The 57007-nt window shown below is 65.9% G+C and carries 52 protein-coding genes and 1 other annotated feature (2 of these 53 running past the window's edge); of the genes, 25 read left to right on the top strand and 27 right to left on the bottom strand.

Features of this window, described 5'->3' with window-relative positions; all coding sequences use genetic code 11:
- A protein-coding gene (locus tag C8J47_RS07585) for a choline dehydrogenase (protein ID WP_121885126.1) crosses the window boundary here: on the top strand, positions 1-740 show its 3' end. The gene continues 880 nt to the left of window position 1, outside the view; 740 of the gene's 1620 nt are visible here — the last part of the coding sequence; its start codon lies beyond the left edge, outside the window; its stop codon occupies positions 738-740.
- A gap of 127 nt (positions 741-867) precedes the next feature.
- Here the strand turns inward: C8J47_RS07585 and C8J47_RS07580 are convergent, their stop codons facing one another.
- Complete coding sequence (locus tag C8J47_RS07580; protein ID WP_121885125.1) at positions 868-1647, bottom strand: SDR family NAD(P)-dependent oxidoreductase; 780 nt, start codon at positions 1645-1647, stop codon at positions 868-870.
- Between the two features lie 104 nt (positions 1648-1751).
- Here C8J47_RS07580 and C8J47_RS07575 point away from each other — a divergent pair, with 104 nt between their 5' ends.
- Genes C8J47_RS07575 through C8J47_RS07565 form a run of 3 tightly spaced genes read left to right on the top strand, consistent with a single transcriptional unit; the run spans position 1752 to position 7345 of the window.
- Positions 1752-3122, top strand: coding sequence for a cytochrome P450 (locus C8J47_RS07575; protein WP_121885124.1), 1371 nt, complete (start codon positions 1752-1754; stop codon positions 3120-3122).
- A 42-nt stretch (positions 3123-3164) separates the two neighbouring features.
- Positions 3165-5240, top strand: a complete 2076-nt coding sequence (locus C8J47_RS07570) for a S9 family peptidase (RefSeq protein WP_121885123.1) — start codon at positions 3165-3167, stop codon at positions 5238-5240.
- A complete protein-coding gene (locus tag C8J47_RS07565; RefSeq protein ID WP_220683362.1) occupies positions 5240-7345 on the top strand; it encodes a S9 family peptidase in 2106 nt (701 codons plus the stop codon). The genes C8J47_RS07570 and C8J47_RS07565 overlap by 1 nt, the downstream gene beginning before the upstream one ends.
- Positions 7346-7422: 77 nt before the next feature.
- On the opposite strand, the gene C8J47_RS07560 is transcribed toward C8J47_RS07565, so the two are convergent.
- The 3 genes from C8J47_RS07560 to C8J47_RS07550 are packed head-to-tail and all read right to left on the bottom strand — an operon-like array spanning position 7423 to position 11041.
- Positions 7423-8775, bottom strand: a complete 1353-nt coding sequence (locus C8J47_RS07560; RefSeq protein ID WP_259467427.1) for a cell wall hydrolase — start codon at positions 8773-8775, stop codon at positions 7423-7425.
- On the bottom strand, positions 8772-9692 hold the full coding sequence (cysK, locus tag C8J47_RS07555; protein ID WP_121885122.1) for a cysteine synthase A: 921 nt from the start codon (positions 9690-9692) through the stop codon (positions 8772-8774). Before cysK ends, C8J47_RS07560 begins: the two co-directional genes overlap by 4 nt.
- Positions 9689-11041 (bottom strand): MFS transporter, encoded by a 1353-nt coding sequence (locus C8J47_RS07550; RefSeq protein ID WP_121885121.1) that lies wholly within the window; start codon positions 11039-11041, stop codon positions 9689-9691. The genes cysK and C8J47_RS07550 overlap by 4 nt, the downstream gene beginning before the upstream one ends.
- Positions 11042-11513: 472 nt before the next feature.
- On the opposite strand from C8J47_RS07550, the gene pdhA reads away from it, so the two are divergent.
- The gene (pdhA, locus tag C8J47_RS07545) at positions 11514-12566 is read left to right on the top strand and encodes a pyruvate dehydrogenase (acetyl-transferring) E1 component subunit alpha (RefSeq protein ID WP_183129047.1); all 1053 of its coding nucleotides are present in this window, start codon (positions 11514-11516) and stop codon (positions 12564-12566) included.
- Positions 12566-13993 (top strand): pyruvate dehydrogenase complex E1 component subunit beta, encoded by a 1428-nt coding sequence (locus C8J47_RS07540; protein WP_121885120.1) that lies wholly within the window; start codon positions 12566-12568, stop codon positions 13991-13993. The genes pdhA and C8J47_RS07540 overlap by 1 nt, the downstream gene beginning before the upstream one ends.
- A gap of 22 nt (positions 13994-14015) precedes the next feature.
- Here C8J47_RS07540 and C8J47_RS07535 read toward each other — a convergent pair whose 3' ends face one another.
- From C8J47_RS07535 to C8J47_RS07525, 3 genes are read right to left on the bottom strand one after another with little or no spacing between them, the layout of a single operon-like run.
- On the bottom strand, positions 14016-15389 hold the full coding sequence (locus tag C8J47_RS07535) for a TadE/TadG family type IV pilus assembly protein (RefSeq protein ID WP_082470718.1): 1374 nt from the start codon (positions 15387-15389) through the stop codon (positions 14016-14018).
- A 25-nt stretch (positions 15390-15414) separates the two neighbouring features.
- Positions 15415-15957 carry a TadE/TadG family type IV pilus assembly protein gene (locus tag C8J47_RS07530; RefSeq protein WP_056048777.1) on the bottom strand — a complete coding sequence of 181 codons (543 nt, stop codon included), beginning with the start codon at positions 15955-15957 and terminating at the stop codon, positions 15415-15417.
- The gene (locus C8J47_RS07525; protein WP_259467426.1) at positions 15954-16517 is read right to left on the bottom strand and encodes a TadE/TadG family type IV pilus assembly protein; all 564 of its coding nucleotides are present in this window, start codon (positions 16515-16517) and stop codon (positions 15954-15956) included. Before C8J47_RS07525 ends, C8J47_RS07530 begins: the two co-directional genes overlap by 4 nt.
- Before the next feature lie 109 nt (positions 16518-16626).
- On the opposite strand from C8J47_RS07525, the gene C8J47_RS07520 reads away from it, so the two are divergent.
- Both C8J47_RS07520 and C8J47_RS07515 read left to right on the top strand, forming a co-directional pair.
- Complete coding sequence (locus tag C8J47_RS07520; protein WP_121885118.1) at positions 16627-17274, top strand: squalene/phytoene synthase family protein; 648 nt, start codon at positions 16627-16629, stop codon at positions 17272-17274.
- A gap of 65 nt (positions 17275-17339) precedes the next feature.
- The gene (locus C8J47_RS07515) at positions 17340-17810 is read left to right on the top strand and encodes an EF-hand domain-containing protein (protein WP_121885396.1); all 471 of its coding nucleotides are present in this window, start codon (positions 17340-17342) and stop codon (positions 17808-17810) included.
- Here C8J47_RS07515 and trmFO read toward each other — a convergent pair.
- Entirely contained in the window at positions 17746-19113 is a 1368-nt protein-coding gene (trmFO, locus tag C8J47_RS07510) for a methylenetetrahydrofolate--tRNA-(uracil(54)-C(5))-methyltransferase (FADH(2)-oxidizing) TrmFO (protein WP_121885117.1), read from the bottom strand. The genes C8J47_RS07515 and trmFO overlap by 65 nt on opposite strands.
- 73 nt (positions 19114-19186) lie before the next feature.
- Between trmFO and C8J47_RS07505 the strand changes: the two genes are divergently transcribed.
- The 5 genes from C8J47_RS07505 to C8J47_RS07485 all read left to right on the top strand — a co-directional run bounded on the left by C8J47_RS07505 (position 19187) and on the right by C8J47_RS07485 (position 25056).
- Positions 19187-19630, top strand: a complete 444-nt coding sequence (locus tag C8J47_RS07505) for a DUF488 family protein (protein ID WP_121885116.1) — start codon at positions 19187-19189, stop codon at positions 19628-19630.
- 173 nt (positions 19631-19803) lie between these two features.
- Positions 19804-19859, top strand: a sequence feature (sul1 is cis-regulatory element that is thought to sense ions involved in sulfur or methionine metabolism; They are found in Alphaproteobacteria).
- Positions 19860-19930: 71 nt separating this feature from the next.
- Positions 19931-21415, top strand: coding sequence for a SulP family inorganic anion transporter (locus tag C8J47_RS07500; RefSeq protein ID WP_121885115.1), 1485 nt, complete (start codon positions 19931-19933; stop codon positions 21413-21415).
- Positions 21416-21485: 70 nt separating this feature from the next.
- The gene (gene cysD, locus C8J47_RS07495; protein ID WP_121885395.1) at positions 21486-22412 is read left to right on the top strand and encodes a sulfate adenylyltransferase subunit CysD; all 927 of its coding nucleotides are present in this window, start codon (positions 21486-21488) and stop codon (positions 22410-22412) included.
- A complete protein-coding gene (gene cysN, locus C8J47_RS07490; RefSeq protein WP_121885114.1) occupies positions 22412-24325 on the top strand; it encodes a sulfate adenylyltransferase subunit CysN in 1914 nt (637 codons plus the stop codon). The genes cysD and cysN overlap by 1 nt, the downstream gene beginning before the upstream one ends.
- A 5-nt stretch (positions 24326-24330) precedes the next feature.
- Positions 24331-25056 carry a 3'(2'),5'-bisphosphate nucleotidase CysQ gene (locus C8J47_RS07485; RefSeq protein ID WP_121885394.1) on the top strand — a complete coding sequence of 242 codons (726 nt, stop codon included), beginning with the start codon at positions 24331-24333 and terminating at the stop codon, positions 25054-25056.
- Between the two features lie 80 nt (positions 25057-25136).
- Here the strand turns inward: C8J47_RS07485 and C8J47_RS07480 are convergent, their stop codons facing one another.
- The 9 genes from C8J47_RS07480 to C8J47_RS07440 form a co-directional block, all read right to left on the bottom strand.
- On the bottom strand, positions 25137-25469 hold the full coding sequence (locus C8J47_RS07480; protein ID WP_121885113.1) for a hypothetical protein: 333 nt from the start codon (positions 25467-25469) through the stop codon (positions 25137-25139).
- A gap of 10 nt (positions 25470-25479) precedes the next feature.
- Complete coding sequence (locus tag C8J47_RS07475; RefSeq protein ID WP_121885112.1) at positions 25480-26925, bottom strand: L,D-transpeptidase family protein; 1446 nt, start codon at positions 26923-26925, stop codon at positions 25480-25482.
- Between the two features lie 144 nt (positions 26926-27069).
- On the bottom strand, positions 27070-27885 hold the full coding sequence (locus tag C8J47_RS07470) for an RNA methyltransferase (protein ID WP_121885111.1): 816 nt from the start codon (positions 27883-27885) through the stop codon (positions 27070-27072).
- A 106-nt stretch (positions 27886-27991) separates the two neighbouring features.
- Positions 27992-28267 (bottom strand): HPr family phosphocarrier protein, encoded by a 276-nt coding sequence (locus C8J47_RS07465; protein WP_121885110.1) that lies wholly within the window; start codon positions 28265-28267, stop codon positions 27992-27994.
- Positions 28264-28671 (bottom strand): PTS sugar transporter subunit IIA, encoded by a 408-nt coding sequence (locus C8J47_RS07460; RefSeq protein WP_056048813.1) that lies wholly within the window; start codon positions 28669-28671, stop codon positions 28264-28266. The genes C8J47_RS07465 and C8J47_RS07460 overlap by 4 nt, the downstream gene beginning before the upstream one ends.
- 16 nt (positions 28672-28687) lie before the next feature.
- Entirely contained in the window at positions 28688-29605 is a 918-nt protein-coding gene (gene rapZ / locus C8J47_RS07455; RefSeq protein ID WP_121885109.1) for an RNase adapter RapZ, read from the bottom strand.
- A gap of 10 nt (positions 29606-29615) precedes the next feature.
- Positions 29616-30047: an HPr kinase/phosphorylase gene (locus C8J47_RS07450; RefSeq protein WP_060525506.1), complete on the bottom strand. Its 432-nt coding sequence runs from the start codon at positions 30045-30047 to the stop codon at positions 29616-29618.
- Between the two features lie 9 nt (positions 30048-30056).
- The gene (locus C8J47_RS07445) at positions 30057-31640 is read right to left on the bottom strand and encodes a stimulus-sensing domain-containing protein (RefSeq protein WP_060525505.1); all 1584 of its coding nucleotides are present in this window, start codon (positions 31638-31640) and stop codon (positions 30057-30059) included.
- Entirely contained in the window at positions 31609-32316 is a 708-nt protein-coding gene (locus C8J47_RS07440; protein WP_060525504.1) for a response regulator transcription factor, read from the bottom strand. Before C8J47_RS07440 ends, C8J47_RS07445 begins: the two co-directional genes overlap by 32 nt.
- Positions 32317-32491: 175 nt before the next feature.
- Between C8J47_RS07440 and C8J47_RS07435 the strand changes: the two genes are divergently transcribed.
- Positions 32492-34102 (top strand): phosphoenolpyruvate carboxykinase, encoded by a 1611-nt coding sequence (locus C8J47_RS07435; RefSeq protein ID WP_404969254.1) that lies wholly within the window; start codon positions 32492-32494, stop codon positions 34100-34102.
- A 164-nt stretch (positions 34103-34266) separates the two neighbouring features.
- On the opposite strand, the gene C8J47_RS07430 is transcribed toward C8J47_RS07435, so the two are convergent.
- Positions 34267-34716 (bottom strand): NfeD family protein, encoded by a 450-nt coding sequence (locus C8J47_RS07430; protein ID WP_056048831.1) that lies wholly within the window; start codon positions 34714-34716, stop codon positions 34267-34269.
- A complete protein-coding gene (locus C8J47_RS07425) occupies positions 34716-35687 on the bottom strand; it encodes an SPFH domain-containing protein (protein WP_121885108.1) in 972 nt (323 codons plus the stop codon). Before C8J47_RS07425 ends, C8J47_RS07430 begins: the two co-directional genes overlap by 1 nt.
- 120 nt (positions 35688-35807) lie before the next feature.
- Between C8J47_RS07425 and guaB the strand changes: the two genes are divergently transcribed.
- The 3 genes from guaB to C8J47_RS07410 all read left to right on the top strand — a co-directional run bounded on the left by guaB (position 35808) and on the right by C8J47_RS07410 (position 39618).
- The gene (gene guaB / locus C8J47_RS07420; protein WP_121885107.1) at positions 35808-37265 is read left to right on the top strand and encodes an IMP dehydrogenase; all 1458 of its coding nucleotides are present in this window, start codon (positions 35808-35810) and stop codon (positions 37263-37265) included.
- Positions 37266-37873: 608 nt separating this feature from the next.
- Positions 37874-39061 carry an RsmB/NOP family class I SAM-dependent RNA methyltransferase gene (locus C8J47_RS07415; protein ID WP_121885106.1) on the top strand — a complete coding sequence of 396 codons (1188 nt, stop codon included), beginning with the start codon at positions 37874-37876 and terminating at the stop codon, positions 39059-39061.
- A 56-nt stretch (positions 39062-39117) separates the two neighbouring features.
- Complete coding sequence (locus C8J47_RS07410; RefSeq protein ID WP_183129058.1) at positions 39118-39618, top strand: M48 family metallopeptidase; 501 nt, start codon at positions 39118-39120, stop codon at positions 39616-39618.
- 115 nt (positions 39619-39733) lie between these two features.
- Here C8J47_RS07410 and rsmA read toward each other — a convergent pair whose 3' ends face one another.
- The 4 genes from rsmA to C8J47_RS07390 form a co-directional block, all read right to left on the bottom strand.
- Positions 39734-40564 (bottom strand): 16S rRNA (adenine(1518)-N(6)/adenine(1519)-N(6))-dimethyltransferase RsmA, encoded by an 831-nt coding sequence (gene rsmA, locus C8J47_RS07405; RefSeq protein WP_121885104.1) that lies wholly within the window; start codon positions 40562-40564, stop codon positions 39734-39736.
- Positions 40561-41568 carry a 4-hydroxythreonine-4-phosphate dehydrogenase PdxA gene (pdxA, locus tag C8J47_RS07400; protein ID WP_259467424.1) on the bottom strand — a complete coding sequence of 336 codons (1008 nt, stop codon included), beginning with the start codon at positions 41566-41568 and terminating at the stop codon, positions 40561-40563. Before pdxA ends, rsmA begins: the two co-directional genes overlap by 4 nt.
- A gap of 7 nt (positions 41569-41575) precedes the next feature.
- The gene (locus C8J47_RS07395; protein WP_259467423.1) at positions 41576-43069 is read right to left on the bottom strand and encodes a peptidylprolyl isomerase; all 1494 of its coding nucleotides are present in this window, start codon (positions 43067-43069) and stop codon (positions 41576-41578) included.
- 93 nt (positions 43070-43162) lie between these two features.
- Complete coding sequence (locus C8J47_RS07390; RefSeq protein WP_183129044.1) at positions 43163-45430, bottom strand: LPS-assembly protein LptD; 2268 nt, start codon at positions 45428-45430, stop codon at positions 43163-43165.
- Positions 45431-45613: 183 nt separating this feature from the next.
- On the opposite strand from C8J47_RS07390, the gene C8J47_RS07385 reads away from it, so the two are divergent.
- The 4 genes from C8J47_RS07385 to C8J47_RS07370 all read left to right on the top strand — a co-directional run bounded on the left by C8J47_RS07385 (position 45614) and on the right by C8J47_RS07370 (position 48689).
- On the top strand, positions 45614-47089 hold the full coding sequence (locus C8J47_RS07385; RefSeq protein WP_121885101.1) for a leucyl aminopeptidase: 1476 nt from the start codon (positions 45614-45616) through the stop codon (positions 47087-47089).
- A gap of 140 nt (positions 47090-47229) precedes the next feature.
- On the top strand, positions 47230-47676 hold the full coding sequence (locus C8J47_RS07380) for a DNA polymerase III subunit chi (RefSeq protein WP_121885391.1): 447 nt from the start codon (positions 47230-47232) through the stop codon (positions 47674-47676).
- A gap of 72 nt (positions 47677-47748) precedes the next feature.
- Positions 47749-48171 (top strand): nucleoside-diphosphate kinase, encoded by a 423-nt coding sequence (ndk, locus tag C8J47_RS07375; protein ID WP_121885100.1) that lies wholly within the window; start codon positions 47749-47751, stop codon positions 48169-48171.
- Entirely contained in the window at positions 48171-48689 is a 519-nt protein-coding gene (locus C8J47_RS07370) for a GNAT family N-acetyltransferase (RefSeq protein WP_121885099.1), read from the top strand. The genes ndk and C8J47_RS07370 overlap by 1 nt, the downstream gene beginning before the upstream one ends.
- Before the next feature lie 154 nt (positions 48690-48843).
- Here the strand turns inward: C8J47_RS07370 and C8J47_RS07365 are convergent, their stop codons facing one another.
- From C8J47_RS07365 to purM, 4 genes are read right to left on the bottom strand one after another with little or no spacing between them, the layout of a single operon-like run.
- On the bottom strand, positions 48844-49452 hold the full coding sequence (locus tag C8J47_RS07365; protein ID WP_121885098.1) for a hypothetical protein: 609 nt from the start codon (positions 49450-49452) through the stop codon (positions 48844-48846).
- Positions 49449-49814: an MmcQ/YjbR family DNA-binding protein gene (locus C8J47_RS07360; protein WP_121885097.1), complete on the bottom strand. Its 366-nt coding sequence runs from the start codon at positions 49812-49814 to the stop codon at positions 49449-49451. The genes C8J47_RS07365 and C8J47_RS07360 overlap by 4 nt, the downstream gene beginning before the upstream one ends.
- The gene (gene purN / locus C8J47_RS07355) at positions 49811-50383 is read right to left on the bottom strand and encodes a phosphoribosylglycinamide formyltransferase (protein ID WP_121885096.1); all 573 of its coding nucleotides are present in this window, start codon (positions 50381-50383) and stop codon (positions 49811-49813) included. The genes C8J47_RS07360 and purN overlap by 4 nt, the downstream gene beginning before the upstream one ends.
- The gene (purM, locus tag C8J47_RS07350; RefSeq protein ID WP_121885390.1) at positions 50376-51491 is read right to left on the bottom strand and encodes a phosphoribosylformylglycinamidine cyclo-ligase; all 1116 of its coding nucleotides are present in this window, start codon (positions 51489-51491) and stop codon (positions 50376-50378) included. The genes purN and purM overlap by 8 nt, the downstream gene beginning before the upstream one ends.
- Between purM and C8J47_RS07345 the strand changes: the two genes are divergently transcribed.
- The 4 genes in view from C8J47_RS07345 to C8J47_RS07330 are tightly spaced (at most 16 nt apart) and all read left to right on the top strand, a layout consistent with a single transcriptional unit that may run on beyond the window.
- Positions 51490-52800 (top strand): heavy-metal-associated domain-containing protein, encoded by a 1311-nt coding sequence (locus C8J47_RS07345; protein WP_404969253.1) that lies wholly within the window; start codon positions 51490-51492, stop codon positions 52798-52800. The two genes, purM and C8J47_RS07345, sit on opposite strands and share 2 nt — an antisense overlap.
- A gap of 11 nt (positions 52801-52811) precedes the next feature.
- Positions 52812-53456, top strand: a complete 645-nt coding sequence (locus C8J47_RS07340) for an HdaA/DnaA family protein (RefSeq protein ID WP_056050416.1) — start codon at positions 52812-52814, stop codon at positions 53454-53456.
- A 16-nt stretch (positions 53457-53472) separates the two neighbouring features.
- Entirely contained in the window at positions 53473-55638 is a 2166-nt protein-coding gene (locus C8J47_RS07335; RefSeq protein WP_056481892.1) for an RNA degradosome polyphosphate kinase, read from the top strand.
- Positions 55635-57007, top strand: the 5' portion of a protein-coding gene (locus tag C8J47_RS07330) for a Ppx/GppA family phosphatase (protein WP_121885094.1). The gene runs 139 nt beyond the window's last position; only the first 1373 of its 1512 coding nucleotides appear in the window; its start codon is at positions 55635-55637; its stop codon lies off the right edge, out of view. Before C8J47_RS07335 ends, C8J47_RS07330 begins: the two co-directional genes overlap by 4 nt.

Raw genomic sequence — 57007 nt, 5'->3', positions numbered from 1 at the left:
AGGACCATCTCGACGTCGTGATGAACTGGAAATCGCGTGGGCTGCGAACCGGGTACGCTATGACAAAGGGCGTGGGGATGATCGGCGTCGGGCTCAATTACCTGTTGCGCGGCAAGGGAGCGGGGCGGCAGCAGTTCCTCGAGGCAGGCGCGTTCGTGTCGTCGCGCGAGGGGCTGTCGCGGCCCGACGTGCAGATTCACGCGGTGCTCGCGATCATGCAGGACCACGGGAAGGTGAAGGCAACCGAGGACGGCTTCACGCTGCATCTTTGCCAGTTGCGGCCGCAAAGTCGCGGACGGATCGGGCTGCGCTCCGCCGATCCGTTTGCCGATCCAACGATCGTCGCGAACTATCTCGCGACTGCCGAGGATCGCCGCGTGATGCGCGCCTGCGTCGGGATCGGTCGCGATGTGGCGCGGCAGGCGGCGCTCGATCCATATCGGGCGGGGGAATTGTCGCCGGGCGAAGACGTGCGGACCGACGACGAGATCGACGCCTGGGTAAGGCGGACCGCCGAGACGATCTACCACCCTGTGGGGACGTGCAAGATGGGCGCCGCAGACGACGCGCTGGCGGTGGTCGATGCGACCTTGGCCGTGCGCGGGCTTCAGGGGTTGCGGGTGGTGGACGCCTCGGTGATGCCGACGCTGATCGGGTCCAACACCAACGCGCCGACGATCATGATCGCGGAGAAGGCGGCGGACATGATCAAGGGGCGGCAACTGGCGCGGGCTGCTTAAGGGGATTCCGTCACCTTCCGTCATCCTGACGAAAGTCAGGACCCAGAGCCACGAACGATATTGCTTGTGATCCTGGGTGCTGACTTTGGTCAGGATGGCGGGGAGGGGGGCGCGCTTCGGTTCAATCTTACCGAGGCGCCATCCGGATCGCGCCGTCCAGCCGCACATCCTCCCCATTGAAATACCCGCATTCGATCATCGTCAGCGCCAGCGCCGCAAACTCCTCCGGCCGCCCGAGCCGTTTCGGAAACGGTACCGAAGCCGCCAGCGCATCGCGGACCTGCTGCGGGGCCGCCGCCAACAGCGGCGTGTCGAAAATCCCCGGCAGGATCGTGTTCACGCGGATCCCCTCGCTCATCAGGTCGCGCGCGATCGGCAAGGTCATCCCGACCACCCCTGCCTTCGACGCGGAATACGCAGCTTGGCCCATCTGGCCATCCTCCGCCGCCGCGCTCGCCGTGTTGACGATTGCCCCCCGCTCGCCGTCCTCACCCGGCTCCAACGTCAGCATCCCAGCTGCCGATTTGGCGAGACAACGGAACGTGCCGACGAGGTTGATCTGGATGATCCGGTCGAACGCATCGAGCGGGAAATGCTTGATCGAGCCGTCCTGCTTCGATCGCCCCGCCGTCTTCGCCGCATTCCCCGTGCCCGCGCAATTGACCAGGATCCGCTCCTGACCATGCGCCGCACGCGCCGCCGCGAACCCCGCATCGACGCTGTCGTCGGACGTGACATCGACCTTGCAGAACACCCCGCCGATCTCGTCCGCCAACGCCTTGCCCTTGTCCGCCTGGAGGTCGAAGATCGCCACTTTCACGCCCTTGGCGGCCAGCGCGCGCGCCGTGGCGGCGCCCAGGCCAGACGCGCCGCCGGTCACGACTGCTGCACTGTTTGCGAGGTCCATGCATCTCTCCTGTCAAAGCGCCGGGATCCGCGCCCCGGTTGCAGAACATTAGTTATGCCGGTATCCGGGACTTGCCAAGCCGGCATGTCGCTGAGGATCCGACGATGAGCCACGCCATGTTGCAGAACGCCAGTCCGCACTGGCTCCCGCGTCAGCAAAAAGGCGCGCTCGATCACATCCCCGGCAGCTATGGCCTGCCGTTCGTCGGCAACACCTTCAAATTGCTGGCGGATCCGATCGCGTTTTCGGAAGGTATGGCGGCGCGCTACGGTCCGATCTATCGCAATCGCGCACTCGGCGGCACCGGCGTGAACCTGCTCGGCCCCGACGCGAACGAGCTGGTGCTGTTCGATCGCGACAAGATCTTCTCGTCGGAACAGGGTTGGGGGCCGCTCCTCAACATGCTGTTCCCGCGCGGCTTGATGCTGATGGATTTCGACAAGCATCGCGCCGACCGGAAGGCGCTGTCGGTCGCGTTCAAACCCGAGCCGATGCGGCATTACGCGACCGAACTAGATGCGGGGATCGAGGCCGCGATCGGTGGCTGGGCCGGGCAGACCTTGCGCTTCTACGACGTGGTGAAAAAGCTCACCCTCGATCTCGCCGCGACCAGCTTCCTCGGCGTGCCGCTCGGCGCCGAAGCGGATCGAATCAACCAGGCGTTCGTCGACGAGGTGCAGGCCAGCGTCTCGCCGATCCGCAAACCCTGGCCTGGCACGCAGATGCGCAAAGGCGTAAAGGCCCGCGCCTATCTGGTCGACTTCTTCGAGCGCGAGATTCCCGCACGACGCACCGGAAACGGCCAGGATTTCTTCTCGCAATTCTGCCGCGCGACCGATGACGACGGCGCGCCGCTGTCCGCGCTGGCGATCGCCGACCACATGAACTTTCTGATGATGGCCGCGCACGACACGATCACCTCGTCCGCGACCAGCCTGGTGATGCTCCTCGCGCGCAACCCGGAGTGGCAGGAGCGGCTGCGCGAAGAGGTCGCGTCACTTGATCCGGCCGTGCCGCTGACCGAGCAACTCGATCGGCTCGTCCTCACCGAATACGCGTTCAAGGAATCGCTGCGGATGATGCCGCCCGTCCCGTCGATCCCGCGGCGCGCGCTCAAGGATTTCAGCTTCGGCGGCTATGACATTCCCGCCGGGACGAGCGTCGGCACGGGCATCACCTATACGCACCGCATGGCCGAGCATTGGCCCGATCCCGACAAGTTCGACCCGCTCCGCTTCACGCCCGAGGCATCGAAGGGCCGCCACCGGTTCGCCTGGGTGCCGTTCGGCGGCGGCGCGCATATGTGCATCGGCTTGCATTTCGCGACGATGCAGATGCGCCTGCTGATCGCGCATCTGCTCCTGCGCTACCGGATCGAGGCGGCGGCGGGCAGCGGCGACGCATGGCAGGTGTTCCCGATCCCGCGGCCGAAGGATGGTTTGCCGGTCACGTTCGTACCGCTTGCCTCCACGTGATAATGTGTCATCGTACCGCGGTTCGTACGAAGGAGCCGTTCGTTGCGCTTGACCCTTGCCCTCCTCCTGCTCGCGGCGACGCCGGCCTTTGCCCAGCAACAGCCGGCCGCTCCGGTGCCGGACGCACCGACGCGCAGCTTCACCGCTAGCGACCTATTCGGCCTGACGATCGCCGCCGATCCGCAAATCAGCCCAGACGGCAAGACGATCGTCTACGTCCGCCGCACCGGCGACGTGATGACCGACACGATGCAGTCCTCGCTCTGGCTGATCGACGTCGCGAGCGGGCGCCAGACGCCATTCGCCACCGACGGCAGCAGCCCGCGATGGTCGCCCGACGGGGCAAGGATCGCCTATGCCGCGCGCGACGGCGAGGGATCGCAGCTCTTCGTCCGATGGACCGGCGGCGCCCAGAGCGCGCGCGTAACGAGTTTCCCCGGTGATCCGCAGGCGCTCGCGTGGTCGCCCGACGGGACCAAACTCGCCTACATCGCGACGGTGGCGGGCGAGGGCACCAAGCTTGGCACGCAGCCGCCCAAGCCCGAGGGCGCGAAATGGGCCGAGCCGCTGACGATCATCGACCGGGTGAACTACCGCAACGACGGGCCGGGCTATGTGAAGCCGGGCTACGACCACCTCTTCGTGGTCGGCGCCGACGGGGGCGCGGCTCGGCAGCTCACATACGGAAAGTTCGACGATGGCGGCCCGCTGTCATGGACGCCCGACGGCCGCAGCATCGTCTTCGCAGCGATTCGCGGGCCTGCCGCCGACCGCCAGGTGATGAATTCCGACGTGATAGCGGTCGATGCGACGAGCGGCACGATGCGGACGTTGACCACGCGCGACGGCCCCGACGCGCAGCCACGCGTTTCGCCAGACGGCAGCAAGATCGCCTGGCTCGGCTTCGACGACAAGCGCCGCAGCTACGAGAACACGCAGCTTTATGTCGGCGACCGCGACGCCGCCTCGCCCCGCTCGCTCACCGCGACGCTCGACCGCGCGATCGAGGACGCGGTGTGGTCCGCCGACGGTCGCAGCCTCTATGCAAGCTACGACGATCACGGCCAGCGCCGCGTCGCACGCGTCGGTGTCGATGGCCGCGTCACGCCGCTGATCGACAATGTCGCGGGTGGCGGGCTCGACCGCCCCTATACCGGCGGCGAGTTCTCCGTCTCGAAGGGCGGGACGATCGCCTATACCGGCGGCGACGCGAGCGCCCCCGCCGACGTCTGGGTGCTGGCGGGCGGTAAACCCCGACGCCTGACGACGCTCAACGCGGTGCTGACCGGATCGAAGGCGCTCGCGCCGGTGCGCAAGATCGCGGTGACGGCACCCGATGGTCGCCCTATCGACGCATGGCTCGCCACGCCGCCGGGCCGCGTCGCAGGTCAGCGCGTGCCGCTGATACTCGAGATCCACGGTGGTCCGAACGCTGCCTATGGCCCCGGTTTCGCGACCGACATGCAGCTCTACGCCGCGGCGGGCTATGCAGTGCTTTGGACCAACCCGCGCGGTTCGACCTCCTATGGCGCCGAGTTCGCCAACCTGATCGACAAGACCTATCCCGCTGCGGACTATGACGACCTGATCGCGTCGGTCGATGCGGCGATCGCGGACGGCACCGCCGATCCGGACAATCTGTTCGTGACCGGCGGTTCTGGCGGCGGGCTGCTGACCGCGTGGATCGTCGGCAAGACCGACCGGTTCAAGGCCGCCGCGACGCAGAAGCCGGTGATCAACTGGATCAGCGAGGCGCTGACGATGGACAACACGCTGTTCACTTCGCGCTACTGGTTTACCAAGCTGCCGTGGGAGGATCCGATGAGCTATTGGAACCGCTCGCCGCTGAGCATCGTCGGCAACGTCAAGACGCCGACGCTGGTCGTGGTCGGTGGCGACGATTACCGGACGCCGGTGAGCGAATCCGAGCAATATTACGCCGCGCTCCAGATCCGTGGCGTGCCGACCGCGCTCGTAAAGGTGCCAGGCGCGAGTCACGGCGGCCTCGCCGCACGCCCGTCGCAATCCGCGGCGAAGGCGTCGGCGATCATCGCCTGGTTCGATCGATACCGGAAACCGGCAGGCGCAACGACGCCGTTACAGGGAGCTGCACAGTGATGATACGATACATGATGCTCGCTGGCGTGGCGCTGGTCTCGACGGCGGCGGTCGCGCAGGTCCAACCGCCGCGCGTCGCGAAGAAGCCGTTCCAGGTGATGTCGCCCAACGGCGCGCGTGAGGACGATTATTACTGGCTGCGCGACGACACGCGGGAGAACCCGGAGATGCTCGCCTATCTCGCCGCGGAGAATGCGTATGCGGATGCGCAACTCGCGTCGCTGAAGCCGCTCCAGGCCAAGCTTTACGAAGAGACCGTCTCGCATATCAAGCAGGACGACGGTTCGGTTCCGTACGCGAAGAACGGCTATTACTACGGCTCGCGGTTCCAGACCGGGGCGGATTATCCGATCCTCGAACGCCGCAAGGGCAGTCCTGCCGCACCCGCCGAAACGCTGTTCGACGAACCGGCGATGGCGAAGGGCCACAGTTTCTTCGCGCTGAGCGACTGGGCAGTGAGCCCCGACAACGCCCGCGTCGCCTGGGCCGAAGACACCGTCGGCCGTCGCCAATACGTGCTCAAGGTCAAGGACCTCGCGACCGGCGCGACGATCGCCGACACCGTCTCGAACATAGAGCCGAACGTCGTCTGGGCAGACGACAACAAGACGTTGCTGTACGTCGAGAAAGACCCGGTCACGCTCCGCGGCTACCGCGTGAAGGCACATGTCCTAGGCACACCTGTCGCCAGCGATCGGCTGCTATACGAGGAGAAGGACGACACCTATTCGATGGAGGTCTCGCGCACCTCAGATGACAAGTTCGTCTGCATCGGCGTCGGCAGCACGGTCAGCGACGAACAACGCTGCGCCCCCGCCGCCGCACCGTTCGCGTTTACCGTGATCGCACCCCGCGCGCGCGAGTTCCGCTACAGCGCGGATCACATCGGCAATCGCTGGATCATCCGCACCAACAAGGCCGCGAAGAACTACAAGCTCGTGACCGTCGCCGACGCCGATCTGGCCAAGGGCACAGCCGCATGGCGCGATCTGACGCCGGCCAGCGACACCGTGTTCATCGAGGGGTTCAAGCCGTTCGACGGGTTCGTCGCGATCGACCAGCGCAAGGGCGGCAACCGGATGATCCGCGTGCTGAACGATGCAGGCAAGTCGACGCCGGTGACGGCGGACGAGCCCGCCTACCGGATGTCGCTCGACGTCAACGAGGAGACCGCGACGCCGTGGGTGCGCTACACCTATGGCTCGCTCGTGACGCCGACCACGACCTACGAGGTCAACGCGAAGACCGGCGAGCGCCGCGTGCTGAAGGTCGCGCCAGTGCCCGGATATGATCCCGCGAAATACGTCACCGAACGCGTCTGGGCGCCCGCGCGTGACGGCACGCGCATCCCCGTGTCGCTCGTCTACGCCAAGGGCACCAAGCGCGACGGCACCGCGCCGCTCTTCCAATACGCCTATGGCAGCTACGGGATATCCAGTGATCCGGCGGTCGATCCGGGCCGCATCGGCCTACTCGATCGCGGCGTGATCTACGCGATCGCGCATATCCGCGGCGGGCAGGAGATGGGCCGCGGCTGGTATGACGACGGGCATCTGCTCAACAAGAAGAACAGCTTCACCGACTTCATCGACGTCACCCGCTATCTCGTCGCGCAGAAATATGCCGCCAAGGACCGCGTCGCGGCTATGGGCGGCAGTGCTGGCGGGCTACTGATGGGCGGCGTCGCGAACATGGCGCCGGCCGACTACAAGCTGATCATCGCGCAGGTGCCGTTCGTCGACGTGGTGACGACGATGCTCGACGCATCGATTCCGCTGACGACCTTCGAGTATGACGAATGGGGCAACCCCGCGCAGAAGGCATCGTACGATTACATGCTGAGCTATTCGCCGTACGACAACGTCAAGGCGAAGGCCTATCCGGCACTCTATGTAGGCACCGGGCTGTGGGACAGCCAGGTGCAATATTACGAGCCGACCAAGTGGGTGGCGAAGCTGCGCGAACTCAAGACCGACAAGAACCCACTGCTGTTCCGCGTCAACATGGAGGCAGGGCATGGCGGCAAGTCCGGCCGGTTCGAGCGCTACCGTCAGAACTCCGAGTGGCAGGCGTTCATGCTGCAACAGCTTGGTGTCGCAAAGTAGAGGGTCTGCCGCAAAGCGAGGGATGCGACGATGTGCCGCATCCCTCGACCTGCTGACTGCCTTCAGGCTTTTTTGACTTACTGACCGGCGCCGGCTTTGTTCGGTGCCGGTGCGACTGGATCGGACGGAGCCGCGGGCTTCCGCCTCACGCCGTTGAGATCCGTCGCTACGGCTGGCTTGGCAGCGGCATCTGGTGTCGCAGGCGGTGGGGCCGCGATCTTCGTTCCCGGCGGCTGGAGGCACTGCGACGGATCCGGGCGCTTATACTCACGGCAGTTCCACAACGCGCGTTCATAGCCGTTCGACCGATCGCGCAGATAACTGAACGTCAGCGAGGTCATCTGCGCAGTGTCGAGCGGCAGCGACGTGGGCACCTTCGTGCCGTCGAGCCATGCCATGTACCGACAGAAGGACCGGTTGCCGCACGACTGCGTCGCAGCCGTCACGAGCGTGTCCGGCGATTGCCCGCGCGGGAACACGACCACGACGGTATCCGCGTCGATGCGCCGCGCGGAGGCGTCATCGGCGCCAGCGTCATCCGAATCCGCGGCCGTGACGAACCCCATCGCCGCGGAGGCTTCGGCCAACGCCGCCTGGGCCTCGTCGAAGGCCGCGCCGGTCTTGTGCGCGTCGGACAGGCTGGCAAGCTGGGTGATGACCGGTTCGACGGTTTCGGGATGGCGGCCGAACGCCGCCGGTGTGCCCCACCAGCCGGACCAGCGGAAGAACAGATGCGTGTGCACCGCGGTGATCTTGTCGAGGCTCGACTGCCAATAGGGCACGACCCAGTCGGTATGGTAATGCGTGGCATAGCCGACCTGGCTGAACACCGCGCCGCCGAGCGCCGCGGTGGCGACTTCGCGCGCACGACGCCAGGCGTCCTCGGTCGGGTGCCAACGCGTGATCGCGCCGTCGCAGCTGAAGCTGAACTGACAGCCGGTGCTACGGTCCTGTCCTTCGAACACGACGCCGCACACGGTCTTGGGGAAGGCCGGATGGCGTAAGCGATTGAGCACGACCTGCGCCACCGCGCGTTCGCCGAGCGTGTCGTCGCCGGCTTCGTAGAGGATCCCTGCCGCCATACAGTCGGTCGCCCGCGCGAGGTCGTCCGGCGCACCGGCAAAGCGGAACGGCTTGGCCGCCGGATTGGGCTCGGTCGAGAACGGGACGGTCGCGTTGAAGGCGCGGGCGTCGGTTGGCGTCAGGTCGACGAATTTCAACGGTTCGACCTGGGGTATCTCGGCCTTCGGCACGACGCGTTGCCGCGGCAGCGCCATGCGCTTGGCCGGGACGATAACCGGCGCATTAGCGACGACCAACGCCGGACCGACGATCGCCAGCCCGGCGATGCCGGTCAGAATGCCATGCAACGCGGTAAACCCGCGCGCGGAAGAGGATGATGCGCCGCGCGCGGACTCAGGCTGTGTCACTGTTCGGGCAGGAAGTCCGGGACCGACAGATAGCGCTCGCCGGTGTCGTAGTTGAACCCGAGAACCCGAACGTTGTCAGGCAGATCGGGAAGCTTCTGAAGGATCGCTGCGAGCGTGGCGCCCGAGCTGATGCCGACCAGCATGCCCTCTTCGGTCGCCGAGCGGCGCGCCATGTCCTTCGCCACCGCGGCGTCGACCTCGATCACGCCGTCGAGTGCCTGCGTGTGGAGGTTGACCGGGATGAAGCCCGCGCCGATCCCCTGGATCGGGTGCGGCCCCGGCTGACCACCAGCGATCACCGGCGACGCGGCGGGCTCGACCGCGTAGACCTTGAGCGACGGCCATTCCTTCTTCAACGCCTCGGCGACGCCCGTGATGTGACCGCCGGTGCCGACGCCGGTGATGATCACGTCGATCGGCGTGTCACGGAAGTCGGCGAGGATTTCCTGTGCAGTCGTAGAGACATGCACAGCGATGTTCGCAGGGTTTTCGAACTGCTGCGGCATCCACGAGCCGGGCGTCTGCTCGACGAGTTCCTTCGCGCGCTCGATCGCGCCCTTCATGCCCTTCTCGCGGGGAGTCAGGTCGAAGGTCGCACCGTATGCGAGCATCAGGCGACGGCGTTCGATCGACATGCTCTCGGGCATGACGAGGACGATCTTGTATCCCTTCACCGCCGCGACGAGCGCCAGGCCGATGCCGGTGTTGCCGCTGGTCGGCTCGATGATCGTGCCGCCGGGCTGGAGGTGGCCGTCCTTTTCGGCTGCCTCGATCATCGCGAGCGCGATGCGGTCCTTGATCGAGCCACCGGGGTTCGAACGCTCGGACTTCACCCAGACTTCGGATTCGGGGAACAGCTTCGACAGGCGGACGTGCGGCGTGTTGCCGATCGTATCGAGGATCGAGTTGGCCTTCATGGCTTGGCTTCTCCGTGCTGAGGTTCGGTCTCTAACATCTCAGGCGGGTCAAAGGTTTTGGCCGCCTTGAGTTCCGGGAACAGTCGCGCCCAGCCGATCGTGATCGCAATAGCACCGACGCCGCCGAACACCACCGCGCCAACCGGACCGAGCAGCGACGCCATCACGCCGCTCTCGAATTCGCCGAGTTCGTTCGAGGCGGAGATGGTGAGCTGCGACACCGCGCTGACGCGGCCGCGCATCGCGTCGGGGGTGTGGAGCTGGATCAACGACTGGCGGACATAGACCGAGATCATGTCCGCGCCGCCCGCGACGATCAGCGCGACGAGGCTGAGGACGAAGGCAGGCTGGACGGGGATGCCGGCGATCATGCCCGGGGCGATGCCGAGCAGGGTTACGATCGGCGTGGCGACGCCGAAGGTCAGGATCGCGAGGCCGAACACGACGACGGCGATTAGCATCTTCACGCCGACATTGGTGCTCATCGGGCGGACCGAGAACCAGATTGCCGTCACCGCCGCGCCGATCCCCATGCCCGCCGCGAGAACGCCTAGCCCTTGCGAGCCGACGTGGAGGATGTCGCGCGAATAGACCGGGAGCAGCGACGTTGCGCCGGCGAGGAGCACCGCGAACAGATCGAGCGTGATCGTCGCGAGCACGAGGCGGTTGCGGCGGACATAGGTGAAGCCCTCGATTATGCGGGCGAGGGGCCGGTGATCGGTCTGCGCGGCGGGCTGAGGCACCGGGCCGATCAGGAACATGAAGAGGAGCGCGACGACGAACAGGATCGTCGCGACGCCGTAGGCGACCTCCGGGTGGATCGCGTAGAGGAGGCCACCGACGCTGGGGCCCGCGATGGTGCCGACTTGCCACGCGATCGAACTGATCGCGATCGCGGTCGGAAGGACGGCGCGGGGGACGAGGTTGGGGGCGAGCGCGGAATAGGCTGGACCGGAGAAGGCTCGGGCGACGCCGAACGCGACCGCAGCCACGAACAGAACGCCGAGCGTGAGGTGGCCGGTCCAGGTCAGCAACCACAATGTCGCGGCAGTGAGCACGAGCAGCGCGGTCGTGCCGCGGACGATCCAGCGGCGGTCGAAACTGTCTGCGACTAGGCCGGTGATCGGGGTGAGCAGGAACAACGGCACGAACTGCGCGAACCCGATCATGCCGAGCATGAAGGCCGCCTGGCGGATGTCCATCGTCTCGCGGGCGATGTTGTAGACCTGCCACCCGATCACGATAGACATCGCGCTGACCGCGATGGTGCCGGTGAAGCGGGACAGCCAATAGGCGCGGAAATTGGCGATCCGTAAGGGATGCTGGCGGGGGTCTGCGGTGGAGTCCATTGCGGTTGGCTTTAGGCGGTGGTGCGAGGGGAGGGCAACCGGAGCTTTGCTTGGGCTGGGGATAGTGGCCCGAGCCAGGACCGCTCGTGCCCCTTGTTCTCCCGCGAAGGCGGGAGCCCAGTCTGGGCTCCCGCCTTCGCGGGAGAACAAGGAGGAGGGAGACACCGTCCGTTGGCAGACATGCCCCTGCCACCATTTCTCCGCCGGTATCACCACCCCGGCGAAGGCCGGGGTCCAATTGGGGGACGTCGCCAACTGAGTGATGCGCATCGTTACTGCAACCTCACTAATTGGGCCCCGGCCTCCGCCGGGGAGGTGGCCTGCTGGGAAAGGGCGGCCGCGAAAAATGCAGGCAGAAAGCCCCATCCCACACCTCCCAAACCGACATACCCCAGACGGGAATTGATGTTCCGCCCCGTCCGCGCCTATAGGCTCCCTCAACTCCCCTACGGAAAACGAGGTTTCCCACATCGTGGCCAAGACCCCCCCACCAGCACGCGCAATCGCCGAACCGCCGATTACGAATCGCGAACGACCGGCAGAACCAAAGCCGTACGAAGCCACCAAGGACGAACTGCTCGAAATGTATCGGCAGATGCTGCTGATCCGCCGTTTCGAGGAAAAAGCGGGTCAGCTCTATGGCTTGGGCCTAATCGGTGGCTTCTGCCATCTGTATATCGGCCAGGAAGCCGTCGCTGTCGGCTTGCAGTCCGCGCTCAACGGCGAGACCGATTCGGTGATCACCGGCTACCGCGATCACGGCCACATGCTCGCCTACGGGATCGACCCGAAGGTGATCATGGCCGAGCTGACCGGGCGCAATTCGGGGATCTCGAAGGGCAAGGGCGGGTCGATGCACATGTTCTCGACCGAGCATAAATTCTACGGCGGCCACGGCATCGTGGGTGCGCAGGTATCGCTCGGCACCGGCCTCGCGTTCAAGCACAAATACTCGAACGACGGCGGCATCTGCATGGCCTATTTCGGCGATGGCGCCGCGAACCAAGGCCAGGTGTACGAGAGCTTCAACATGGCCGAGCTGTGGAAGCTCCCGATCATCTTCGTGATCGAGAACAACCAGTATGCGATGGGCACGAGCGTCAATCGCGCCTCGGCCGAGGACCAGCTGTATCGCCGCGGCGAGAGCTTCCGCATTCCCGGCATCCAGGTCGACGGCATGGACGTGCTGGCCTGCCGCGGTGCCGCTGAGGAAGCGCTGGCGTGGGTCCGCGCGGGCAAGGGCCCCGTCATCCTCGAGATGAAGACGTACCGTTACCGTGGCCATTCGATGTCCGATCCGGCGAAGTACCGCACGCGTGACGAGGTCCAGGCGGTCCGCGACAAGTCGGATCCAATCGATCACATGAAGAAGCTGCTCGACGCGCAGGGCGTGACCGAGGCGGACCTCAAGTCCCTTGAACAGGAAATCAGGAAAATCGTGAACGAAGCCGCCGATTTCGCCGAGCAGACCCCGGAGCCGGATGCTGCCGAGCTCTACACCGACGTTCTGGTGGAGAAGTACTGATGGCGATCGAGATCAAGATGCCCGCGCTCTCCCCGACGATGGAAGAGGGCACGCTGGCCAAGTGGCTCGTCAAGGAAGGCGACAGCGTCAAGTCGGGCGACATCCTCGCCGAGATCGAGACCGACAAGGCGACGATGGAGTTCGAGGCGATCGACGAAGGTACGATCGGTTCGATCGCCGTCGCCGAGGGCACCGACAACGTGAAGGTCGGCACCGTCATCGCGACGATCCTCGAAGAGGGTGAGAGCGCGAGCGACCAGAAGCCCGCGGAAGCACGCTCCGGCGAGGCGGCCAACGCCGCGCCGAAGGAAACGCCGTCGGACGACAAGGCGCCACCGGTTCCCGAAGGTGCTTCTCCCGCCAAGGCCGAGAGCGGCACGCAGCAGCTCGTCGCGTCGGCCGAGAAGGTCGGCATCTCCGACCCAGCGATCCCCGAGGGCACCGAGATGATCAAGACGACCGTCCGCGAAGCGCTGCGCGATGCGATGGCCGAGGAAATGCGCGAGGACGACCGCGTCTTCGTGATGGGCGAGGAAGTCGCGCAGTATCAGGGCGCTTACAAGGTAACCCAGGGGCTGCTCGACGAGTTCGGCGACCGTCGCGTGATCGACACGCCGATCACCGAATACGGCTTTGCCGGCATCGGTGCGGGCGCGGCGATGGGTGGCCTCCGCCCGATCGTCGAGTTCATGACCTTCAACTTCGCGTTGCAGGCGATCGACCACATCATCAACTCGGCCGCCAAGACCAACTACATGTCGGGTGGCCAGATGCGCTGCCCGATCGTGTTCCGTGGTCCCAACGGCGCGGCGTCGCGAGTGGGTGCCCAGCATTCGCACAATTTCGCGGCGTGGTATGCGAGCGTTCCCGGCCTGATCGTGATCGCGCCGTATGACGCGGCAGACGCGAAGGGCCTCCTGAAAGCGGCGATCCGCACCGAGGATCCGGTCGTGTTCCTCGAGAACGAGCTGATGTACGGCCGCAGCTTCGACGTCCCCAAGCTCGACAACCACGTCCTGCCGATCGGCAAGGCGCGGATCGTCCGCGAGGGCAAGGACGTGACGATCGTCAGCTACTCGATCGGCGTCGGCATTTCCTTGGAAGCCGCCGAGAAGCTGGCCGAAGAGGGCATCGACGCGGAGGTCATCGACCTGCGCACGCTGCGCCCGCTCGACACCGAGACGGTGCTGAAGAGCCTCGCCAAGACCAACCGCATGATCATCGTCGAAGAGAATTGGGCAACCTGTTCGATCGCCTCGGAGATCGTGTCGGTGGTGATGGAGCACGGCTTCGACGACCTCGACGCGCCGGTGCTGCGCGTGACGAACGAAGACGTACCGATGCCCTATGCGGCAAATCTTGAGAAGCTGATGCTGGTCGATGTCGCGAAGGTCGTGAAGGCGGTGAAGAAGGTTACGTACAAGTAATAACGCTTCTCGTGTCCACCGCCTACTGCGTGATGCGGGCGGTGGACACGGCTTGCGAGAAGAGGCGATTGAGAGCAGTCGAAATATCGTCGTCGGTCGTGACCTTGTAGTAAAGCCCGTCGGACGAACAATTCTGTAGCGCGGGTTCGACTTGGCTCAGATAGGGCACGACATTGGCTTGGGACCACGCGTCGCCATCCATCGACATTTTTAGATACTCGGTATAGAGGATCGCAACGCGAATACCTTTGGCTTTGACGGCAGCACACCATGAGGTGTCGAATGCGATCTCGGGAACACCCGATGCCCGTTGCTCGTCACGCATACCGTCCGTGATGACGAACATGATCCCTTGAGGCCTGTCGCCTAGGACATTGGTTCCGTTTCCGGGAAGGCGCATGAGGGCATTCATCTTCACAAAGGCATCGCTCGATCCAGTATCGGCATCGTTATTGCAAAAACCTTTGGTCGGGCAGCCGTTGTTATAATATAATGATGTCTGGGCCTGCGCCGCTCTATCCGAAACATACTGAAGATTATCAGTTAGGCTTGCCAGCATTTTGAAGCTGTTGGGGGCTCGAGGATCGGCCGCCGCGAACGTGTACATCGCGGCTTGATAATCGGCGTTGTTGTTAGCCGATGTCTGGGTCGCCTGCGCCATCATAGACTGCACAGCTTTGCGAGCCTCATCGACGCGCAGCGGGATACCGTAGGAAAGCGCGACGCCGTAATAATCGGTGTATGATCCATTCTTGGACCGCGCAGTCGCGTCATTGGTCGAATGGCACGCGAATGCGCAGCCGCCGGTCAGCGATCGCAACTGGGTGATCCCGCTGGACGTCGCTGGAAATGCCATCGATCCCGACGTGTCGAGCAGCACGTAGAAGTCGATGTTCGGTGCGACCTTCGCGTTCGTCGTCGAGGATCCGCTGATCGGCAGCGTCGCCATGCCCAGCACACCGGCGAAGCTGTTCTGCGAACGCGCCTTGTAGCTAACGACCGCGGTGCGATTGATTCCGGTGGAATTGGTCTGCGTGATGACGATCTTGAACGCGCCATAGTCGTACGACGCTACGGTTGCGGTCGACGTGATCACCGGAGAGGTTACGGTGTATTCCAATCCCTTGATGTTAGACGCCTGCGACGTGAACATGGTGTAGGCGGCAAGCGCGCCTGCTTCCCTCGTCTGGCTCATCATCGGCGTGGTGACCGCAGCGAGAGCGGCCGCGTCGGCGACGGCGTTCAACTTGGTACGAAGCCGCGCGGCACCCGAGTAATCGATCGCCATGCCCGTTGCGAACACCATCGGGATTGTCGCAAATCCCATGATCATCAGCACGTTACCGCGCCGATCTCCCATCAACCGCCGCATTGAGGATTTGAAGGATATCTTCATGATGTTACACCGGTTTTCGGGAGCATTAGCATGACGGGCCCGAGTATGTGATCGTGGTGGATCCACGCGGACTCATGATGATCGTTTCGGTCAGCGGTATCATGCCGATATAGGTCGCGCCGAACGTCGGCTTATACTTATAGACTACCTGCGCAACGATCATCGATGTGCCGGCCTGCTTGATCGCAAGCGGCAGGTTGAAGGCGGAACACGGCCTGAGACCCGTGGTATTCTTCCCATCGCTCCAGGCGACCGTGGACCGGGACAGCGCGTCCGTCTTCACCAGCGTCACCGTCATTGTCGCGGCATCTGCAGAATAGGGCGCCAAGACCTGCTGGCTGGCATTCAGGATGGTATCGAGGTCTGAATCGGATACGGCCGTGTATTGCGAGGTGAGATCGGCGATGGTCCGGGTCGCCATGGTGACCTTGCGATTTGCCGCCACTGCATCGCTCAATTGGAAGCTGCCGGTGAAAAGCAGGATCAGGAATGGCAGCGAGATCGCGAACTCGATGAGTGAGACACCCCGCGTGTCACGCGCGAGCCTGCCCAGAAGCGCGCCGATCACGCGTATTGCTCGGTCTTGAAGACCGACGTGGCGATCAGCAGTCGTTTGTTGTTCGACATGTTCGAGATGTCGAAGCCGAGCGGTCCATCGGCGACGTCCCACACGTACATCGTCTTGACGATGACGATGCTGCCCGCGCCGCCGGGCGCGAACTGAAGATTCGTTGGTTTGCCCGTCGAATCGTATGTGATCGTGGGCACACCCGTATTGGCATCCGAGAATGAGTTCGCGGTACGAACATCGATCATAAGGTTCGCGCATTTCATGAAACGCGGAAGGTCCGCGCAGACCGCGTTCTTGAACTGGGCCTGGGTCATGTTGGCCTGCTGCGCGTTGCCGGTCATCAACTTGCGCACGGAGTTCTCCGCGACGGTTTCCAGATTTTGCTGGGCAAAGAAGAACAGCGCGATCTGGGTGATCGCGAGCAGGAGCGCGATCAACATCGGCGCGACGATGGCGAACTCGATCGCCGGCGAGCCACGCGTGTCGTGGGCGATCGCTGCCCAAGCCTGCCGCGATAGCTGGCGCCGTACCGGCATATCGTCGTAAAGCATCGTCATAGCTGATCTGCATCCACCCGAAATCCGTATCGCATGCGCGACTTAAGGAATGTTTACGCTGCGGTTGGCTCATCCGGCATCGACCACGGCGTAAAGCGTAGGAAACCCGATGACGAAACCTGAATTTCGGCTGGCGATGGGCTATGCCGACTCACCCGAACGCCCAGCCCTGGAAGCGCTGTTCGCTCTAGACGACACGCTCGCCGGAATCCTGCGGACGACACGCGAGCCTTTGGTCGGGCAGATGCGGCTGACGTGGTGGTACGAGGCGCTGGGACGGCTCGATACCGCCCCTGCGCCAGCCGAACCGGTGTTGACCGCACTCCAGGCGTGCGTGTTGCCGGTGGGCGTGTCGGGGGCGAAGCTGGCGGGGATGATCGATGGCTGGGAGGCTTTGTTGGAGCCCGTGCTCGATGCGGCAGCCGTGGACCGGTTCGCGCGCGATCGGGGGCGGCGGTTGTTCGAGTCGGCGGGCTTGATGCTGTCGGTGACGGATTCGCGGATCGGGCTGGCGGGCGAGGGCTGGGCGCTCGCCGATCTGTCGCAGCGGTTGAGCGACGCGCCCAGTCGTGCGTTAGCACGCACGCGGGCAGGCGAGGCACTCGACGCGGCATTGCATCGCCGCTGGCCCGTCAAAGCGCGCGCGCTTGGCGCCCTTGCGCTGTCGGCGCGGTTCGACATTTCGGCATCGTCCGCGCCGCCGGGCAGCCCGAAGCGGGTCGGGCGGCTGGCGTGGCATAGACTGACCGGATACTGACCAATCGTATGGGGATCGCCGCCTGCGAGGCCTAGCGTACGGCCGGGACAATGGGGGCGGCGGCGATGTGGCGGTATCTGGCGGGCGGGACAGCGGTGATCGCGTTGATCGTCGCGGGGTTCGTGTTTTTCAACGGCGACGCACGACCTAGGCCGCTGCTGCCCGCGCAACCGATATCGCAGGTCGGCGGCGCGGCGGTCGCCAGCGATCCGCTACCCGACGCCGCCCCCGAAGCGACCGACAAGACTCGCGAGCAGAAGCGGTTCGATCGCTACGACAAGGATCGCGATTCGAAGATCACGCGAGAGGAATATCTGGTCCAGCGACGCAAGGCTTACGCGCGGCTGGACGTGGACGGCGACGGCAAGCTGTCGTTCGACGAATGGGCGGTAAAGGCGACGACCAAGTTCGCCGACGCGGACCGTGACAAATCGGGCACGATGACCGCACCCGAATTTGCCACGACAGCGGTCAAACGAAAGGGGCCAGCTCGGGTGAATTGTCCACCGGCTCAGCCTGCTGCCGAGGAGAGTTGAGCCACTCCGCGAGTGCTGCACGACCGCGATCGGTGTACATTCGCTTGCGATCGGTCTTCTTCGTCCGACCGGGGATCGGCGGGAACAGGCCGAAGTTCACGTTCATCGGCTGATACGTCTCGACCTCGGCGCCACCCGTGATGTGGCCGAGCAACGCGCCGAGCGCGGTAGCGTAGGGCGGCGGCGTCAGCGTCTTGCCGGTCAGTTCGGCGGCCGCGAACAGTCCCGCGAGCATGCCGATCCCGCAGCTCTCGATATAGCCCTCGCAGCCGGTGATCTGGCCGGCGAAGCGGATGTTCGGGCGCGACTTCAGCCGTAGCGTCTCATCGAGCAGTTCGGGCGAGCGGATGAACGTGTTGCGGTGCAAGCCGCCTAGTCGCGCGAACTCAGCGTTCTCGAGACCCGGAATGGTCCGGAACAGGCGGACCTGGTCGGCGTGCTTCATCTTGGTCTGGAAGCCGACGATGTTCCAGAGCGTGCCCTGCGCGTTATCCTGGCGAAGCTGGACGACGGCGTGCGGCCAGCGTCCGGTCTTCGGGTTGTCGAGCCCGACCGGCTTCATCGGGCCGTAGCGCAGCGTGTCGACGCCGCGCTCCGCCATCACCTCGATCGGCATGCAGCCGTCGAAATAGGGGGTGTCCTTCTCCCAGTCCTTGAACGGGGTCTTCTCGCCATCGATCAAGCCCTGATGGAAGGCGAGATACTGGTCCTTGTCCATCGGGCAGTTGATGTAATCCTTGCCCTCGCCCTTGTCCCAGCGCGACGCGAACCACGCGGTGTCCATGTCGATCGAATCGCGGTGGACGATCGGCGCGAGCGCGTCGAAGAACGCGAGCGCCTCGCGACCGGTCTCCGCGCCGATTCCCGCGGCGAGCAACGCGGCGGTGAGGGGACCGGTGGCGATGATCGTCGGGCCGTCCGGCAGTGCGTCGATGCGTTCGCGCACCAGGGTAATGTTCGGATGCTGGTCAATCGCCTCCGTCACGCTGGCGGAGAAATTGTCGCGATCGACGGCGAGCGCCGAGCCGGCGGGAACGCGGTGGATGTCCGCTTGCCGCATGATCAGCGAGCCCAGCGTCCGGAGTTCCTGATGGAGCAGCCCGACCGCGTTGCTCTCCGCGTCGTCCGAGCGAAAGCTGTTCGAGCAGACGAGTTCGGCAAGGCCGGCGGTCTGGTGCGCAGGGGTCTCTTCACCGCTGCCGCGCATTTCGGAAAGGCGCACCTTGAGGCCGGCTTCTGCGAGTTGCCAGGCGGCTTCGGAGCCGGCGAGCCCGCCGCCGATGACATGGATATCGTGAGTCATCCCGGCCAGATAGCGCGAGACGCCTGTCGTGTCAGCGGTTGTCGTGTCGGCGGTGCAATCCCACTTCGCCTACATGACGAACCCCAAAAAGATTTTCACGATCGGCTACGAGGCCACAACAATGGCCGACTTCCTGGCGGCGCTGAAGGCGGCGGGGGTGCAGCGCGTGATCGACGTCCGCGCACTCCCGCTATCGCGGCGGCCGGGGTTCTCGAAGACCTCGCTTGCCGCGGCGTTGCGCGAGGTCGAGATCGATTACGTGCATCTGAAGGCACTAGGAACGCCGAAGCGCGGGCGCGATGCGGCGAAGAAGGGCGACGTCGCGACGCTGACCGCGGTGTATGACGAGCAACTCGAATTGCCCGAGGCTCAGGCGGCGGCAGCGATCATGCTCGGGCTGGCCGCGGAAAAGCCGAGTGCACTCCTGTGTTACGAGCGGGACCCATGTCACTGCCACCGGACCTTGCTGTTGCAGGCAGTGGGCGAGGGGGCCGAGATCGTGGATCTGTTTACGTAGGCCGGGTCGGACTGGCCTCACACGCTCCGTCATCCTGACGAAAGTCAGGATCCAGAGTAACTGCGGACTGTCGTACATGGCTCTGGATCCTGACTTTCGTCAGGATGACGGGCAGGGGTCATGGGCCGAATGTTGCAATGCAGCACCTGCTCCGCTAACGGATCCCCATTCGCCCTGGACCCGGTGCAATTCCGGGTGGCTATTCCGGCCGCCGATCCGCCGGACAACGCAACGACGCCTCTGAAGTGAACCGGCTGCCAAGACAGCGCCGCAGTTCGTGCGTCCTATGCGGATACATTCATGACATCCTTATCACTTTCTCGTTACCGAGCCGAATGGTTCAGCGGTCCCACGGCTGCGCGCCGTGACGTTCTCGCCGGCATGGTCGGCACCTTCGCGCTGATCCCCGAGGTCATTGCCTTTTCGTTCGTAGCCGGCATCGATCCCGAAGTCGGCCTGTTCGCCTCGTTCGTGATCGGCATCGTCATCGCGTTCGCCGGCGGCCGCCCGGCGATGATCTCCGGCGCGGCCGGTTCCGTCGCGCTCGTCGCCGCCGCGCTCGTCCACGCGCACGGCCTGCAATATCTGCTCGTCGCAACGATGCTGGCGGGCACGCTCCAGATCGCGTTCGGGCTCGCCAAGCTCGACATATTGATGCGGTTCGTCTCGAAATCGGTCCATGCCGGCTTCGTCAACGCGCTCGCGATCCTGATTTTCTCCGCGCAGGTGCCGCAGATGGTGGGTGTCAGCTGGCAGGCCTATGCGATGATCGCCGGTGGCCTCGCGATCATCTACCTAGTGCCGCGGATTTCCAGCGCGATCCCGTCGCCGCTGATCTGCATCGTCGTGCTTACCGCGATCGCGATGTGGTTTCCGATGCCGCTGAAGACGGTCGGCGATCTCGGCCGCTTGCCGGATTCGCTGCCGTCGTTCGGGTTGCCCGACGTGCCACTGACGTGGGACACGCTACGGATCGTCGCCCCCTATGCGTTCGCGATGGCCGCGGTCGGCCTGCTCGAATCGATGATGACCGCCAGCGTGGTCGACGAACTCACCGAGACCACCAGCTCGAAAGCGCGCGAGTGCACCGGGCTCGGCCTCGCCAACATCGCGGCCGGCGCGTTCGGCGGCATCGCTGGGTGCGGTATGATCGGCCAGACCGTCGGCAATGTCCGCTATGGCGGCACCGGGCGGCTCTCGACGATGGTCGCAGGCGTGTTCCTGCTGATCGTCATGGTCCCGCTGCGGCCATGGGTCGCACAGGTGCCGGTCGCGGCGCTGGTCGCGATCATGATCATGGTGTCGATCAGCACCTTCTCCTGGGGCTCGCTCCGCGACCTCGCGCGGCACCCCAAGATGTCGAGCGTGGTGATGGTCGCGACCGTCGCCGTCACCGTCGCGACGCACGACCTGTCGCTCGGCGTCGGCGTCGGCGTGCTGCTCAGCGGCGTGTTCTTCGCGTGGAAGGTGACCCGGCTGATGGACGTCGCGATCGATCACGACGTGGCAACCGACACGCGTATCTACCGGGTAAGCGGGCAGATCTTCTTCGCCAGCGCCGATATCTTCGCCGATCGCTTCGATCTGCGCGAAAGCGCGCACGCCGTTCGCATCGACCTGACCAACGCGCATCTTTGGGACGTCACCGCGGTCGGCGCGCTCGAAACCGTCGTCGATAAGCTCCGCCGGCACGGCCGCGAGGTCGAGGTCATCGGCCTCAACACGGCGAGCGCGACGCTGGTCGATCGGCATGCCCCGCTGATGCTGGATCCGCTCGAGGGGTAATGCTCGATCTTGGGGGCGGGCGAGAAATACGATGCTGTACGCGCCGCCCCGACGCCCTACGTCTGAGGAGATGACGAAAACTTCAGATACCGGCCCCGTGTCGCTCACGCATCTCCAGCGGCTCGAGGCGGAGAGCATCCATATTTTGCGCGAGGTGGTGGCCGAGTGCGAGCGTCCGGTGATGCTCTACAGCGTCGGTAAGGACTCCGCGGTGATGCTGCATCTCGCGCGGAAGGCCTTTTATCCGTCGCCACCGCCATTCCCGCTGCTGCACGTCGATACGACGTGGAAGTTCAAGGCGATGTACGATCTGCGCGACCGGATGGCGGCCGAGAGCGGCATGGACCTGCTCGTCTACAAGAACCCGGAGGCCGAGGCGCGCGGGATCAACCCGTTCGACCACGGCGCGCTGCACACCGATATGTGGAAGACCGAGGGGCTCAAGCAGGCGCTCGACCTCCACGGCTTCGATGCGGCGTTCGGCGGCGCGCGGCGCGACGAGGAGAAGAGCCGTGCGAAGGAGCGCGTCTTCTCGTTCCGTGCGGCGCATCACCGCTGGGATCCCAAGCAACAGCGCCCCGAACTCTGGAACCTCTACAATGCGCGGAAAGCGAAGGGCGAGAGCATCCGCGTCTTCCCGATCTCGAACTGGACCGAGTTGGACGTCTGGCAGTATATCCAGCTCGAGGACATCCCGATCGTTCCGCTCTATTTCGCCGCGCCGCGCCCGACCGTCGAGCGCGACGGGATGCTGCTGATGGTCGACGACGATCGCTTCCGGCTGGAACCCGGCGAGGTGCCGGTCGAACGCTCGATCCGCTTCCGCACGCTAGGCTGCTACCCGCTGACCGGCGCGGTCGAGAGCGAGGCAGCGAGCCTGTCCGCGGTGATTCAGGAGATGCTGCTGACCACCACCAGCGAACGCCAGGGCCGCGCGATCGACCGCGATGCGGGCTCGGCGAGCATGGAGAAGAAGAAGCAGGAGGGCTATTTCTGATGGCTACGCGCACGCAGGAGTCCGCCTATCAGGTGCAGGACATCATTGCCGAGGACATCGACGCCTATCTGCTCCAGCATCAGCACAAGAGCTTGTTGCGGTTCATCACCTGCGGGTCGGTGGACGACGGAAAGTCGACGCTTATCGGCCGTTTGCTGTACGACTCTAAGATGATCTTCGAGGATCAGCTCGCCGCATTGGAAAGCGATTCGAAGAAGGTCGGCACGCAAGGCCAGGAGATCGACTTCGCGTTGCTGGTCGACGGGCTCGCTGCCGAGCGCGAGCAAGGCATCACGATCGATGTCGCCTATCGCTATTTCTCGACCGAGAAGCGCAAGTTCATCGTCGCCGATACGCCGGGGCATGAGCAATATACGCGCAACATGATCACCGGCGCGTCGACCGCCGATCTTGCGGTGATCCTGGTCGATGCGCGCAAGGGCGTCCTGACGCAGACCAAGCGGCACAGCTATCTCGCGCATCTGATCGGCATCCGGCACCTCGTGCTCGCGGTCAACAAGATGGACCTCGTCGGCTACGAGCAAGCGACCTATGATCGGATCGTCGCGGATTATGCGACGTTCGCGGAGTCGATCGGGATCGCCGGCTTCACGCCGATGCCGATCTCGGGCTTCAAGGGCGACAACATTACAAGTTCGAGCGCCAATACGCCCTGGTATGATGGGCCGACGCTTATCGACCATCTCGACACGGTGACGCTCGACGTCAGCGAGGATCAGGCGGGCGCGTTCCGGATGCCCGTACAGTGGGTGAACCGGCCTAACCTCGATTTCCGCGGCTTTTCGGGGCTGGTCGCCAGCGGATCGATTGCGCCGGGTGACGCCGTACGCGTGTTGCCGAGCGGGCGGATATCGACGATCGCTCGCGTAGTCGCGTTCGGCGGGGACTTGCCGCGTGCGGTCGCGGGGCAGTCGGTGACGCTGACCTTGGCAGACGAGATCGACTGTTCACGCGGCGACGTAATTGTCGCAGCGGACTCGCCCCCCGAGGCATCCGATCAGTTCGAGGCAACGGTCGTGTGGATGGCCGACGAGGCGATGCTGCCGGGGCGCTCCTATTGGCTCAAACTCGCGACGCAGACCGTGACCGCGACGATCCAGCAGCCGAAATACGCGATCAATGTCAACACGATGGAGCGGCTTGCTGCCAAGACGCTGGAACTGAACGCGATCGGTGTCGCGAACCTGTCGACCGACCGGCCGCTGGTGTTCGAACCCTATGCCGACAATCGCCAGCTCGGCGGGTTTATCCTGGTCGACAAGATCACCAACGCGACGGTCGCGGCCGGGATGCTGCACTTCTCGCTGCGGCGCGCGCAGAACGTGCACTGGCAAGCAACCGATATCGGCCGTGAGGCACACGCTAGCCTGAAGAACCAGAAGGCGGCGGTGCTGTGGTTCACCGGACTGTCGGGGGCGGGCAAGTCGACGATCGCCAATCTGGTCGAGATGAAGCTCGCCCGGATGAACCGGCACACCTTCCTGTTGGACGGCGACAATGTCCGCCACGGGCTGAACCGCGATCTCGGCTTTACCGATGCCGATCGGGTCGAAAACATTCGCCGCGTCGGCGAGGTCGCCAAGCTGATGACCGATGCCGGGCTGATCGTGATCACCGCGTTCATCTCGCCGTTCCGTGCCGAACGTGAGATGGTGCGGCAGATGATCGCGCCGGGCGAGTTCATCGAGGTGCACATCGACACGCCGCTCGCCGAGGCCGAACGGCGCGACGTGAAGGGGCTCTATGCGAAAGCGCGCGCGGGCAAGCTGGCGAACTTCACCGGGATCGACTCGCCCTATGAGGCGCCGGCGAACCCGGAAATCCGGATCGATACGACGGGTATGACTCCCGACGAGGCGGCCGATGCGATCGTCGCGATGCTGATCCCATGAACGCGATGACCGACGGTGAGCTCGCCGCGCATCTGGCGGAGACGGCGGGCCGATTGCTGCTTGAAGTGCGCCGCTCGGGCGTGTTCTCGCCGGGTGCGCTCGGCAAGGCGGGCGACGAGACCGCGAACGCGTTCCTCGTCCATGCGCTGCAGGATGCGCGGCCCGACGACGGTCTGTTGTCGGAAGAACGTCGCTGCGACGGCACGCGGACGGCGATGTCGCGCGTGTGGATCGTCGACCCGGTCGATGGCACGCGCGAATATGGCGAGGCGCGCGACGACTGGGCTGTACACGTCGCGCTCGCGATCGACGGGATCGCAACGGTTGGTGCTGTCGCATTGCCGGGACTGGGCTTGGTGCTGCGCTCCGACCAGCCTGCTCCGGTGCCGCCACCGGGCGATCCGCTGCGGATGGTCGTCAGCCGGACCCGTCCGGCATCGGAGGCGGTGAAGGTCGCCGAGGTGCTAGGCGCTACGTTGATCCCGATGGGCTCGGCAGGTGCGAAGGCGATGGCGGTAGTCCGCGGCGAGGCGGACATCTACCTTCACTCGGGTGGCCAGTATGAGTGGGATTCCGCCGCGCCGGTCGCGGTGGCGAAGGCGTTCGGGCTGCATTGCAGTCGGATCGACGGCTCGCCACTCGTGTATAATTGTCGGGATGTCTACATGCCCGACCTGCTGATCTGCCCCGTCGCGCTGCGCGATCGGGTGATGGCGGCGATGGCAGCCTGACCTTTCCTGCTCGCGCAGGAGCCAGGATCACAGGCGTCAACGCCCGTTACCCTAGGCTCCTGCGTCCGCAGGAGAACGAACTACTGCTGCGGTTCGGCGTCGTTGGTCGCTGGTGCATCGTCGCGGTTGACGCGGGCGGTCATCCCGGTCGCGTCTGCGTCGTCCTGCATCTGCTCGTCGGGCGTGATCGGCTTCTCGCGTGGCGGTTCGACCACCGCCGGCGCGGGCGGGGCGGCCTCGACCGGCGCAGCCTCGACCGGGGCAGGGGCCGCCTCGGTCTCGGTCACGCCGGTATCCTCGACCATGTTGGTATCCGTCGGCGGCTGCTCTGGCTCGGAGCGCGAGCAGCTGGCCAGCGCCATCGCGGCGAGCAGGCCACCGGCGATGGCGGTACGGGTGCGGGATATCGTCATGGCGTGTCTCTCAGCGAGCGGCGATCGTCTGGCGTGCGGTGCGCGCCTCGATCTTGGAAGCGAGGATGCCGTCCCAGTCATAGGGATCGGCGCGGAAATTCATCTGGCCGTTGCCGCTGGCGAACGCGGTCCAGTAGAGCAGATAGACCGAGACCGGCTTGATCAGCGGCGCGCGGACGGTATCGCCCTTCGCGACCGTGGCATCGACCATCTCGGGCGTCCAGGTCGGGTCGCCCTTCAGCAACAGGTCGGCAAGTTCGGCAGGCTTTTCAAGGCGTACGCAGCCATGGCTCGAAAGCCGACTGAAGCTTGCGAACTTGGCGCGGCTCGGCGTATCATGGAGATAGACCGAATAGTCGTTGGGGAAGTCGAACTTGAAGCGGCCAAGCGCGCTCTGGTCGCCGGCCTGCTGCTGCAACCGCGTCCCGCCGATCACCTTGAAGCCGTTGCGCTTGAAATAGCCGGGGTTGGCGCGTTCCTTCGGCCACAATTCCTTGGTCGCGATCGAGGTCGGCACGTTCCAGGGCGGATTGATGACGATGCTGTGGATCGTCGACGACAGCATCGGCGTCTCGTCGCCCGGGCGCCCGGTCACCGCGCGCATCGACTGCACGGGGACGTCGCCGTCGAACACGGTCAGCACGGCCGCGGCGATGTTCACCTGGATCCGGTCGCGTGGCAGGTTCTGTGGCAGCCAGCGCCAGCGCTCCATGTTCGCCATGATCTGATGCACGCGATCGCCCGCCGACACGTTAAGCGCGGCGAGCGTCTGGGTCGAGACGATCCCGCTCGGGTTCAGGCCATAGCGACGCTGCGCTCGACGCACTGCCTCGAGCAGCGGCGCATCGAACTTGTCGCCGTTGGCATCGACGTCCTTGTCTTCCACCGCCAGTCGCTTGCGCAGCGCGAGCACGCGGGGTCCGCTCGCGCCGATCGTGAAGTCGGGACCGGAGGCCAGCGTCTGCCATCCGCCCGCCGAAGCGATCGAGCGATAATTCTGGAGGCCCTTTCGCAGGCCGTCATAGCCGGCATAGGGCGGCGGCAACGACGCGAACCACGCAGCGATCCGGTCCTGCCGCACCGCATCGGCGAACGCCGGCGTCGGATCATAGGCAGGCGGACGCAGGCCCCAGTCCTTCTGGAAATCGGCTTCGCTGAGGCGGCCGGCATGGACCGCGCGTGCATGATCGAGCGCCGCGCGGACCAGTTCGTCCTTGCTCGGCGCGATCGTCGTCGCGGTAGCGGCGGACTTCAGCCCCTGCGCGACGATGTCACCGTTGAGCAGTTTGTCGAGTTGCGTCGCCTGCTTGTCGCTCAGCGTCGGCACGGTGATCACCGGCGGTGCGAGCGTCGGGACGACCGCCGGCACCGTGGGAACGATCGGCGGCGGCGTCACCTGCGCGAACACGGGCGTCGCCAGCAGCAGCGGTGCCGCCGTCAGCGCCAGCCGGACCATGCCGCTCTTCACTCGTCCATCATCCAAACCGCGCGCCATACTCATCCTGTCTACCCGTATCTCGTCGATGCTTTAGCACGACGCACCCCACCCATAGCTGAACCGGACTCGCTAAGCATCGCCAATCGGGCCAATTTAGCCGGCTCAGGCAGAAGTGGCGGATTTTTCCTGCCGGGCGAGCACTTCATACGCCATCACCGCGGTCGCGACCGCCGCGTTGAGGCTGTCCGCCTTGCCGAGCATCGGGATCTTCACGAGCACATCGCAGGCCTCGGCCATTTCGGACGGCATGCCCTGCGCTTCGTTACCGGTAAGCAGGAAGGTCGGGCCGACATAGGTCGCGGACCGATACTCGGTGTCGGTATCGAGGCTGAGGCCCACAAGTTGACCCGGACCGGTGCGCAGCCAGGTGTGGAACGCTTCCCATTCGGTCTTGACCACCGGGATCGTGAACAGCGCGCCCATGCTCGCGCGGACCGCCTCGACCGAGAAGGGGTCGACCGACTCGCCGATCAGGATCAGTCCACCCGCGCCGACTGCATCGCCGGTGCGCAGGATCGTCCCGAGATTGCCCGGATCGCGCAGTCGCTCGGCGACCAGCCAGATGCCGGACGTGGTGCGGTCGAGGTCGTCGAGCGTCGCGTCGAACTCGTCGAACACGCCGACTACCGCCTGCGGGTTGTCCTTGCCCGACAGCTTCGAGAGAATGTCGGGCGTGGTCTGGATCGAATCGCCGCCCGCATCCTCGACGTCCATCGATAGCGCGTGCACCAACGGGTGGTTCGCGCTGGCCGCGGCGTAGAACAAAGTGCGCGGGAGACGGCCGGTCTCGCGCGCCTCGGTCAGGATGCGCAGGCCCTCGGCGAGGAATTGCCTGGCCGCACGCCGATGCCGCTTGTCGCGCAGGTCGCGGACGTACTTGATCAGCGGGTTCGAAAAGGCGGTTATCTCGCGGGGCATCTAGCTCCCCTTCCGCTTGCGGGAGGGGTTGGGGGAGGGGTTTGTAAACACGCCGTCGCTCATGCCCTCCCCCGACCCCTCCCGCAAGCAGGAGGGGAGAAAGACGTCAATCCTCGCCGAACTTCGCCTCGACCAGTTCGGCAAGCGCGGCGACGGTATGTTCCGCGCCATCGCCGGTCGCGCTGATCGTGATAGCGTCGCCCATCGCTGCGCCGAGCATCATCAACCCCATGATCGAGGTACCGGTGACATGATCGAAGCCGTCCTTGGTCACGCGCACCTCGACCGAGTGCGACGAGGCAAGCGTGACGAACTTCGCGCTCGCCCGGGCGTGGAGCCCGCGGCGGTTGGTGATCCGGACGGTACGCGAGACCTCGCTCACGCGGCAGCCTCGCCGAGAACCTCGGATGCCACAGAGATGTATTTGCGTCCGGCCTCGCGCGCCGCGGCAACCGCCGCGACGACGGTCATCGATTTGCGCGCCGAGCCGAGCCGGATCAGCATCGGCAGGTTCATGCCGGCGATCACTTCGATCCGGCCGCGCTCCATCAACGAGATAGCCAGATTGGAAGGGGTGCCGCCGAACAGGTCGGTCAGCACGATCACGCCGCGCCCGGTATCAACCTCATGGATCGCCGCGGCGATGTCGGCGCGGCGGCTTTCCATATCGTCGTCGGGGCCGATCGCGATCGTCGCGACGCGCTCCTGCGGACCGACGACATGGATCATCGCGCGAACGAATTCTTCGGCCAGACGACCGTGCGTAACGAGAACAAGGCCGATCATAGCGGGCTATTCATACTCATGTGACGACCGACGATCCCTCAAGCGCATCCTGCGGTGCGGCCCCCAGGTCGCGGTGACGCACAGTGGGCGAAAAACCTTCTTCGCGCAACCGCCGCGCCACGCGTTCGGCGACGTGGACCGAGCGGTGTCTCCCTCCGGTACACCCGATCGCGACCGTGACGTACGACTTCCCCTCCGCCCGGTAGCGCGGCAGCAGCAGGATCAGCAGGTCCTCGATCCGGCTGACTGCATCCTCATAGGCGGGGTCGGCGACGATATAGGCGGAGACGTCGGCGTCGAGCCCGGTGCCGGGCCGCAACGCCGAGTCCCAGTGCGGATTGCGCAGAAAACGCATGTCGAACACGAGGTCGGCGTTGCTCGGCAGCCCGCGGGCGAACCCGAACGACTGGACCGCCAGCGTCGGTTCGCCGAGATGATCGCCGGCAAAGCTCGACCGGATCTGCTGCGCGAGTTCGTTCGCGGACATGTCCGTGGTGTCGATCAACCGGTTCGCCCAGTCGCGCAGCGGCGCGAGCAGTTCACGCTCCTGGCCGATCCCCTCCCGCGCAAGCCGGTCGAGTCCCAGCGGATGACGCCGCCGGGTCTCCGAATATCGCCGCTCGAGCTCGGATCCGGCGCAGTCGAGAAACAGCATCCCGACCTCCATCCCGTGGCGCTCTCGCAGATCGCGGATTCGGCCGATGATCCGCTCCGGGTCGAAATCGCGCGTCCGCGCGCCGATGCCGATCGCCAGCGGCTGCGAGTCGTCGGTGGACCCCTTGGGCAGCGGCGCATCGAGCAACCGGTCGAGCAGCAGCAGCGGGAGGTTGTCGACGACTTCCCAGCCGATGTCTTCCAGCGTCTTGAGGACGGTGGTCTTGCCCGCGCCCGACATGCCGGTGACCAGCAAGATATCCTTGCTCGCGCGGCTCATAGCGAAACGGTCATGTAAGAGGCTCCGGGTTGCGTAGGGCAAGTTCGACCTTGATCGGGGCGGAGGCGTGGAACGGGTCGACCGCGAACTGGCGGACGTCGATCCCGGCGATCTTCCGGGCACGGCGCTCGGGCATCCGCTCGACCGCGCCATCGACTCGGACGAGCAGGCCCACCGGAACGTCGTCGACATGCGGCATGGCGACGATCCCGATGCCGCGGACTTCGATCCGGCCGGCAATCGTCGCCGGCGCCCGCGCGAGCAGCAGTTTGCCGGCGCGCACTACCAAGGTCTGGTCGTCGCTGACGAGCGTCGCGCCGCGGTCGATCAGGCGCAACGCGAGGTCGGACTTGCCCGATCCAGACGCGCCTTCGATCAGCACCGCCACGCCGTCGATCGCGACCGAGGTGGCGTGGAGCCGGTCGGAGGAGGGGATCGCCACGTGCGGTCCTTACAACGACGGATCGGCCAGCGGTAGCCGTACGACGAACCGCGCACCACAAAGCCGGTCTTCGCGCGCTTCGACGCCGATCGATCCCTGATGCGCGTCGACGATCGTCCGTGCGATCGCCAGGCCCAGCCCGGAATGCTGGCCGAACGTCTCGCTGTCGGGCCGGACCGAGTGGAAGCGTTTGAATACGGCGTCGCGCGCCTCCTCGGGAACGCCGGGCCCTTCGTCCTCGACGCGGATGACAAGGTCGTCGCGCTCGGGGATTGCCGAGATCGCGACCAGACCCTCATCGGGCGAGAACGAGAGCGCGTTGTCGATCAGGTTCTCGAACACGCGTTCGAGCCGTGCGCCTTCGCCCAGCACCGTGGTGGGGGCGTCTGGATTGCGGTCGAACACCAGACGCATGCCGCGCTCGATGCCGCGCGCGTCGCGCTGCGCGACGAGCCCGTCGATCATCGCCGCGATATCGACCGGCTCGAACTTGGCGCGACTGAGCTGCGCATCGAGCCGCGACGCTTCGGAGATGTCGGAGAGCAATCGGTCGAGTCGGTGGACGTCGTCGCGGACGATTGCGAGCAACTGTGCCTGGAGCGCGGGGTCCTTCACGCGCGACAATCCCTCGACCGCGGACCGGAGCGAGGCGAGCGGGTTCTTCATCTCGTGCGTGACGTCGGCGGCGAACGCCTCGGTCGCGTCGATCCGCGCCCTTAGCGCCAGGCTCATGTCGGACAGCGCGCGCGCGAGCATGCCGAGTTCGTCGCGGCGCGACGGGAGGCGGGGGACGACGACTTCGCGTGCACGGCCGAGCCTGACGCGTACCGCCGCGCGCGCAAGGCGGCGGAGTGGACGAACGATCGTCCGCGCGAGGAACAGCGAGAGCAGGATCGAGACGATCGATACCACCAACAGCACCATGCTGAGCCGGAACCGCTCGATCCGCACCGTCTTCGTGATGTCGCGCGCATTGACCGTGGTCATCACGACCCCGCCCGTGCGAAGCGGCGCGGCCGCGGTGATGACCGGCGTGCGGTCGGGCGCGCGCCAGACGGTGGTCGCAACCTTGCGGCGTGCCTCGGCGGCGGCGACGTCGGGCCAGCGCTGTCCGTCGTTCCGTTCGCGGTAGAGTGGCGGTCGCGGTGCCATCACGACGACGTCGATCGCCGCGTCGAGGAACCGCGCGATGACCTGGTCGCGATCTTCCTTGTCGGGGTCCTGCAGCACGAAATTCCGCAGCCCGAGCGCTCGGCTGTCGACGATCGTGGTGCCACCAGCGTCGAACAGGCGGATCCGCGATCCAGTGTCCGCGGCCAGCCTCAGCACCAGCGGATTGCGTTGCGTCGGATCGACCGACGAGATCGCCTCGCCGATCAGCCGCGCCTCGCGCGCGGTCTGCGCGACGCGGCTGTCGACGATCCGGCTGCGGTAGGAATCGAGGTAGAAGAACCCGCCCGCCAGCAGCAGCAACGCGAAGATGTTGACCGCCAGGATTCGTCGCGTGAGCGAGATCTGTCCCGACCAGCGCAGCGTGAGATCGCGCCCGTCGACGCCGAGCTCATTCCTCAGAAAATCGATACCCGGCACCATATAATGTCTCGATCGCATCGAAGGCGGGATCGACCTGCCGGAATTTTCGGCGCAGTCGCTTGATGTGGCTGTCGATGGTGCGATCGTCGACATAGATGTCGTCCTGATACGCCGCGTCCATCAACTGGTTGCGCGTCTTGACGATGCCCGGACGCTGCGCAAGGGTTTCGAGGATCATGAACTCGGTGACCGTCAGCGTCACCGGCTCACCGCCCCACAGCGTGCGATGCCGCGCCGGATCCATGCTCAGCCGACCGCGCGCGAGCGGTCCGGCGGCTTCCGCCTCGGTCTCGGTACCCGGCGACTGAGTCAGCTCGGTCCGGCGCAGGATCGCGCGGATACGGGCGATCAACAGCCGCTGCGAGAACGGCTTGGCGATGTAGTCGTCGGCGCCCATCGCAAGGCCGAGGGCTTCGTCGAGCTCGTCGTCCTTGCTGGTGAGGAAGATCACCGGGACCTGGCTCTTCTCGCGGAACCGGCGGAGCAGTTCGAGCCCGTCCATCCGCGGCATCTTGATGTCGAATACCGCGAGATCGGGCGGGTTGTCGGTCAGCGCCTTGAGCGCCGTCTCGCCGTCCGAATAGACCCGCGTGACGAAGCCCTCGGTCTGCAACGCGATCGACACGGAGGTCAGGATGTTGCGGTCGTCGTCGACCAGCGCGATCGTTGCCGTCATTCTAGGGTCGCTTGCCTCGGTCGTTGGCGTATCGTCGTAGGCCAATCCGCGACCGCACTCAACTGGGGCCGTATCGGGACCGCGTCAGGGCAGCCCATTTGACCGGTGGGTAGGCGCGACCTACATCCCGCCGCAACGACATACATACGTATGCGAAACCATCTGGAGAGATGCCTTGTCCAACGAACGTATTCCGGCCGGCGGCCTAGCCGCGCAGGAGATAGACACCCGCGCCACCCTGCACTGGAACCTGGTCACAGCCCAACTTGTCGAAGCGGCGCTGGCGCGCGGCGAGGGGACGTTGTCCGCGGACGGTCCGCTGGTCGTCGAGACCGGCGCGCATACCGGGCGCTCGGCGCAGGACAAGTTCATCGTCCGCGATGCCGAGACCGACGCCACGGTCTGGTGGGGCAAGAGCAACAAGGCGATGGAGCCCGCGCATTTCGCCGCGCTGAAGGAGGATTTCTTCGCCGCGCTCGCCGCCAAGGACGAGCTGTTCGTGCAGGACCTGTACGGCGGATCGCAGGCCGACCACCGCGTCAACGTCCGCGTCGTCACCGAACTCGCGTGGCATAACCTCTTCATCCGGACGATGTTGGTGCGGCCCGAGCAGGCTGCGCTGAAGGACTTCGTCGCCGACTACACGATCGTCGACCTGCCGAGCTTCCGCGCCGATCCCGCGCGTCATGGCTGCCGCAGCGAGACGGTGATCGCGGTCAACTTCACCGACAAGCTGATCCTGATCGGTGGCACGAAATACGCGGGCGAGATGAAGAAGTCGGTGTTCGGGCTGCTCAACTACCTGCTGCCGCCGACCGGGGTGATGCCGATGCACTGCTCGGCGAACATGGGCGCGAACGGCGACACCGCGGTGTTCTTCGGACTGTCGGGGACCGGCAAGACGACGCTCTCGGCCGATGCGAGCCGGACGCTGATCGGCGACGACGAGCATGGCTGGTCGGACACCGCGGTCTTCAACTTCGAGGGTGGGTGCTACGCCAAGATGATCCGCTTGTCGGCCGACGCCGAGCCGGAAATCTTCGCGACGACGAAGCGGTTCGGGACGGTGCTGGAGAACGTCGTGATGGACCCGGCGACGCGGCTGCTCGACCTCGACGATCACACGCTCGCCGAGAACAGCCGCGGTGCCTATCCGATCGACTTCATCCCGAATGCGTCGGCCGAGAACATGGGGCCGGTGCCGCGCAACATCGTGATGCTGACCGCCGACGCTTACGGCGTGCTGCCACCGATCGCGAAGCTTACGCCCGACCAGGCGATGTACCATTTCCTCTCGGGGTATACCGCACGTGTCGCCGGGACCGAGATCGGCGTCACCGAGCCCGACGCGACCTTCTCGACGTGCTTCGGCGCACCGTTCATGCCGCGGCATCCTTCGGTGTACGGCAACCTGCTCAAGGAGCGGATCGCGAAGGGCGGCGTCGATTGCTGGCTGGTCAATACTGGCTGGACCGGCGGCAAATACGGCGTCGGCAACCGCATGCCGATCAAGGCGACGCGGGCGCTGCTGAACGCCGCGCTCGACGGGAGTCTGAACGATGCGGAGTTCCGGACCGACCCTAACTTCGGGTTCCAGGTGCCGGTGAGCGTACCGGGTGTCGACAGCGCGATCCTCGATCCCCGCACGACCTGGGCGGACAAGGACGCGTACGACGCAACCGCGGCCAAGCTGGTTGACCTGTTCGTGGAGAACTTCGCCCAGTTTGCCGAGCATGTCGATGAGGGCGTGAGGCAGGCGGCGCCAAAGGTGCGGGAGGCGGCCTAAAACTCCTCTCCCCTCGGGGAAGAGGAAGGGGCCCGCACGACGAAGTCGGGTGGGAAGGTGAGGGCACGTGATACGGCGTGCCCTCACCCCACCCGTCATCCTGACGAAAGTCAGGACCCAGAGTACCAGGCGTCGCGTCTCATGGCTCTGGGTCCTGACTTTCGTCAGGATGAAGAGTCGAGGGGCTCCACCACGATTTCGCCATCCACAACCGCAGTGATGCGAACGCGCATTCCAACCGCGGCATCTTCACCCCTAGCTGGCCAGCTCCCGTCGCCCACCAGCACCCGACCACGCCCGCCGACGATCGCGGCCTCCACCACCACAACCTGCCCCACCAGCCGAGCAGACCGATCATTCAACATCGGATCGCCGCCCTCGACCGGATAATCCCGGTACCAGCGCTTGCCGATCAGCACGGTGACCGCGCTCCACACCGCAAACGCCGCGAGTTGCGCAGGCACCGGCAAGTCCGGCAACACGAACACCGCCACGCCCGTCACCGCTGCTGCAATGGCGAGGAACACCAGGAACACCCCCGGCACCGCCAGTTCGGCGATCCCCAACACCAGCGCCGCGATCAACCAAGCGCCAGCCGCCCCGATCGCGTCCATCAGCTTTCAGGCAACTCAAACGGACCCTTCCGCGGTTCAGGCTTGGCCGGCGGCGACGCGGTCGCATCGCGCAGTGCATCCTTAGCCAGCTCGCCGATCCCGCCAAGCGTCCCCATCAACTGCGTAGCCTCGACCGGAAACAGGATCGTCTTCGCATTCGGCGAGGTCGCGAACTTGCCGATCGCCTCGACATATTTTTGCGCGATGAAGTAATTGATCGCCTGAGCACCACCCTCCTCGATCGCCTGCGACACCGCGCGCGTCGCCGAAGCCTCCGCCACCGCCGCCCGCTCGCGAGCCTCGGCATCACGGAACGCCGACTCCTTACGCCCCTCGGACTCGAGGATCCGCGCCTGCTTCTGCCCTTCGGCGCGCAGGATCTCGGACGCCCGCGATCCCTCCGCATCCAGAATGTTGGCCCGCTTCTCGCGCTCGGCCTTCATCTGCCGGCCCATCGCGTTGACGATGTCGGCCGGCGGGCGGATGTCCTTGATCTCGACCCGTGTGATCTTCACGCCCCACGGCGTCGTCGCATGATCGACCACGTTGAGCAGCCGCGCATTGATCTCGTCACGCTTCGACAGAGTCTCGTCGAGGTCCATCGACCCCATCACCGTGCGCAGGTTCGTCGTCGTGAGCTGCAACAGCGCCTGGTACAGGTCCGACACCTCGTACGCCGCCTTCGCCGAGTCGAGCACCTGGAAGAACACGACCCCGTCGGTCGAGATCATCGCATTGTCCTTGGTGATGATCTCCTGGCCGGGGATGTCTATCACCTGCTCCATCATGTTCACCTTCCGCCCCACACGATAGAAGAACGCGGGGTAGAAATTGAACCCGGGCCTCGCGACCGTGGTAAAGCGGCCGAAATGCTCGATCGTGTATTGATAGCCCTGGTGGACGATCTTGATGCTGGTGAAGAGGTACAGCAGCACCAGCGCCAGCAGGAGCGCGGCAACGATCAGGCCCATCGAACAATCCCCCATCCGTGTATCGCACCGCTATAGCACGTCGCTGAAGGACAGGCCTAGCCGTACGCCGCGCCTTTGGTTACATGGCGCGCCACCTCACACCCAGGAACGGCAGCTCTCATGGATATCCGCCTCGGCCTCACATTCGACGACGTCCTCCTGTATCCGGGGGAATCGGACGTGCTGCCCAGCCAGGCCGATACCCGGACTCAGCTGACGCGCGGCATCGCGCTCAACATCCCGATCCTGTCGTCCGCGATGGACACCGTCACCGAAGCCGACATGGCCATCGTAATGGCACAGCTCGGCGGCATCGGCGTGCTCCACCGCAACCTGACCGTCGAGGAGCAGGTGGTCGCGGTACGTCAGGTCAAGCGCTTCGAATCGGGCATGGTGGTCAACCCGATCACGATCAGGCCGACCGCCACCCTCGGCGAGGCGCAGGCGCTCATGTCGGGCCACCGCATCAGCGGCATCCCGGTCGTCGAGGCGGACGGCAAGCTCGTCGGTATCCTCACCAACCGCGACGTGCGGTTCGCCGGCGATCCAAAACAGCCCGTCAGCGAGCTAATGACGCACGAGAACCTCGCCACCGTCTCGACCGAAGTCGGCAAGGAAGAGGCGCGCCGCCTGCTCCACGCCCGCCGCATCGAGAAGCTGCTGGTGGTCGATGCACAGTATCGCTGCGTCGGGCTGATCACCGTCAAGGACATCGAGAAGGCGGTGATGTTCCCGGATGCCACCAAGGACGAAGCCGGCCGCCTGCGCGTGGCCGCGGCGACGACGGTCGGCGACAAGGGCTTCGACCGGACCGAACAGCTGGTCGACGCCGGCTGCGACCTGATCGTGATCGACACCGCGCACGGCCATAACCGCGACGTCGGTCGCGCGGTCGAGCGCGTGAAGAAGCTGTCGAACTCGGTCCAGGTGGTGGCGGGCAACGTCGCGACCGGCGAAGCTACGCGGGCGCTAATCGGTGCGGGCGCGGACGGGATCAAGGTCGGTATCGGTCCAGGCTCGATCTGCACGACGCGGGTGGTGGCCGGCGTCGGCGTGCCGCAGCTCACCGCGGTGATGGATTGCGCAGAGGCGGGTCACAAGGCCGGCGTGCCCGTGATCGCCGACGGCGGCATCCGCACCTCGGGCGACATGGCCAAGGCGCTCGCGGCGGGCGCGTCGACCGTCATGATCGGCTCGCTGCTCGCAGGCACCGACGAGGCACCGGGCGAAACGTTCCTGTACCAGGGCCGTGCGTACAAGTCGTACCGCGGCATGGGCTCGGTCGGCGCGATGGGCCGCGGGTCGGCGGACCGCTATTTCCAGGGCGACATCAAGGACCAGCTGAAGCTCGTCCCCGAAGGTATCGAGGGGCAGGTCGCGTATAAGGGTCCGGCGAGGGATGTCGTTCACCAGCTGGTCGGCGGCATCAAGGCGGCGATGGGGTATACGGGGTCGGCAACGATCCCGGATCTCCAAGCGCGGGCTGAGTTCGTGCAGATTACTGGTGCAGGCTTGATGGAGAGCCATGTCCACGACGTGACGATTACGCGGGAAGCGCCGAACTACCCGACGCGGTAAAGGCACTTCCCCCCTCCCTGAAAGGGAGGGGCAGGGGGTTGGTCGGTTTCCGCAAGCTCGCCCGCCGGTGACTAAAACGAGCCGACCCACCCCCAACCCCCTCCCTTCCAGGGAGGGGAGCAGGTAGATGCTCGCTCCCACGCTCCCACGCTCCCACGCTCCCACGCTCCCCGTCATTCCCGCGAAGGCGGGAACCCATACTGGCTAACGTCGCGGTAAGATCGCAACCGTTCGAGAATATGGATCCCCGCCCGCGCGGGGATGACGGACGATCTTTGCCTGGGCGGTGCTCCACAGGCCGCAGGCTAGCTCACAGACCGCCGCCCGCTCCGTCGTCCCGCCGCCGCCATCCGTCATCCCGGCGAACGCCGGGACCCACGGTTGCGGCCCGGGTGATGGTTGAACGCTATCGCCGGGGCCACCCTGTCCATGGGTCCCGGCGTTCGCCGGGATGACGGAGGGAAGGGCCGAGCCCCCGCTCGCGATTGGGTTGGAGGCGGGGTTCCGAAATTATTCCCCTCCCGCCCGCGGGAGGGGCTAGGGGAGGGGATGATGACGAACACTCCGTACCAAACCCTCCCGCTTTACCTGCAAGCCGGAACCGACAAGTGACCCCCCCAGCACGCACCCAGGCCGCGATCGAGCTCCTCGACCAGATCATCGCCGCCGCCCGCGAGTTCGGCGCCGCCGCCGACACGCTGATCGCCCGCTATTTCGCCACCCGCCGCTACGCCGGCTCGAAGGACCGCCGCGCGGTCCGCGACCTCGTCTACGCCGCGATCCGCAAGGCCGGTGACCGCCCCGAAAACGGTCGCACCGCGATGCTACTCGTCGCCGACGCCGATCCGGAAGTCGCCGCAACCTTCGACGGCTCCACCCACGCACCCGCGCCGATCGCCAAGGACGAACCGCGCGCTCGCGCCGGCGTCGCACCACAGTGGCTGAGCAAGGCCCTCCGCGCTTCAGGTCTCGACGGCGCCGCCCTTACAGACCTAGCCGGCCGCGCCACGCTCGATCTCCGCGTCAACACGCTGATCGCCGACCGCGCGACCGTCCTCGCGGCACTTCCCTACGCCGAAGCCACCGCGCATGCCCCCGACGGCATCCGCCTCCCGACCGGCACCAACGTCGAAGCACTCCCGCTCTTCAACGAAGGCGCGCTCGAGGTGCAGGACGAAGGCAGTCAGCTCGTCGGCCTCGCGATGCAGGCCAAACCCGGCGAACGCATCGTCGACCTCTGCGCCGGCGCCGGCGGCAAGACGCTCGCGCTCGCGGCGACGATGAAGAACGAAGGCGTCATCCTCGCCTGCGACACCGACCGCAACCGCCTCGCGCGCCTTGCCCCGCGCGCGACCCGCGCCGGCGCAACGATCGTCGAGAGCCGGTTGCTCAACCCGACGCGCGAGATCGAGGCGCTCAGCGAATGGGCCGGTCGCGCGGACGGCGTGCTGGTCGACGCCCCCTGTTCGGGCACCGGCACGTGGCGGCGCAACCCGGAGGCGCGCTGGCGGCTCACCCCCGACCGTGTCTCACGGCTGCAATCGACGCAGCAGCAGGTGCTCTCCGTCGCCGCCACGCTGGTCAAGCCCGGCGGCGCGCTCGTCTACATCGTCTGCTCGCTGCTCGACGCCGAGGGCACCGACCAGGTCACCTGGTTCCTGAACGCGCACCCCGGCTGGACGACAGAGCCCCTGACGCTCCCCGCCGGCGCGAAGCACGGCCACGGCGTCCGCCTCGAACCCGGCCGCGACGGCACCGACGGCTTTTTTGTCGCGCGCCTCCGGGCTGCGTGCTAGCCAGCCGACCTATGGCTCAACTCACGGCCAAACCTGTATCCCGCCTGGAGACGATGATGCGTTTTTCGTCCGTTGCCCTTGCCACCGCGCTGACCGTCGTATGTGTGTCGACTTCGCTCAGCGGGCAACGCCCCGACGTCCAGATCGACGCGCGCTCGATGCAGTTGTTGGCGCAGGGCCGTTCGCTGGTCGCGGCCGGTAATCTCGACGGCGCGACGGATGTGCTCGAAACGTCGGTCGCGGTCGATCCGCGCAACCGGGGCGCGTTCCTCCTGCTCGCGCGCGTCGCCGAAACCCGCGACCTGCCAGGCAAGGCGATCCGCCTCTACCGCGAGGCGCTCCTGCTGGAGCCGAACGACGTCGCGGCGTTGAAGGGGCAGGGCGAGGCGTTGGTCGCGAAGGGCGCCGTGGTCCGCGCGAAGGACAACCTCGTGAAAATCCGCACGCTCTGCAAGGGTGTCTGCCCCGAAGCGACGCAACTCGCGGCGGTAATCGCCAAGGGCCCACCGATTGCAACGGCGCAGGTCGAGAAGACCCCAGTAGCGGCCAAGGACTGATCATCCATTTTCGTCATCCTGGACTTGATCCAGGATCCAGAGCGACGATCGTCGTACTCAGTAACTCTGGATCCTGACTTTCGTCAGGATGACGAAATTGTCTTGGCAGACGATGTCAGCCGACAGCCTTCGCCAATGCCGTGAAATCCGCCACCGAAAGCGTCTCCGCCCGGCGCGTAGCCTCTACCCCGATCCGCTCCAGCGCATTGAGCGCCCCCGGCACGCCCTTCAAACTCTGCCGCAACATCTTCCGCCGCTGCCCAAACGCCGCGCCCGTCAGCCGCTCCAGCACCGCGAAGTTCACCCCCTCCGGCGCCTCGACCGGAGTCAGATGCACCACCGCAGACATCACCTTCGGCGGCGGTGTAAACGCCGACCGGTGAACCGGCATCGCGATCCGCGCAGTCGAGCGCCACTGCGCCAGCACCGCCAGCCGCCCATAATGATCGTCGTTGGTCTTCGCGACGATCCGCTCGGCGACTTCCTTCTGAAACATCAGCGTGCACGACTGCCACCACGGCAACCACGACGTCGACAGCCACCCGACCAGCAACGCCGTGCCGATGTTGTACGGCAGGTTCGACACGATATGCGGCTTGCCCTCGAACAGCGTCGGCGCATCGGCTTCCATCGCGTCGCCCTCGATGACCCGCAGCCGCCCCGGATACGCCTCGCCAAGCTCTGCCAGCGCAGGGATACAACGCCGGTCACGCTCGATCGCCGTCACCCGCGCACCCGCCGCGAGCAATGCGCGCGTCAGGCCACCAGGGCCGGGGCCAACTTCGAGCACCTCAGCATCCTGAAGGTCACCCGGCACCGCCGCGATCCGCTTCAGCAACTGCCCATCGAACAGGAAATTCTGCCCAAGCGCCTTGCTTGCGTTCAGTCCATAGCGCGCGATCACCTCGCGCAGCGGGGGAAGCTCCGTTAATGCAGCCTCGCTCACGACTGGGCAGCGGTCTGAGCGCGCCGGTCCGCCGCTTCACCCGCCATCGCGATCGCCGCGATCATCGCCCCCGGCTCGGCAATGTCCTTGCCGGCAATCGCGAACGCGGTGCCGTGATCGGGCGACGTCCGCACGATCGGCAGGCCCAGCGTCATGTTCACGCCCTCGTCGAAATGGATCGTCTTCAACGGCACCAGCGCCTGATCGTGATAACAGCACATGACGACGTCATAAGTCGCCCGCGCCCGCGGGTGGAACATCGTGTCCGCCGCGAACGGCCCGGTCGCATCGATGCCCTCTTCGCGCAGGATCGCGATCGCCGGCGCGATAATCTCGATCTCCTCGCGGCCAAGTGCGCCCTGTTCGCCGGCATGCGGATTGAGCCCGGCAAAGGCGAGACGTGGATGCGCGATCCCGAAATTCCTCAGCAGACCGCGGGCGGTCACGCGCGACTTAGCAACGATCAACTCGATCGACAGTGCCCCCGAGACCGCGTTCAGCGGGATATGCGTGGTGATCGGCACGACCTTCAGCGATGGCCCGGCCAGCATCATCACCGCGTTATCGGCGGCGACACCGGAACGCTCGGCGACGAATTCGGTCTGTCCCGGATGCGTGAAGCCGATCGCGTAGAGCTGTGCCTTCGACACCGGCCCCGTCACCAGCGCGCGCGCGGCGCCGTTCCGGACCAGTCCGACCGCCAGTTCCAGCGCATGCAACGCAGAGCGCGCACCGTCCACATCGGGCTGTCCCGCGACGATGGCGCCGCCATCGCCAACCGACAGCACCGGCAGGGCGGAGGGAAACGCCGAGACCGCCCCGGCGAGATCGGCGACGCACGCGATCGGCCCCGCCCAGACCCGCTGGATCGCGCGCGCATCGCCCACCGCGACGAACGGCGACAGGTGATGCGTGACGCGCGCGTCCCACGCCTTGGCGATGATCTCCGGCCCGATCCCGGCAGGATCGCCCATCGAGATCGCGATTGGCGGCGTGGCGGTCATGCCGGGCTCAACGATAGTCGACGATCGCATCGCGCCGCAGATCGCGCAGCTTCTGCTGCGCGCGCAGATTGACGCGCTGCTGTTCGAGCTGGCCCTGGATCTGTTCCGAATTGGGCACCGAGCCGCCGGCGGCTTCGTCGCGGCCGCACAATACCAGCGCACGCACACCCTGTTCGGCCGAACCGAACGGCGGCGTCGACTGGCCGACCTGGAGCTTCAGCATGATCTCCTGAAGCTGCGGCGGCAGGTCGCGGATCCGGACCGTGTCGTTGTCGACCACGTCGGCGCCGATCCCGGCCGCGACCTTCTCGACGGTGCCGCAACCACGCAGGTCCTGCGTCGCCTTGGCAAAGGCCTGCGCGCGCGTGCTCGCCTGCGCCTGCGTCGTGTTTGGCGGGAACCGCAACGTCAGCTGCTTGAGGCTGAGCTTGGCATCGCGCGGGTCGGCGGTCAGCACCTGGCGCTTGTCGGTCAGGTACAGGATCGAATAGCCGCCCGGCACCTCGATCGGTCCGGCGACCTGGCCGACCTGCATCGAGGTCGCGGCTTCGGACAGCGGTCCCGGCAGAGTCGCAGCACGGATCCAGCCGAGATCGCCGCCGACCGCGCGGGTCGACGCTTCCGAGAACTGCCGCGCGAAATACTCGAACGGCTGCGCGCCCTTCTGGATCTCCTGCAGGATCTGCTTGGCGTTCGCATAGACCTGCTGGCTGTTCGCCGGCGTCGCCGCGAGATAGATTTCCTTCAAGTTGAACTCGTCGGTGCCCTTCGCCGCCTGCAGACGGTCGATGATCGACTTCACTTCCTCGTCGCCGACGTTGACGAACGGCTCGACGCGCTTGCGCAGATAGCGCTGCCAGGCGAGTTCGCCCTCGATCTGCCGCTTGAGCGACCGTTCGGACGATCCGGATTCGCGCAGATAGGCGCGCATCGCCTCGGGCGTGCGATTGAAGCGCTTCGATACGCCGGCGAAGCTCTGCGTCATCTCGGCAGGCGTGATGACCACGTCGGCGGTCTTGGCTTCCTGGATCTCGAGCGTCTCGTCGATCAACTGGCGGAGCACTTGCAGCTTGAGCCGATCGCGATCCTCCGGCGACAGCTTCGCTTCGTTCGCCATCGCCACCAGAGCGACCCGCTGGTCGACATCGGTCCCGGTGATCACGGTGTCGTTGACGACCGCGGTCGGCTTGCGGACGTTGGGGTCGAGCTTGCCGAAGATCTGGAGGTTGGTCGGGATATCGAGGCCGGTATTGTCCGGCACGCTCTGATCCTGGACCGTCTGGCCCGAGTTGGCCTGATCCGCATTCGGCTGAGATGGAGCCGGCTGGGACGGAGCAGGCTGAGCAGCAGCAGCCTTCGATGGAGCAGCCCGCGACGCAGCCGGCTTGGGCGCCGCCCGGCGCGGCGCGGTCTGCGCGATCGTGCTCGCGGCGAGTGCCGCCAGGACGACGGTCCCGATCATACGGCCGCCACGCGCCGCCAGTCGAACATCATGCTTCAAGTGTCGATATCCCATCATCGGCCTAGCGGACCGCGTCGCCAGGTCATGGCGGCGCATCCGGCAAGGCTTGCCTCATCGTAGCTGAATGCGGGCTTAGCGGCCGAGATTGGTGAAGGCCAGCGTCAACAGGTAGCTGTTGCCCTTCCGCGCGTCGCCCGTGTTGTTGTAGGTCCGCCGCCAGGTCGCGCCGAGGCGGAGGCAGTCGTCCTCGTACTGGAAGCCGACGCGGTGGCGGATCGGCGTGAAGCCGTCGCTGGCCGACAGTGGGTCCTCTGACTTGTTGGTCAGATCGACCACAGCCGACCCGAACGCCGACCAGAACCGCGCGAACTGCACGCGCCCCGCCGCGCGGATTTCCTCGCGATCGCGCAGATCCTCGATCGACGCATCGATGTTGCGGTTCAGCTTGAGATAGCCGACCAGGACATAGGTCGCGCGCGACCCGATCGTCGCGTCGATCTCGTTGCGGCGGATCGCGAAACCATCCTTGTCGAGCCGATAGCGATGGACGATCGATACGAAGTCCCGGAACCGCAGTTCGGTCCGACCGACGATATCGGAGAAGCGATCGCTGAGCCCGGTGCCATCGGGCAGGATCGTCGGGCGCGTGCTCAACCGATAGCTCTGGCCGACATTGGTCGTGAAGCTGATGCCCGGCAGATCGAACGCCCATTCGCCGCCATAGGTCGCGCGCGACGAATCCTCGAAGCGGTCGTAGCCGGCGAAGCGGTTGAGCGAGAACAGATTGGTGTCGTCGAGATCGACCGCGCGAGAATCCTCGTTCGGCAGCGTGATGTTCGCGAATTTCGGCGCCGCGACCAACTGGATGCGCGGCGTGAAGCGCTGCGTGCCGCCGAGGAACGTCCCGATGAACGGCCATTTCACATCAACCGCGACCGCGCCGATCGCGCGCTGGCTGAACCCTTCGAGCCCGCGGTAGCTGAGGTTGGTCGTCGCCAGCGTATCGTTCGTATTATACAGGTCGCCGCGCGCGAACGCCGTGAACGTGACTTCCTGCCCCCAATTGGTCAGCCGGCGCAGGTCCCATTGGAGGCTGGCGAACGCACGCTGCGTGTCCTGCCCATCGGTGCGGGTCAGCGCGAGCGTGTTGAGCTGGAGCTGGAACTTACCGCCGATCAGGCCGTCGTCGAACCGCTTGCGGTAATCGATCTCGGGCAGCGCGATCGGTTGCTGGCCCTGGCTGTCCTTGACCCGCAGGGTCTGCGCATACCAGCCGCTGACCGCGAAATAGCTGGTGTCGTCGATCCGTTCGAGGCTGGCGGTAGTGCGCAGCCGGTCGTCGCGCGAGATATCGTACCGCCGCAGGAACGTGCGATCGGTGGTCAGGCGAAGCGATCCGCTCGCGGTCCAGTTCGGCGATAACTGATAGCGCGCCATCCCGTCGACATAGCCACGGAACGCCATCTCGGTATCGGTCGGGTTGGCGGTGTTGAGGTCGTCGCTGCGCCGGCTCTCGGTCGCATAGGCGCGGACGCTGAACGCCCCCTTGGTGCTGAGCGCGGAATAATCGACCTGCGCCATCGGCAGCACGCTGCTGTAGATGTGCGGCGTGACGATCAGCCCCTGGTTGGGCGCGAGCTTGAAATAATAGGGGACGCTGACTTCGAGGCCGTTGACGCGGCTATAGCCGCCGTTCGGCGAGAGAAGTCCGCTGTCGCTGTCGCCACCGACCGGGTTCGAGAATTTGGGCAGCGGCAGGCTCGGCAGCCCGAACAGATGCAGGCGGGCGCCCGCATAATAAATACGCTTGCGCTCGGGGCGATAGGTGACGCGAACCGCGGTGATTTTCCACGTCGGTTCCTTCGGACAACCCGCCGAGCTGCCGACCGCGCACGGCGTGTAGGCGGCCGTCTTGAGGTTGACCGTGCCGTCGGCGTCGCGCGTACCCTGCTTGGCCGCGAGGCGACCGCCCTGTTCGAGCACGACGAGCATGTTGTCGACCACGCCGTCCTTGAGCGAATCGGTCAGATTGATCTCGTCGCCATAGGCGATGTCGCCCTGGGGATTGGTGACGGCGATGTTGCCGGTCGCGACGACCTTGCCGGTCTGGCGGTTCCACACGACCTTGTCGGCGCGCAGGCGGTTGCCCTGACGGAACATCCGGACCTCGCCGGTCGCCGTGACGATCTGCGTGTTCGTGTCGTATTCGAGGCCGTTGGCGCTGAACTGCACCTGGTCTTCGGCGGGAGTCGCGGCGGGCGCGTTGGCGACCGGTGCGTCCTGCACGGGGGGCGGGACCGGACGGCTCTGGAAATCCTGGGCATGCACGGGCGAGCTCGCCAGTCCGCACGCCAAGGCGAGCGAAACGGCACAACCCGTCAAAAGGTCGATACGCAACACGATCCGAACCAACCCCTTTGGCACTCGGCAGCCGTTTGCCGCCCTATCGCTCGCCTATCGCACCACCGGCGCTTCGCTGCAATCGCCGTGAGATGACAGGCCGCCACCTTGCTTTGCCAAGCCTGCGGCATCAACTTAGGGCCAAGCCCATCCTATCGTTCAAAAGCTTCCCGAGGTTTCTTCATGCAGATCGTCTTTGCCCCGACCGTTCCCGCCAACGCCCCGATCCTCGCCGTCCCCGTTGCAAAGGACGGCGTGGCCAAGATCAAGTGGAGCGCGATCGGCGGCGATGTCGAGGCAGTGGCGACCAGCGCGGCGACTGCGGCACGTTTTGCAGGCGAGGCAGGCTCGGTCGTCGAGCTGTTCGTGCCGGTCGACGGCGCGGTTCGCCAGGTTCTTCTCGTCGGAGTCGGTACGGGCGAAACCGCCGATTGGGAGAAGGCCGGCGGTGCGATCACCGCGCGCCTGCTGACTTCGGGCGCAACCTCGGTCGTCGCCGACCTCTCGGCCGGCGCCACGCCGACCGCCAAGGCCGCCGCACACTTCGCCGCGGCCGGCGCCCAGCGCGCATGGAGATACGATACGTACCGCACCAAGCTCGCCGAGAAGTCGAAGCCGACGCTGACCGCGATCACCATCGCCGGCGCGCCCGACGGCACCGACGCAGCCTGGAACGAGGCGGCCGCTGTCACCGAGGGGCTCGACCTGACCCGCTGGCTCGTGACGTCGCCACCGAACGTCGTCTACCCCGAGAGCTTCGTCGAGAAGGTGACGAAGGACGTCGAGGGTCTCGGGCTCGAGATCACCGTGCTCGACGAAGCGCAGATGACCGAGCTCGGCATGGGCTCGCTGCTCGGCGTCAGCCAGGGTTCGCGGCGTGAAGCACGCATCCTCGCGCTCAAGTGGAACGGGGCAGGGGCCGACGCGCCGACGCTCGCGTTCGTCGGCAAGGGCGTGACGTTCGATTCGGGTGGCATCTCGATCAAGCCCGGCGCTGGCATGGAAGACATGAAGTGGGACATGGGCGGGGCAGGCGCGGTCGCCGGCGCGATGAAGGCGCTGGCCAGTAGGAAGGCGAAGGCGAACGTCGTCGGCGTGATGGGCTTGGTCGAGAACATGCCCGACGGCGCGGCGCTGCGTCCGAGCGACGTCATCACCTCGATGTCGGGCCAGACGATCGAAGTGCTCAACACCGACGCCGAGGGTCGGCTCGTGCTGTGCGACTGCGTGACTTGGGTACAGCAGGCGCACAAGCCAACCACGATTGTCGATCTCGCCACGCTCACGGGCGCGATGATCGTCGCGCTCGGCACCGAGAATGGCGGCATCTTCGCCAACGACGACGCGCTCGCCGACCAGCTGATCGCGGCGGGCAAGACCACCGGCGACACGCTGTGGCGCTTTCCGCTGTCGCCCGCCTACGACAAGCTGATCGACTCGCCGATCGCCGACATGAAGAACGTCGGCCCCCGCGGCGCCGGCTCGATCACCGCCGCGCAGTTCATCAAGCGCTTCGTCGACGAGGGCGTGAAGTGGGCGCATCTCGACATCGCCGGCATGGTCTGGTCCGACAAGCCCGGCATCAACCACGACAAGGGCGCAACCGGCTACGGCGTCCGCCTGCTCGACCAGTTCGTAGCGGACAACTTCGAGGGCTGAATTACGGATAGGGGGGACTCGCACTCCCCCCTTCATCCTGACGAAAGTCAGTACCCAGGATACCAAACGATGCGCTCCGTTGCTCTGGATCCTGACTTTCGTCGGGATGACGGCGCGGGTTGGGCAGGGGGATGGAAACTATGCAGGTCGATTTCTACCACCTAACCAGCCCCCTCGACCGCGTCCTCCCGCGCATCGCCGAGCGCGTCGTCCAAACCGGCGGCCGCCTCCTCATCGTCGCCGAACCCGAAGACCAACGCGTCGCGCTCGACCGCCTCCTCTGGTCCTACGCCCCCGAGAGCTTCCTCCCGCACGCCCAAGCCGGCAGCAACGACGACACCGCCCAACCCATTCTAATCGCTCAAGACATCCCGGAAACCGCCCCCGCCAACGCCGCTTGCAACGTCGCGGTCGTAGACGGACGTTGGCGTGACCTTATCCTAACCTTTGACCGCGCCTTCCACATCTTCAACGACGAAGCGATCCGCGAAGCCCGCCTCGCCTGGAAAGCGCTCGCCGATCGCGACGGCATCGAACGTCGCTACTGGAAGCAGAACGACTCCGGTCGCTGGGAACAGGCCGCATAGGTTGCTTTAGCCGCGCGCCCCGCCTAAGCGCCGCGCATCCGATTACCGTCAACACAGGAGCCCGTGACCATCATGGCCGCGAACCGTACCTTTTCGATCATCAAGCCCGACGCAACCCGCCGCAACCTGACCGGTGCGGTCACCAAGATGCTCGAGGAAGCCGGCCTGCGCGTCGTCGCTTCGAAGCGCATCCAGATGACCCGCGAGCAGGCCGAAGGCTTCTACGCGGTCCACAAGGAGCGTCCGTTCTTCGGCGAGCTGGTCTCGTTCATGATCTCGGGCCCGGTCGTCGTCCAGGTTCTCGAAGGCGAGAACGCGATGCAGCGCAACCGCGACATCATGGGCGCCACCAACCCCGCCAACGCAGATGCCGGCACGATCCGCAAGGAACTCGCCGAGTCGATCGAAGCGAACTCGGTCCACGGTTCGGATTCGGACGAGAACGCCGAGATCGAGATCGCGTACTTCTTCAAGCCCCAAGAGATCGTCGGCTGATGACCTGGCGGCTGCGACGGGCAGGGCCGGGCGATGCGCCCGCGCTATCGCTCGTCGCATCCGCCACGTTTCTGGATACCTACGCGACCGTGCTGACGGGGGCGGATATCGTCGCCCACTGCACGACCAAGAACAGCGTTGCCACGTTCGAGACGTGGCTGGCCGATCCCGCGACGATCGTGACGCTCGCCGAATACGAGCCCGGTCACGCACCGATCGGCTACACGGTGCTGATCGCGCCGGACTTCCCGATCGAACCCGGCCCCGCGGACATAGAACTCCGCCGCATCTATCTCATGAAGCAGGCCCAAGGCTCAGGCCTGGGCGCCGCCCTGATGGCTCGCGCGCTCGAAGACGCCGCGGCGGCAGGTCGAACCCGCGTCCTGCTAGGCGTATGGGACCAGAACACCCGCGCCCGAGCCTTCTACGAACGTCAGGGCTTCACGGTGATCGGCGCCCGCCAGTTCACGGTCGGCACCACCCTCCACGACGACCCGGTCTACGCCAGGGCGGTCTGAGGTTCCCGGCGGAAGCGCGCCGCACTGCCCAGCAGCGCCACCACCCCGGCGAAGGCCGGGGCCCAATTGGGAAGGTCGTAGTAACGGAACGCCGCCCTCCGTTAGCAACGTTCCCCACTTGGACCCCGGCCTCCGCCGGGGTGGTGCCGTTTAATCACGCCGCCGGCTTTTCTTTCGCCCAGATCGCATCAAGCTTCGCCTGATCACCGCCGCGCTGGCGAACGCGCAAGCCCTCGAGCTTCAGCGACCGACCCATCAAGGGCAAGCCGGCTTCGGTCTTCCAGATCACTTCATAGATGCCGCTCGCCGACCGGGTCGTGTCGCCATCAAAATATTGGACGCTAACCAGAACCGGCAACCGGCCTGCTCGGTTGTCCGCGCCGCCATCGGTCAACTTCAGAAGCGGTTTAGAGAACCAGGATTTGTCGATGACCGGTTCCGCCGGCGGCCGCTGCGGCGAGACGCCGAGCGCACGCGGGAACGTGATCGTCACGTCCTGAAGGTCATGTCGCGCATCCTTCAACAACAGCGTGTTGCCGCCATCCTGCACGATCGCCGACAGATCGATCTTCGTCCGCTCGCGTGCCGCACTCGATTGCGCCGCGAGCTTGTCCGCCTCGTTAGCACGGTGATCGGACCAGTTGGTCCACAGCGTCAACGCCGCGATCAGCACCCCCGCGACCGCCACCACTTCGGCCAGCGTCACCCAACGCCGCCGCGTCGCCGCAGCCTCGCGCCGTTCGGTCGGAGTCTCGGTGCTCATCGCCCGCCAGCCTCCAGCAAACGGGCAGGGGCGGCGAGTTCCCAACTCCGCGCGATCCTGTCCTCGACCAGCGCCCAGTCCGGATCGCCGGCAACATTCATCCCGACCCAGCCGGTCGCGCCGAGATAGGCCGGCCGCGAATACACCGCCGGATTCGCATCGATCAGCGTCGCCTGTTCATCGGTGCCGCTGGTCTTCACGCACACCATGGTCAATCCATCGCCGTGATGATCCGCCCGGAACTGCGCGAACTGCCTGTCGGCCACGAAGAAGGTCGGCTGGCCATGCGAAACCTTTTCCTCGGTCTCGGGCAACGCCAGCGCCGCCGCACGAACGCGGTCGAGGGGGGACAGATCGGTCATCGCGTCACGAACTCCGCCAAGGTCTTCGGGTACAAAGCATGTTCTGCCGCCAACACGCGCTCCGCAAGCGCGTCCGCATCGTCGCCGGGAAGGATCGGGACCTCGGCTTGGCCCAGCACCACGCCGCCATCGAGTTCCTCGGTCACGACGTGTACCGAACACCCGCCGACCGCATCGCCCGCCGCGATCGCCCGCGCATGCGTATCGAGGCCCTTGTACTTCGGCAGCAGCGAGGGATGGATGTTGACGATCCGGTCCCGCCACGCCGCGACGAACCCGTCCGACAGGAGTCGCATGTAGCCGGCGAGGGCAACGACCTCGACACCAGCCCCGCGCAACGCCGCATCGATAGCGGCCTCATAGGCCGGCTTGCCCAAACCTTTCGGCGAGAGCGCGAACGTCGCCAAGCCCTCCGACCGAGCCCAGTCGAGCCCGGCCGCGCCCGGCTTGTCCGACGCGACAAGCGCGATCTCGTACGGACACTCCGCCGCGCGCGACGCGCCGACCAGCGCCATCATGTTCGATCCGCGCCCGGAGATCAGCACGCCGACCCGCGTCTTGTCAGCCATGCGTCGCGGTCCAGTCCTGGCGCGCGCTCCACGTACCCGCCGACCCACGAACCGTGCAGCCATGCGCCCCAGTCTCGATTCGCCCAATCGTGAACACCGTCTCGTCCGCCGCTTCGAGAGCAGCGGTCACCGCCGCGGCCTCGTCGGCGCCGACGATCACGACCATCCCGATCCCACAGTTGAACGTCCGCGCCATCTCCTCCGGCTCGATTGCGCCTTGGGCTTGCAGGAACGCCAGCAACCGCGACTGCTCCCAGGCATTCGCGTCAACCACCGCATGCACGCCCTCTGGCAGCACGCGCGGGATATTCTCCAGCAGGCCACCTCCGGTAATATGTGCCAGTCCCTTGATCCGCCGCTCGCGCAGTAACGGCAGCAAGCTCGCCACATAGATGCGAGTCGGCGCCATCAGATGATCGATGAGCAACTTGTCCTGGTCGAACAGCGCCGGGCGATCGAGCTTCCAGCCGCGATCGGTCGCCAGCCGCCGAACCAGCGAGAACCCGTTCGAATGCACACCCGACGATGCCAGCCCGAGCATCACGTCGCCCACCGCGATCTCCCGCCCGGTCAGCACGTTTGTCCGCTCGACCGCACCGACGCAGAAGCCCGCCAGATCGTAATCGCCGTCCGCATACATGCCCGGCATCTCGGCAGTCTCGCCCCCGATCAGTGCGCAGCCAGCGGTCTTGCACCCCTCCGCGATCGAGGCGACGACGCGCTCGGCGACCACCGCATCGAGCTTCCCGCTCGCATAATAATCCAGGAAAAACAGCGGCTCGGCACCCTGCACGATCAGGTCGTTGACGCACATCGCGACGAGGTCGACGCCGACGCCTTCATGCCGATCCCACTCGATCGCCAGCTTCAGCTTGGTGCCGACGCCGTCGTTCGCCGCGACCAGCAAAGGATCGACGAACCCGGCCGCCTTGAGGTCGAACATCCCGCCGAACCCGCCGAGATCGGCATCCGCCCCCGGCCGCCGCGTCGAGCGCGCGAGCGGGGCGATCGCCCGCACCAGCGCGTTGCCCGCGGCGATCGAAACGCCCGCCTGAGCGTAGGTGTAAGGGCCCGAAGCGGGAGCGGCGGAGTCTGGCGTATCGGTCATGATCGGTGCTGCTAGCCACATCGCGCTTGGATTTCCACGTCTGCTTCGCCAAAAGGCCCGCGTGACGCGTATCAAAGCCCTTCCTGCCGCCCTCGCCGGCGCTGCCCTGCTATTGAGCGGCGGCACAGTGCTCGCGCAGATCGAAGGCGGCAGCCGAGGCGCAGCCCCGGTCGACAGCGGCAGCGCCTACGAGGTCAGTGGCGTCACGGTCGACGTCGCGGGCAAGACCGCCGACGCCGCGCGCTACGGCGGCTGGCGGCTCGCCCAGCGAAAAGCCTGGGTGCAATTATCAAACCGGCTCGGCGGCGGGGGCGGTCTCGTTTCCGACGGAACCCTTGATTCGCTAGTCTCCGGGATCGTCGTGGAGAACGAACAGATCGGCCCGCAGCGTTACATCGCCAAGCTCGGCGTGCTGTTCGATCGCGGCCGCGCCGGCTCGATCCTCGGCATCTCGACCTACGCCGATCGCTCGCAGCCGATGCTGACCATCCCGATCCAATATTCGGGTGGCGTCGGCCAGGCGTTCGAGCAGAGCACGCAGTGGCAGCAGGCCTGGGCGCGCTATCGCACCGGCAACAGCAGCATCGACTATGTCCGCCCATCAGGCTCCGGCCCCGATGCGCTGCTGCTCAACGTCGGCCAGACGCAGCGCCCCGGCCGCGGCTGGTGGCGGACGATCCTCGACCAATATGGCGCGAGCGATGTGCTGACCCCGGTCGTGAAGCTTTATCGCCAATGGCCCGGCGGCCCGGTGATAGGCGTGTTCGAAGCGCGCCACGGCCCCGACAACGAGCTGATCGGCAGCTTCACGCTGCGAGTCGGTACGCCCGACGGCATCGCGCAACTGCTCGACACCGGCGTGAAGCGGATCGACGACCTGTACCAGCAGGCCCGTCGCAACGGCTCGCTCCGCGTCGACTACAGCCTCTCGCCCCCACCGCCGCCCGAAGCCGCAACGATAGACGACCTGCCGACCGACGAGACCGCCGACGCCAACACCGCAGCGCTGACCGGCGGTGAAGGCATCTCCGTCATCGTCCAGTTCGACACGCCCGCAGCCACGGCCGTATCCGCGACCGAAGCCGCACTCCGCGCGATCCCCGGCGTCCGCTCGGCAGCCACGACCAGTCTCGCGCTCGGCGGCGTCTCGCTGATGCGCGTAGCCTATGACGGCGACCCTGCCGCGCTGAAGATCGCGCTGGAAGCCCGCGGCTATCAGGTATTCGGCTCCGGCCAGACGATCCGCATCCGCCGGGTCGCCCAACTTCTTCCGCCGGACTTGCCCGCGGACAATGCGACGACAGGGTGAGCGCGACCAAGATGACTCAAATTGCGCTGCCACTCGGGTGGCCGGCGGACCCTCGCGACGACGCCTTCCTCGTTACCCCCTCCAACTCGCGCGCCGTCCATACGCTGGAGCATACGGCCACTTGGCCCGTCATGACCGCCATCCTCACCGGCCCGCGCAAATCGGGCCGCAGCCTGCTCGCGCGGATCTTCGCGGCCAAGAGCGGAGGGACGATCATCGACGATGCCGAGCGCGTGCCGGAGGCGCAGCTGTTCCACGCCTGGAACCGCGCGCAGGAGGAGCACCGGCCGCTGCTGATCGTCGCCGATGCCGCGCCACCCGAATGGAAGGTGAAGCTCCCCGATCTCCGCTCGCGCCTCGCCGCCAGCCCGATCGCCGCGATCGGCGCGCCCGACGACGAACTCATGCGGCTGTTGCTGGCGCACCTGTTCGAGCGCCGCAGCCTCGATGCGCGGCCCGACCTGATCGACTGGCTCGCGACCAGAATCGAGCGCAGTCATATTACCGTAACGCGAACCGTCGATGCGCTCGATCAGGAGGCGATGGAACGTCGCAAGCGCTTGTCCATTCCTCTTGCACGAACCACACTCACCGAGGCCGGGTTGATCCTCCGGCCGCAACTCGCTCTCGACCTCCCGCTCTTCACGCCACCATAAGCTCCCAAGAGGCCCGATGAACCGTCCAGCCCATATCGTCCGCCAATCGGAAGACGACGACGATCCCATCGGCGCAGAGCCGAACGACCGGTTTTTCAACCGCGAGCTGTCCTGGCTGGCGTTCAACCGCCGCGTGCTGGAGGAGGCGTGTAACCCCGCGCACCCACTGCTCGAGCGGCTTCGCTTCCTGTCGATCTCGGGCTCCAACCTAGACGAGTTCTTCATGGTCCGCGTGGCCGGCTTGAAGGGGCAGCAGACGCAGGACGTTGATCGACGCTCGGCGGACGGGCTCACCGCAGGCCAGCAGCTGACCGCGATCGTCCGCGAGGCCGACGAACTGATGGCGAGCCAGCAGGCGGTGTGGGGCGACCTGCGCGTCTTGCTCGACGAGGCCGGACTGTTCGTCCTGCGCCGCGAGGCGGTCGAGGGCGAGGCCGACGAGTGGCTGGAAACGCATTTCCGCGATCAGATCTTCCCGATTCTGACCCCGCAGGCGCTCGACCCTGCGCATCCGTTCCCGTTCATCCCGAACCGCGGGCTGTCGGTAATCTTCGACCTCGTCCGGCGTTCGGATAACGAGCCGGTCCGCGAGCTGGTCATGCTCCCGCACACGATGACGCGCTTCGTCCGCCTGCCCGGCGAGCCCGCACGCTATATTTCGATCGAATCGATCCTGAAGCGGTTCGCGCCGGTCTTGTTCCCCGGCTACGAAGTCCTCGCCGCTGCCAGCTTCCGCGTCCTGCGCGACAGCGACATGGAGATCGAGGAGGAAGCCGAGGACCTCGTCCGCTACTTCGCCAACGCGATCAAGCGCCGCCGCCGCGGCCGCGTGATCCGTCTGGAACTCGAAACCGGTATCCCAGACGTCCTCGCCGCTGTCCTCAAGGACGAGCTGGGCGGTGCGGATGCGATCATCACCGAGAGCGGCAACCTGCTTGGCATCGTCGATCTCGACGGGCTGGTCGACGAGGATCGCCCCGACCTGAAGTTCCCGCCGTTCACGCCGCGCTTCCCCGAGCGGATCCGCGAATTTGGCGGCGACTGCTTCGCGGCGATCAAGGCAAAGGACATCGTCGTCCACCACCCGTACGAGACGTTCGAGGTGGTACTCGCCTTCCTGAAACAGGCGGCGAACGACCCGGATGTGGTGGCGATCAAGCAAACGCTTTACCGCGCCGGTAAACAGCCTGCGGTCATCAACGCGCTGATCACCGCGGCCGAGGCGGGCAAGTCCGTCACCGCGGTCGTCGAGCTGAAGGCACGGTTCGACGAAGAGCAGAACATGGTCTGGGCCTCCGCGCTGGAGCGCGCGGGCGTGCAGGTCGTCTACGGCTTCATCGACTGGAAGACGCACGCGAAGGTCTCGCTGGTCGTCCGCCGCGAGGGTCAGGCGTTCCGCACCTACTGCCATTTCGGCACGGGCAATTACCACCCGGTCACCGCGAAGATCTACACCGACCTCAGCTTCTTCACGGCCGACGCCGCGGTCGGGCGCGATGCAGCGCAGATGTTCAACTACATCACCGGCTACGTCGAACCGACCGACATGGCGCGCGTCAGCCTGAGCCCGCGTGACCTCCGCCAGAACCTGATGAACCTGATCGACGTCGAGATCGCCAACGCGCGCGCCGGCAAGCCCGCGGGCGTCTGGGCGAAGATGAACTCGCTGGTCGACCCCGCGGTGATCGAGAAGCTGTACGAGGCGAGCGGGGCAGGGGTGGAGATCGACCTCATCATCCGCGGCATCTGCTGCCTGCGCCCCGGCGTTCCCGGCCTGTCCGAGACGATCCGCGTGAAATCGGTGATCGGGCGGTTCCTCGAGCACAGCCGGATCTGGGCATTCGGCAACGGCAAGGCGCTCCCCAATGACGGTGCGAAGCTGTTCATCTCTTCGGCCGACTGGATGCCGCGCAACTTCGATCGCCGCGTCGAATACATGCTGCCGATCCTCAACCCGACCGTCCACGACCAGATCCTCGATCAGGTGATGGTCGCGAACCTGATCGACAACGAACAGAGTTGGGAGCTAGGCCCCGACGGCGAATACAGTCGCGTCGATCCCGGCGACCGCCCGTTCAACCTGCATCGGTATTTCATGACGAATCCTTCGCTCTCCGGTCGCGGCGCTTCGCTCGCGACCAGCAATGCCGTGCCGACGCTGTCGCTCCGCCGAAAACGATGAGCGTCACCAATATCCTGTTCGGCAATTCCCCACCCAAGGCCGAGACCGACGATCACCCGCGCACCGGGATCATCGACATCGGCTCGAACTCGATCCGTCTGGTTGTTTACCAAGGCCCGCCACGCCTGCCTGCGATCCGGTTCAACGAGAAGGTATTGGCGGGGCTCGGTCGTGGCCTCGCCGCGACTGGCGCGATCGAGAAGTCGGCGCTGAAGACGGCACGCGTCGCGCTGGCGCGGTTCGCGGCGGTGGCAAAGGAAATGGAATGCTCGACACTCCGCACGGTCGCGACGGCGGCGGTACGCGATGCAAAGAACGGCGGCGAACTCATTGCCGCGGCTGAACAACTCGGCCTGACCGTCGAGACGCTGTCGGGCGAACAGGAAGCCAGCGCGGCAGGCTATGGTGTCCTCTCCGCGATCCCCGAGGCGGATGGCATCGTTGGCGATCTCGGCGGCGGCAGTCTCGAACTCGTCCGCGTCCGCCGCGGCAAGATCGAGGACCGCGTCTCGTTCCCGCTCGGCGTTCTCCGCATCGGCCCGATCCGGGCCAAGCGCGGCAAGGTGCTAGCCCGCTACGTGGCACGCCTCGTGCGCGAAGCCGGTTGGACTGCGAAGGGGCAGGGGCTTCCACTCTATCTGGTCGGCGGATCGTGGCGCGCGCTGGCACGGCTCGACATGGAGCTGTCGGACTATCCGTTGCCGATCATCCACCAATATTCGATGACCGCGGCGACGATCACCCGGCTCAGCCGGACCATCCCGCAGCTTTCCAAGCCGCGCCTGAAAGCAATTCCGGGGCTGTCGTCGGGCCGCACGGCAACGCTCGCCGACGCCGCGGCATTGCTCGGCGTACTGATGCGCCAGCTTGGCAGCCGGACGACGATCGTATCCGCCTATGGCCTGCGCGAAGGCCTTCTCTACGAAGACCTGAAGCCCGCAGACCGAACGCTCGATCCGCTGATCGTCGCAGCACGCGAAGAGGGTCGCCTGCTCGGCCGCTTCCCCGAGCACGGTGATCTCCTCGACCGCTGGATAGCACCGCTGTTCACCACCGAGCCGCCCGCAATGGCCCGTATCCGCCACACGGCATGCCTCCTTGCTGACGTAGGCTGGCGCGCCAACCCCGAGTTCCGCGCCGAACGCGGCGTCGAGGTCGCGTTGCACGGCAACTGGGTCGCGATCGACGCACCGGGTCGCGGGATGCTGGCGCAGGCGCTCTACACGAGCCTAGGCGGCGATCTGGCGGCGGCAGACCCCGTAGGGCGGCTGGCGACCCCGGCCGCGCTGAAGAGTGCTACGGTCTGGGGCATGGCGATGAGGCTAGGCCAGAGGATGAGCGGGGGCCTAGCCGGGCCATTGAAGCGCTC

The sequence above is a fragment of the Sphingomonas sp. PP-F2F-G114-C0414 genome, from assembly GCF_003688595.1.
Classification (GTDB): domain Bacteria; phylum Pseudomonadota; class Alphaproteobacteria; order Sphingomonadales; family Sphingomonadaceae; genus Sphingomonas.
The sequence above is the reverse complement of the archived record's forward strand: the minus strand, read 5'-3'. Positions and strand labels throughout refer to the sequence as shown.

What these genes read in the sequence shown, in the direction of transcription:
- C8J47_RS07580 (WP_121885125.1), bottom strand. Translation starts at nt 1,647, where the DNA reads ATGGACCTCGCAAACAGTGCAGCAGTCGTGACCGGCGGCGCGTCTGGC.
- C8J47_RS07575 (WP_121885124.1), top strand. Translation starts at nt 1,752, where the DNA reads ATGAGCCACGCCATGTTGCAGAACGCCAGTCCGCACTGGCTCCCGCGT.
- C8J47_RS07565 (WP_220683362.1), top strand. Translation starts at nt 5,240, where the DNA reads ATGATACGATACATGATGCTCGCTGGCGTGGCGCTGGTCTCGACGGCG.
- cysK (WP_121885122.1), bottom strand. Translation starts at nt 9,692, where the DNA reads ATGAAGGCCAACTCGATCCTCGATACGATCGGCAACACGCCGCACGTC.
- C8J47_RS07550 (WP_121885121.1), bottom strand. Translation starts at nt 11,041, where the DNA reads ATGGACTCCACCGCAGACCCCCGCCAGCATCCCTTACGGATCGCCAAT.
- C8J47_RS07540 (WP_121885120.1), top strand. Translation starts at nt 12,566, where the DNA reads ATGGCGATCGAGATCAAGATGCCCGCGCTCTCCCCGACGATGGAAGAG.
- C8J47_RS07535 (WP_082470718.1), bottom strand. Translation starts at nt 15,389, where the DNA reads ATGAAGATATCCTTCAAATCCTCAATGCGGCGGTTGATGGGAGATCGG.
- C8J47_RS07525 (WP_259467426.1), bottom strand. Translation starts at nt 16,517, where the DNA reads ATGACGATGCTTTACGACGATATGCCGGTACGGCGCCAGCTATCGCGG.
- C8J47_RS07520 (WP_121885118.1), top strand. Translation starts at nt 16,627, where the DNA reads ATGACGAAACCTGAATTTCGGCTGGCGATGGGCTATGCCGACTCACCC.
- C8J47_RS07515 (WP_121885396.1), top strand. Translation starts at nt 17,340, where the DNA reads ATGTGGCGGTATCTGGCGGGCGGGACAGCGGTGATCGCGTTGATCGTC.
- trmFO (WP_121885117.1), bottom strand. Translation starts at nt 19,113, where the DNA reads ATGACTCACGATATCCATGTCATCGGCGGCGGGCTCGCCGGCTCCGAA.
- C8J47_RS07505 (WP_121885116.1), top strand. Translation starts at nt 19,187, where the DNA reads ATGACGAACCCCAAAAAGATTTTCACGATCGGCTACGAGGCCACAACA.
- C8J47_RS07500 (WP_121885115.1), top strand. Translation starts at nt 19,931, where the DNA reads ATGACATCCTTATCACTTTCTCGTTACCGAGCCGAATGGTTCAGCGGT.
- cysD (WP_121885395.1), top strand. Translation starts at nt 21,486, where the DNA reads ATGACGAAAACTTCAGATACCGGCCCCGTGTCGCTCACGCATCTCCAG.
- cysN (WP_121885114.1), top strand. Translation starts at nt 22,412, where the DNA reads ATGGCTACGCGCACGCAGGAGTCCGCCTATCAGGTGCAGGACATCATT.
- C8J47_RS07485 (WP_121885394.1), top strand. Translation starts at nt 24,331, where the DNA reads ATGACCGACGGTGAGCTCGCCGCGCATCTGGCGGAGACGGCGGGCCGA.
- C8J47_RS07480 (WP_121885113.1), bottom strand. Translation starts at nt 25,469, where the DNA reads ATGACGATATCCCGCACCCGTACCGCCATCGCCGGTGGCCTGCTCGCC.
- C8J47_RS07475 (WP_121885112.1), bottom strand. Translation starts at nt 26,925, where the DNA reads ATGGTCCGGCTGGCGCTGACGGCGGCACCGCTGCTGCTGGCGACGCCC.
- C8J47_RS07470 (WP_121885111.1), bottom strand. Translation starts at nt 27,885, where the DNA reads ATGCCCCGCGAGATAACCGCCTTTTCGAACCCGCTGATCAAGTACGTC.
- C8J47_RS07460 (WP_056048813.1), bottom strand. Translation starts at nt 28,671, where the DNA reads ATGATCGGCCTTGTTCTCGTTACGCACGGTCGTCTGGCCGAAGAATTC.
- rapZ (WP_121885109.1), bottom strand. Translation starts at nt 29,605, where the DNA reads ATGAGCCGCGCGAGCAAGGATATCTTGCTGGTCACCGGCATGTCGGGC.
- C8J47_RS07445 (WP_060525505.1), bottom strand. Translation starts at nt 31,640, where the DNA reads ATGGTGCCGGGTATCGATTTTCTGAGGAATGAGCTCGGCGTCGACGGG.
- C8J47_RS07440 (WP_060525504.1), bottom strand. Translation starts at nt 32,316, where the DNA reads ATGACGGCAACGATCGCGCTGGTCGACGACGACCGCAACATCCTGACC.
- C8J47_RS07430 (WP_056048831.1), bottom strand. Translation starts at nt 34,716, where the DNA reads ATGGACGCGATCGGGGCGGCTGGCGCTTGGTTGATCGCGGCGCTGGTG.
- C8J47_RS07425 (WP_121885108.1), bottom strand. Translation starts at nt 35,687, where the DNA reads ATGGGCCTGATCGTTGCCGCGCTCCTGCTGGCGCTGGTGCTGCTGTAC.
- guaB (WP_121885107.1), top strand. Translation starts at nt 35,808, where the DNA reads ATGGATATCCGCCTCGGCCTCACATTCGACGACGTCCTCCTGTATCCG.
- C8J47_RS07410 (WP_183129058.1), top strand. Translation starts at nt 39,118, where the DNA reads ATGCGTTTTTCGTCCGTTGCCCTTGCCACCGCGCTGACCGTCGTATGT.
- pdxA (WP_259467424.1), bottom strand. Translation starts at nt 41,568, where the DNA reads ATGACCGCCACGCCGCCAATCGCGATCTCGATGGGCGATCCTGCCGGG.
- C8J47_RS07385 (WP_121885101.1), top strand. Translation starts at nt 45,614, where the DNA reads ATGCAGATCGTCTTTGCCCCGACCGTTCCCGCCAACGCCCCGATCCTC.
- C8J47_RS07380 (WP_121885391.1), top strand. Translation starts at nt 47,230, where the DNA reads ATGCAGGTCGATTTCTACCACCTAACCAGCCCCCTCGACCGCGTCCTC.
- ndk (WP_121885100.1), top strand. Translation starts at nt 47,749, where the DNA reads ATGGCCGCGAACCGTACCTTTTCGATCATCAAGCCCGACGCAACCCGC.
- C8J47_RS07370 (WP_121885099.1), top strand. Translation starts at nt 48,171, where the DNA reads ATGACCTGGCGGCTGCGACGGGCAGGGCCGGGCGATGCGCCCGCGCTA.
- C8J47_RS07365 (WP_121885098.1), bottom strand. Translation starts at nt 49,452, where the DNA reads ATGAGCACCGAGACTCCGACCGAACGGCGCGAGGCTGCGGCGACGCGG.
- C8J47_RS07360 (WP_121885097.1), bottom strand. Translation starts at nt 49,814, where the DNA reads ATGACCGATCTGTCCCCCCTCGACCGCGTTCGTGCGGCGGCGCTGGCG.
- purN (WP_121885096.1), bottom strand. Translation starts at nt 50,383, where the DNA reads ATGGCTGACAAGACGCGGGTCGGCGTGCTGATCTCCGGGCGCGGATCG.
- C8J47_RS07345 (WP_404969253.1), top strand. Translation starts at nt 51,490, where the DNA reads ATGATCGGTGCTGCTAGCCACATCGCGCTTGGATTTCCACGTCTGCTT.
- purM (WP_121885390.1), bottom strand. Translation starts at nt 51,491, where the DNA reads ATGACCGATACGCCAGACTCCGCCGCTCCCGCTTCGGGCCCTTACACC.
- C8J47_RS07340 (WP_056050416.1), top strand. Translation starts at nt 52,812, where the DNA reads ATGACTCAAATTGCGCTGCCACTCGGGTGGCCGGCGGACCCTCGCGAC.
- C8J47_RS07335 (WP_056481892.1), top strand. Translation starts at nt 53,473, where the DNA reads ATGAACCGTCCAGCCCATATCGTCCGCCAATCGGAAGACGACGACGAT.